The organism is Burkholderia sp. WP42 (assembly GCF_000745665.1).
GTDB lineage: Bacteria > Pseudomonadota > Gammaproteobacteria > Burkholderiales > Burkholderiaceae > Burkholderia > Burkholderia vietnamiensis.
The window spans coordinates 1-57,671 of the sequence record NZ_JQJT01000034.1 but is presented as its reverse complement, the minus strand read 5'-3'; the positions used below and the strand labels follow the sequence as shown (position 1 = coordinate 57,671).

The window sequence follows — 57,671 nt, the reverse complement described above, 5'->3', positions numbered from 1 at the left end:
AGGCATGGACGCAATCGTAGGAGAATTCGCCGCGAAAATCAATCGAGCGCGCGCTCGACTCGAGCGCAATGCGGCGCGACGGCGGCTTCGTCCGATCCGCACCGCTTGCCGTTGACGCGGCCCGCGGCGGCACCCACGTTGCCGCGCCGAGCACGCGTGCGCCGCCGCGCATTCGGTCATTGCCTCGCCGCACGCAGCCGCTATAATCGCGCCACATTCCGACTGCTTGAGCAGGCCGTCGGCGCGACGGGGATGCGACGCGCCGGATGCCCATCTCGACGACAACAATGACAAACCGAACCGTTCGACGCCTTCGTTCGTCCACGCGCGCCGTTGCGCGCCTGCTCGCGTGCATGCCGCTGCTGGCTGCGCCGCTCGTGCCTGGCGCGGCCCGCGCCGCCGGCCCCGACGCGCCGCCGCCGTCCGCCCGCTACATCGTCGTCGACACCGGCCATACGCCGGCCCATCCGGGCGCGACCGGCGCGAGCGGCCGCGTCGAATACCGCTACAACCTGGATCTGTCCACCGCCGTCGCCGACACGCTCATCGCCCACGGCGACCGCGTGCTGCGCACGTCGGCCGACGGCCGCGAGATCGCGCTCGACCAGCGCTCGACGCAGGCGCCCGATGCGAACCTGTTCGTGTCGATCCATCACGATTCGATGCAGCAGCAGTTCATCGACGCGGGGCGGCAGCGCGAATTCCACGGGTTCGCGGTGTTCGTGTCGGAGCGCAATCCGCACTACGCGGAAAGCCTGCGCTGCGCGAAGTCGATCGCCGAGCACTTGCTCGCGGCCGGCGAACGGCCATCGCTGTATCACGCGCAGCCGATCAAGGGCGAGAACCGGCCGCTGATCGATCCGCAGCTCGGCATCCACCGCTTCGACGATCTGGTCGTGCTGCGCACCGCGCCGATTCCGGCCGTGCTCGTCGAAGCCGGCGTGATCGTCAATCCCGACGAGGAAAAGCGCCTCGCGCAGCGCGACACGATCCAGCGTTTGGGCGCGGCGATCGCCGGCGGCATCGACGCATGTACGGCGGCCCGCTGAAGACGCGGCCGCCCGCTTTCAACGGTTTTACCCAGTGAGGAGCACTACGATGAAGAAGAAGAATCTGCTCGCATCCTGCGCGCTGTTCGCGCTCGCCGTGCCGTTCGCGGCGCACGCGGCCGGTTGCGGGAAACCGCGCAGCGCGTTCGACCAGGTGTATTGCAGCAGCAACGAGTTTTCGCAGCTCGACCGCGAACTCAACGACCAATACGGCCGCCTGCGCAAGCAGTTGAGCGGCGACCAGCAGGCCAAGCTGAAGTCCGGCCAGCTCGCGTGGATGAAGCAGCGCGACGACCGCTGCAGCGAAACGCGCGACGACGGCTACCTCGTGAACCTGCAATGCGCGATCGACGCGACGCAATCGCGACTGACGTTCCTGCGCGAACGCGAGCGCGAGTGCACGAGCACCGGCTGCGTGACGGCGAAGCTCGGCGACTGAGCGTTGCCCCGGTTCCGCGCCGTGCCACGCCTCGGTCGCGGCGCGGGACCTTCATCGCGCCGCGCTCACAGAAACCAGCGATACTCGCGCGCGCCGATCTCGTTGCGAAAATCCAGCTCTTCCTGCCGCTTGTTCTCGCAGTACACCATCACGAATTCGCTGCCGAGCCCATCGCGCACGGCCGCATGATCCTGCATCGCGGCGACTGCCGACAGCATCTCCTTCGGGAAGTCGATGCCGCTGCCGCGATCGTCGTTGAGCGGCGCGATCGGTTCGAGCCGCGCGTCGAGCCCATGCTCGATGCCGGTAAGAATCGCCGCGAGCACCAGATACGGATTCGCGTCCGCACTCGCGAGCCGATGCTCGATGCGCAGATTGCGCGCATCGGACTCCGGAATCCGCAGGCACGCGTCGCGATCCTCGAAGCCCCAGCTCGCGCGGCTCGCCGCGTTCACCATCGACCCGTAGCGGCGAAACGCGTTGTGATTCGGTGCGAACACCGGCATGCAATGCGGCAGTAGCGCGAGACAGCCGGCCACCGCGTGCCGCAGCGGCCGCTGGCCGTCGGCCGCGAGCACGTTGCGGCCAGCTTCGTCGTACAGGCTCACGTGCACGTGCATCCCGCTGCCGGGCGCATGCAGGTACGGCTTGCCCATGAAGCTCGCGCGATAGCCGTGCCGCAACGCGACGCCGCGCGTGCTGCGACAGAACAGCGCCGACCAGTCGGCCGCACGCAGCGCGTCGTCGCTGTGGCCGAAATTGATCTCGAACTGGCCGGGCCCGAGCTCCGCGGTGATCACGGTCGCGTCGACGCCCTGCTCGCGCGCCGCTTCCACCATCTCGTGCAGCACGTCGGAGAAACGCGACAGACGCTCGATGTGCATGTTCGGCTGATCGTCGGCGTCGTCGCTCAGGCGGTCGCGCGGATACTGCGGCATGCCGTCGGCGAGCTGCGCCGCGAACAGATAGAACTCCAGCTCGAACGCGACGACCGGCCGGATGCCGCGCGCCGCGAACCGTCGCAGCACGCGCGCGAGCACCTCGCGCGGCTCGAATTCGATCGGCGCGTCGGTGCCGTCCGAGCTGATCAGCATCTGCGCGAGCGGCTGCCGCTCCCAGCGCACCGGCTTCAGCGTGCCGGGAATCAGCCGGCGCGGCGCGTCCGGGTCGCCGTCGTTGAAGCAGTAGTCGCCGATCTTGTAGAGGCCGCCCTGCGTGCCGAGCAGCACGCAGTTCTGCGGCAGCTTCAGCAGCGAGCCGGTCGCGACCTTCTCGAGCGCATCGATCGGATAGCGCTTGCCGTAGAAATGGCCCGGCAGGTCGAGGCAGATCAGGTCGACATAACGGATCTCGGGATACGCGTGCCGAAATGCGCGGACTTCATCGACCAGCGCGGGAACGACGTCAGCCATGTCTCAATCCTTTCCATGTATGCGGCGCCGCGGCGCGGCGAACCGCTTCATCGGCATGCGGCACGTCGCATGCAGCCGTCAATCGGTACTGCGTAACGGGCAACCGCCATGCGGCAGGACCTGCCGGCCGCATGCAATCGCTCAGGTGAACACCCAGATCACGCGCGCCGGCACGTCGCCCAGGTTCGCGTAGCGGAACCGCTTGTGCGCGGGCAGTTGGAACGCGTCGTTCGGGCCGAGCGTGACGGGCGTGTCGTCGCCGTCCAGCCAGATCGTCAGCTCGCCTTCGAGCACGAAGCCGCCCTGCTCGTCGCTGTCGTCGACCGGGCGCTCGCCGCTGTTCGCGCCGGGCGCCAGATGGCTTTCGAGAATCGAGAAGCGCGAACGCATGTTCGGCGAGACGAGGATGTCGGTGATGCCGGCCGCGTAATACACGGTGCGGCGTTCGTCGGGCCGCGTGACCCACGGCACGCTGCGCGGCTTGCTGAGGCTGTAGAAGTACGTGGTCGGCACGCCGAGCGCCTCGCCGATCGCGGTGAGATCGGCGACGGTCGGACGCGACAGCCCGCGTTCGACCTGCGACAGAAAACCGACCGAGCGGCCGATCCGCTCCGCGAGATCGTTGAGCGTGACCTTGCGATGCTTGCGCAGATCGCGGATCAGGATCGCCAGACTTTCTATTTCTTCCTGTTCGTTCATCGTGAGTTCCGGTGCGTCAGACGGTATCGCGCAAACGGTACCAGGCCTTGCCGAGCGCTTCGAGCGGCGCGGCGAAGCGCTCGCCGCCGGGGAAGCGCGGGTTGCGGATGCGCTGATACTGCGCGAGCAGACGATCGTCGCCGAGCACGGCGTCCGCGACCGCGCGGGCGCCCGCGAGCGTCGGCAGCACGCCGTGCCCGGAGAAGCCCTGCAGCCAGAAACGCTGACCGTGGCGGCCGATGTCGGGCGTGCGCCGCATGCTGATGTCGATATGGCCGCCCCACGCGTAGTCGAGCCGCACGCCCGCCAACTGCGGGAACACGCGCTCGAGACGCGGGCGCGTGGCGGCCGCGATGTCCGCGGGAATGCCGCCGAGATAGGTGCAGCCGCCGCCGAACAGCAGACGGTTATCCGGGCTCAGGCGGAAGTAGTCGGGCACGAACTGGTTGTCGATCACGCAGCTGTCGTGCGGCAGCAGCGCGCGTGCGAGCGCCGGCGCGAGCGGCGCGGTCGCCACCTGATACGTGCCGACCGGCAACAGCCGACGCGACAGCGCCGGATCGAGCCGGTCGACATAGGCATTGCACGCGAGGACCAGCACGTCGGCGCGCACTTCGCCGCGCGCGGTGCGGGCGATATGGCCATCGGGCGTCTCGCGACAGTCGAGCACGCGGCTCTGCTCGTAGATGCGCGCGCCTGCGCGTTCGATCGTCTGCGCGAGGCCGAGCGCGAGCTTGAGCGGATTCAGATGGCCTGCTTCCGGATCGTGCAGCGCCGCGAGATAGCGTGCGCTGCCGATCCATGCGGGCATCTCGTCCTTGCCGATCACGCGCAAGCGGTCGTAGCCCCAGCGCTCGGCGGCCTCGTCGCGCGCCTGCGCGAGCAGCGCGACGCGCCGCGGCCGCACCGCGGCCCACAGGCTGCCGGGCCGGTAATCGATGTCGAAACCGTGCCGCACCGGCAGCTCGCGCACTTCGGCGGCGGCCCAGCGCATGCTGTCCCACAGCAGGCGCGCGCCATCGCGGCCGAGCGCATCCTCGAGTGGCTGCATGTCGCACGACCAGCCGAGCAGCGCCTGCCCGCCGTTGCGCCCCGACGCGGCCCATCCGACCCGGCTCGCTTCGAGCACGACGACGCGCTTGCCGGCGAGCGCGAGGCGCAACGCCGTATGCAGGCCGCTGAAGCCGGCGCCGACGACCAGTACATCGGCGTCGATACGCTCGTCCAGTTCAGGACGCTGCGGGATCGACGCCGGGTAGGCAGCGGCGTAGTAGGTGGCGACGTGACGGTCGGATTGCACGAACATGCGGGTTTTCGTGAAATTTTTGCAGGTGAATTTCATGAAAAATTAGCACGCCGATTTCATGCGGGCAAGGGGGCGAGCGTGGGGAGGTAAGTCGGTCCGTGTACCGTCCGACGAACCAAATGTCGCCGATTTAGGGCTCTGGTGGCCGAATCGGACATTCGGCAACATTGAGGGACATTCGGCTGGCAGCGCGCGGTGGGCACCAGGCGACCCGTGATATACATCGAACGCCCGTCGCGAGGGCTTCCCAGCGCGCAACCACCGCCTCGACTGGAGCGCGTCTGATTTAATCAGCACAACGCGGCACGCCGCGTTCGCTGGCTGCAATTAAAGTCCACCCACTCTTGCGCACACGGCGCGAAAGTTCGCCCAATGACGCCGCCGTGGATGCACCACTTTGCGGGGCCTCAGGCTCGCACACTTCGCAACCGACATGCGATGCAACCAGCGTTATCGACACCGGCAGTAACCCCCGCCATCGAATCGCGTCTGTACGCACACCAAGGAACTCCCGCCGATGTCGAGAGAATTACAACTGTGAGCCACCCCACTGAACCGGATGACTTTCCTCGAGACTGTCGAAGGCGCCATTGGCTGGTACCGCCCGAACAACGTCCAGGTGTCGACATCGCTTCCGCGCGGTTAGGCCGCCACGTAACGATCGGCGCGGGTTCCGTACTACCGGGATGCGAGATTGGCGAAGGTGCCTCCGTCGAGGCCATGTCCCGCGTGACTCAATCTCTTGCGCCTTGGGGTACACATGACGGCGTGCCTGCCCTGCTCATCAAGAAAAGCCGTCGCAGCACCTTCCGACAATGGAGACCGAATTGATCGACTGGCAAGAACGAAGCCGATCGTAAATCCACGACGGCGTCCCCTTTTGCCCGGTTTCGACAATGCAATTCAACCCTTGGATGCCGGAACTCCTTCTGCCGACCGGTTCACGCCCGTCGGCGCTTTTTTCTTAAACGGGCGGCGGCAAGTGCCAACGCCCGCACGGAAAAGTAAAAACATGGCGCAATCGAAAACCAAAGCGAAATGCTCGCGCTCGAGTATCTGAAGCTGACCGCCACGACCGTGATTCATCCTCTGGTATCGTTGATGACCTCCAAGGCAAAATACCGTCGATATTCTCGAGGCTGGGGCGTACCGCGGCCTTCCGTGCCGCAATCCGCCCGTATGCGCCGCAACGGAATGCCGGCAGCGGCGCGATTGAAGCTGGCAAACCATGCGATCGCTGAACGAGTCAGCCATCGGAATCGACGACGAAACTTCAACCCTGCACTAAGCAGTCCGCTGTAGGCAACCCTGTGAAACGGAACCGAGTTGCATGTATTCGATCTTGCCGGCGTTTGTGTCCGCCCTCTTTCTCGGATTTGGTGTCTATGTATGGCTGACCGAGGGCGTGACCCGACGATCGACGCCCTTCGTGCTGATGTGCATGACCACCTTCGTCTGGCAGGGGACGTGGGCCTTCCTGTTTCAGACCAGCCAGCCGGACGTTGCCCGCGTGCTGGCCAAGGTCGGCTATCTGTTCATCATGTTCCTGCCGACGACGTTCTATCACTTTGTAACGGCAACCGTTGCCCGGCGAAACGAACGCCCGCTGCTGCTGGCGTCATATGCCATCAGCGCGGTGCTGGCGGTACTGCTGCTCACCGGCAACGAGGTCGTCGACGGCGTTCGTCAATTTGCTTTCGGAGATTATCCCCGCGCCGGGCGTCTGCATCCCGTGCACGTCGTGCAAACGATCGTCCTCGCCGGTCGCAGCGGCTGGCTCCTGGTCACCGCGCGCCGTCGGGCGGCTCGCGGCCGGGACGAGCGCAAGCTCCTCGATCTCTGCCTGCTGAGCCTCGGGCTGTATTCGCTCGCGGCCATCGACTACGCCGTGAATTACGGCTACCCGTTTTATCCGCCGGGCGTCGTCTTCATCGCGCTCAGCCTCGGCATCCTCGCTGTGACGATCGTTCGCTATCGGCTGATGCGGCCGTTCCTGGTCGCGGCGACGGTAGCGCATGAAGTGACCACCCCGCTTGCGACGATCGGCATGTATGTGGCAGAAATCGACCGAGCGCTGCCGGCCCTGCTACGTGGATATCAGCTCGCCGTGACGCATCGGCTCGTGGATGGCGATTTGGACACCGAGCAGCTCGAGCGACTTCCGGCGCTCCCCGCTGCGATACGCCACCAGGTCGACAGCACGCATGCGATGGTCAAAATGTCGCTGGCGATGTTTACGCTGGACAGCGTGGATCGCCAAAGCTTCTCGACTCATTCGATCGGGCGCTGCATCGACGTTGCGCTCGATTGCTATCCTTTTTCCGCCGGGGAACGCGAGCGTGTCGACGTCGCGCCGATCGACCCGCGACTGCAGTACTTCGGCTCCGATTCGCTGATGCTTTTCGTCGTGTTCAACCTGCTGAAAAACGCGCTGCACGCAACGACGGGCGGCACAACGGGCAGGATCGAGATCCTCGCCGAGCGAGACGACAGATCTTGCGTGCTCCAGATTCGAGATACCGGTACCGGCATCGACGCCAATGTTCTCCCTCACATCTTCGATCCGTTCTATTCCACGAAGTCGCACGGCCGCGGCGCGGGCCTTGGGCTGGCGTATTGCCGTCGAGTCTGCGAGATGTTCGGCGGTCAGATTTCGTGCGAGTCGGTGCCGGGCGTCATGACGACCTTCACGATTCGCTTGCCTGAGGCCGGGTCACCTGCGTCGCGCAGGTGACCCGGCGTGCCGATACGGCGCCCGCCCGGCACTGACGCACCGGGCGGGACGACACAGCTTAGCTTTCGAGCGACGGCAGGTTCAGTTCATATTCCTTGACCCGCTCGATGATGCCGGCCGGGAAGCGGCGGATCCGCTTGTCGGTTCCCGCGAAGAGGATCTGCTGGTATCCCAGCGAAACCGTGCGTTCGTCGACGCAGAAGCGGAACACCAGATAGGCCGAGCACTGCCGCACCTGCAGCGTATTGAGGTAGCAATCGACGCGCTGAAACGGGAACGTCTCCTGGACGTACTCCTGGTGCGCACGTTTCGTGACGAACGTGCCGCCGGAAGCCAGCAGATTGTTGTGAATGCACTCGTGGAACCAGCGCTCACGACATACGCCCTGCCACTCGAAATAGCGTGCGAAATACGTGTTCATGAATGCATTGGAATCTTTCAGATAAATGTCGATCACGTGATGGAACGTCTTGTGAGGCGCAGCCGTGTTTAATTCCGACGACAGCAGCTCCGGGTTATTGAGCAGGATTTGAGGGATTGCGTTTCGCGTCAACATGGATTTTTTTCCAGAAGAACGACTGCAAGCGGCAGCAACGCACGCCTTCGGCATGAGGGCGTGTCCCATTTTGGATTTGCCCTATTTTTGTTGGTCGTACCCGGACAAAATGGGCTGCAGTTGCCGGTCGCCTTTGAGATGTCCGATAATCTGACGCTGGTGCGCGGCGCCATATCCCGATGCGGGATGGCTCGCTCGTTTAATTCACGTTTCTCGGATCAGCTATGCGTCGCTTTGTCAGGCAGCCGGTGTTCTATCCCGTGTCCACGGTATTTGTCGACGATCATCCGGGCTTCCTCGACGCGCTACGTGGGACCTATCGGAACGGGCCTCTGAACCGCTTTTTCAGCTCACCGCGCGAAGCATTGAACTTCCTGACATCGCAACACCGTCGCGGCACGCCCGAGCGGCTATCGGGATCGCAATTTTCCGATTTTGAAAAGCGCAGCTTCAATGCCTTGGGGCTCGATGCGCTGACCGACGTGACGCGATTCGACGAAGTGGCCGCCGTCGTTGCCGACTACGAGATGGACGAAATGAACGGCGTCGAGGTTTTCGCGGCCTTGGCCGACATGCCGTGTACGAAGATCTTGCTGACGGGCGTGGCGACGGAGCGGGAAGCCGTTGAGGCGTTCAACGCCGGCGTCATCGACCTGTACGTGAAGAAGTCCGCGCCGGACATGACGGAGAAGCTGACCCGCGCGCTGACGGAGGCGAAGGCACGCCACTGTGCCGAGCGAGGAATGATCAGCGCCAACGACGTCGGATCCACGTACTGCGACGCGAGAGCGCTCGCGGCGATGCAAACCATCGTCGAGCGGGAACGGATCGTGGAATATTACTGGCGTCTCGATCAGAACGCCGTGCTGATGTTCGACGCCGGTGGTCAGCCGAGTGTTTTTCTCGTGTGGGACGCCGACGAATGGGCATTCCAGTGCGGCATCGTGGCCGATGAAGGCGACACTTCCTCACTGCGCCGGGAAATGGAAGCCCGTCGCATCATGCCGTTGTATTGGCCGTTTCAGGCCTACCGCGCGGGCATGATGGGGGTTCCGTCAATCCAGCCGCTGCCCGTTCCCGGATGGGATGGCGCGTTCTACGGCTGGAGTCGACTCGAGTCTGCGGTACTCGAGCCGAACATGTCGACGTACGCACGCTGGCGCAAGGCGCAGATGAACAGCGATCGCCGCCCTGACTCTTTTGCGATTTAGTTTCAACGCGCCAGCCTGGCGTAAGCACGGCTGGTACTTTTAGACACCGGTTTTGAAGAAGCAATCGATCGAATCGCGCCGAATGCGCATCTTCACACGAACGACTACTCACGACACCGGCAATTTATTGGTGGCCCTCGGAATAGGGACGCCGATTAAAACAAAATATTAATGGAATTGAAACTGACACTTTTGACAGGGTCGTTGCGATTCCTTGGCGGACAAAGGGGTTGTTCAGCTTCGCCGGCGGCGGATCATAAAGGCCGCCGTTGATTTCGAGGATGCGGCCATTTTCTTGGACTGATTTACGTCGTTAGGCCGGGCAAACGGCCGCCACCGATGCCACCCTTCGTTATCGGCGCAGGAACTCGAGCACCATCCGGTTGAAGCGCTCCGCGTGCTCCCATTGCGCCCAGTGCCCGCAGCGCCCGAACACGTGGAGATCGGCGTTCGGCATATTCCAGACGAGCCGCAGCCCGACATCCATCGGCACGAACCGGTCGTCGCGGCCCCAAATCACGAGCGCGGGCGCCTTGATCTCGCTCAGCCGGTGACCGTAATCCGGAAACTGCTTCGGATTGGCCGCCAGACTTTTCACGAAATTCTCCAGATGATCGCGCCGTCCGAGCATGTTCTCGAGCCGCGTCTGCATCAGCTCTTCCGTCATCGTGCTCGCATCGTAGACGAACACGTTGAGCATCTTCTTCAGGTTCTCGAGCGTCGGGTCGCGATACAGCGCTTGAAGCAGCTTGATGCCTTCGGTCGGCATCGGCACGAACTGGCTCGGACCGCCCGTGCCGCCGCCCATCAGCACCAGCTTGCCGACCCGCTCGGGATACGACAGCGCGAAGGCCACCGCGCTATGCCCGCCCATCGAGTTGCCGACGAGATGCGCGCGCCCGATGCCGAGCGTATCCAGCACGCCCGCCAGCACGCGCGCGTTGAGGTCGGAGCGCGAGCCGGTACAGACGATCGAATCGCTCTTGCCCCAGCCGGGGCAGTCGACGAGGATCACGCGATAACCCGCGTTCGCGAATGCGTCCACGTTGCGATGGAAGTTCGCCCAGCCGGTCGCGCCCGGCCCCGAGCCGTGCAGCAGAACGAGCGCTTCGTTGCCGGTGCCCGTGTCGTTGTAGTGCACGCGCAGTTCCGTGCCGCCTTCCTCCACGTTCACGTACTTGCTGGTCGCGCTTTCGGTATGAGTCACAGTGTCAGTCATGTCGATGTCCTTCGTCAGATCGATTCGGTTCCAAGGGTGTGCGAGCCGTTGACCGACTCGCGCGGAGATTTCGCGACCGCAGTGAGCGCGCCGAGCGCCGCGATCACGATGAGCGGAATGCTCGAGATCACGAGCAGCGACGCGCTCTGGCCCAACGCCAGCAGCTGCCCGGCGATCAGCGGGCCGATCATCGAACCCATGCGGCCGACGGCCACCGCTGCGCCGACGCCCGTGCCCCGCACCCGCGTCGGATACGTCGCGCCGGCGAGCGCATACAGCACCGACTGCGTGCCGACGAGAAACAGGCCGGCCAGCAGGCCGCCCCATGCCATCGACACGCTCCCCGTCGCACCGGCGAGCGCCAGCAACGCAAGCGCGATGCCGGCATACATGCCGACCACGACCGGCCGCTTGCCGATGCGATCCGACAGCGCCGCGATCACGATCGCGCCGATGCCGCCGCCGATGTTGAACATCATCTGCACGATGCTCGCCTGGACCGGCGTGAGGCCGCGCGAGAGCACCATCGACGGCAGCCAGTTCATCAGGAAATACAGCACGATCAGCGTCCCCAGGTAGCTGATCCACAGGGCGATGGTCGTCCCCGCGCGTCCGTCGCTGAAGAGCGCGCGCACGATGCCGTCCTTCGACGCGCGGCTCGCACCCTGGCTCGCCGCGGCGAATTGCGTCGACTCCTTCAAGCACAGCGCCAGCAGCGGCAAGGTCAGCAGCGGCCCGATCCCGCCGACATAGAAGATCTGCCGCCAGCCCTCGGCGCCCGGGCTGACGATGCCGATCACGGCCGCGAGCGCCGCGCCGAAAGGCATGCCGCAGTACATTGCGCCGACCGCCGTGCTGCGCTGTCGGGGCGGCGCTGCCTCCGCGCACAACGCGATCAGGTTCGGCATCGCCGCGCCGAGGCCGAGGCCCGTGAGAAAGCGCGCGACGAGCAGGCTCTGCAGATCCCACACCTGGGTCGTTGCAATCGAAAATATCCCGAACAGCGCGACGGACATCATCAGCACGCGCTTGCGGCCGATGCGATCGGCGAGCCTGCCGCCAAGCGCCGCGCCCGGCAACAAGCCGAGCGCGCCGATACCGAATGCCCAGCCGAGTTGCGCCACCGCGAGATGAAACTCGCGTGCCATGCGCGGCGCAGCGATGCCCGTGGATTGCAGATCGAGCCCTTCGAGGAGCGCGACCGCGAGGCACAGGCCGATGGTGATGGCGCCGCCGACGCGCGGGGGGGAAGCCGTTGACGTGTTCATTGTTGTCTCCAGGTTGAACGATGCAGCGCTCTTCGTGGCGCCTGGCATATCGGATGGTTCAGGCGCGTGCTTCGCGCTTCTTCAGATCGAGCGCGACGTCGACGATCATGTCTTCCTGACCGCCCACCATGCGTCGCTTGCCCAGTTCGACGAGAATGTCGACGGCTTTCAGGCCGTATTTCTTCGCCGCGATTTCGGCATGCCGCAGAAAGCTCGAATACACCCCCGCATAGCCGAGCGCGAGCGTTTCGCGGTCGACCCGCACCGGCCGGTCCTGCAACGGGCGCACGATGTCGTCGGCCGCGTCGAGCAGCCGATAGAGATCGGTGCCGTGGTGCCAGCCAAGGCGCTCGGCCGCCGCGATGAACACTTCGAGCGGCGCGTTGCCCGCTCCCGCGCCCATGCCCGCCAGGCTCGCATCGATGCGATCGCAACCTTCCTCGACCGCGGCGATCGAGTTGGCGACGCCGAGGCTCAGGTTGTGATGGGCATGCATGCCCGTCTGGGTCTCCGGGCGAAGCGCTGCCTTGAGCGCCCGGAAGCGCGCGCGGATGTCGTGCATGTTCATCGCGCCGCCGGAATCCACCACGTACACGCAGGTTGCGCCATAGCTTTCCATTTTTTTCGCTTCGATCGCGAGATGGTCGGGCGTCGTCATGTGACTCATCATCAGGAAGCCGACGGTATCCATGCCGAGGCTGCGTGCGTATTCGATGTGCTGCTTCGAAATGTCCGCTTCCGTGCAGTGGGTTGCGACACGGACGACACGCGCACCCGCGTCGTACGCGGCCTTCAGGTCATGAATCGTGCCGATGCCGGGCAACAGCAGCGTCGCGATTTGCGCGTGCTTCACCACCTCGGCTACCGCCTCGATCCATTCCAGATCGCTGTGCGCGCCAAAGCCATAGTTGAAGCTCGAACCCTGCAGGCCATCGCCGTGTGCGACCTCGATGCTGTCGACCTTCGCCTCGTCGAGCGCGCGGGCGATGTCCTGCACGTTCTGAATCGAATACTGATGACGGATCGCGTGCATGCCGTCGCGCAGCGTCACATCGGAAATGTAGAGTTTCTTGTGCATGATCGAGTGCTCCTTGCGTCAGGCGTTCACGAGCGACGCGGCCATGCGCTCGGCCGTTGCCAGCGCGGCGGACGTCATGATGTCGAGATTGCCGGCGTAGGCCGGCAGATAATGCGCCGCGCCCTCCACTTCGACGAAGATCGAAGTCTTGAGTCCGCTGAAACGGCCGAGTCCGGGGATATGCAACGGCGCAGCGGCGGGGATGTCGTCGAACTGCACGGACTGTTTCAGCCGATAGCCGGGCACATAGGCCTGGACCGCAGCGGCCATCTCGCTGACCGACGCTTCGATCAGCGCGCGGTCCGCCGCTTCGGACAGCAGATACACCGTGTCGCGCATCATGAGCGGCGGCTCGGCCGGATTGAGCACGATGATCGCCTTGCCCTTGCCGGCACCGCCGACCGCTTCGAGCGCCTTCGACGTCGTCTCCGTGAACTCGTCGATGTTGGCGCGCGTGCCCGGCCCTGCCGACTTGCTGCTGATCGACGCGACGATCTCCGCGTAATGCACCTTTGCGACGCGCGACACCGCGGCGACCATCGGGATCGTCGCCTGCCCGCCGCACGTGACCATGTTCACGTTCGGCGCATCGAGATGCGCGTCGAGATTCACCACCGGCACGCAGTACGGGCCGATGGCAGCGGGCGTCAGGTCGATCATCCGAATGCCGGGCTTGAGCGCGCGCAGGAACGCGTCGTTCTTCACATGTGCGCCGGCCGACGTCGCATCGAACACGAAGTCGATCTCGTCGAACACGGGCAGGCGCGCGAGCCCTTCCACGCCTTCATGCGTCGTCGCCACGCCGAGCCTCGCGGCGCGCGCGAGGCCGTCCGAGGCCGGATCGATGCCGACCATCGCGGCGATTTCGAGGTGCTTGCCGCTGCGCATGATCTTGATCATGAGGTCGGTGCCGATGTTGCCGGAGCCGATGATCGCGGCCTTGCACCGGGTGTTGTCTGTTGCCATGGGAATGTCTCCGTCCGTCATTCGGTGAAAGTGGCGCGCACGCTGCCGAGCCCGTCGATGTGCGCCGCATAGGTGCCGGCCGCCTTCACTGCGACCATCGGGCCCAGCGCGCCCGTCAGCACGACGTCGCCCGCACGCAGCGGCGTGCCGAGTCGGACCATCCGGTCCGCGAGCCACGCGGCCGCATTCAGCGGATTGCCGAGGCACGCAGCGCCGTTGCCGCGCGACAGGACTTCGCCGTCCTGCGCGAGCGTCATCGCGCACGCGGTCAGATCGATGTCGCGCAGCAGGACCGGCCGGCTGCCGAGCACGAACAGCGCGCTCGATGCGTTGTCCGCGACGGTGTCGAAAAAGCGGATGTCCCAGTCGCGGATGCGACTGTCGACGACCTCGATCGCGGCCACGGCATACGCGGTCGCGGAGATGAGGTCCGCGAACGTGTGTTTTTCTGCGGTCAGGTCGCGTTCGAGCACGAGCGCGATCTCCGCTTCGACCTTCGGCTGGATCAACGACGCAAGCGGCATCGGCTCGCCGTCGCCGTACGCCATCGACGCGAACAACGCACCGAAGTCCGGCTGATCGACGCCGAGCTGCTTCTGCACCGCAGGCGAAGTCAGGCCGATCTTCCTGCCGACGACACGCTCGCCGTTGGTCTTGCGCAAGTCGTTGTTGATCTGCTGGATCGCATAGGCGAGCGTCGCGTCGCCTCCCGGACAGGTATCGCGCAGCGGTGCGATCGTCCGGCCCGACGCCTGTGCTTCACGCAGGCGCGCGGCCATCGAAGCAATGCTGTTGTCATCCGACATGGTTCTATCTCCTGGAAAGGGTCCGCTCTCGCGCGTGCATCGCGCCGAAACCCGCGATCCATTCGGGAATCGCGCGGTAGTAATCGATCGACGCCGCGTACGGGCCGCTCGCCGCAAGTGCGCCGAATGCGGCGACCCACGTGCGGATCTCGTGCGCGGACTTGCCCGCATCGCGCGTGATCGCTTCGTTCGTGAGGCCATCGGCGGCGGTGAGGTCACCGCGTTCGAGCAATTCGAGGAACCTGCGATCCCATGCGGGATTGAGCGGATGCAGGCGGCTGTCGCCCGCTGCGAATGCCCTGGCCGCCGCGACGGTGCTGGATTGCCGCGCATCGCGCGACGCGGGCGACGGGTTGCGGCCCGCGATCAACCGTTCCGCGACGACGTCGTCCGCGCCGGCGATTTCCGGCACGGGCGGCTCATGCGAGATGCCGCCCGAGCCGATCAGCAACACGCGCCGGTTCATGCGCGCGACGACACGGCCGATCGCGTCGCCGAGCAGGCGCGCGCGGCGGCACGACGCCATCGGCGGCGCAACCGAGTTGATGAAGACGGGTACCACCGGGAAGCGGTCGATGCGGCCCGTGAGTACCTCGAGCGCCTGGGCGCAGCCGTGATCGACCTGCATCCGATACGACACGGCGACGTCGATATCGCTCGCGAGCGCCGCATCGGCGAGCGCGAGCGCCGCATCGCGCGCGACGGGCAACGGGCCGGCCGCGCTGCCGAAATCGCCGACGGCCGTCGCACTTGCGCCGATGCAGAACTGCGGCATCACGTCGTAAAAGAAGCCGTTGTAGTGATCCGGCGCGAACACGATCACCAGCTCCGGATCGAACGCGTCGACCCGCTCGCGCGCCGCGCGCTGCACGCGCTCGACTTCGGCAACGACTGCCGGCGCGGGATCGAAATAGCCGTGCAGCGGCGTGTGCGACATGCATTCGAGATGGATCGGCATCTCAGGCTCCCACCAGGCCGGCGGCCGGCGCGAACGTCGCGTCGTCGGCCTGCGCGCCCGTTGCCACGGAAAGCGACAGCCGTTGGGCGAGCTGCGACACGCATTCCGATACGCATTGCGGCGAGCACATGCCTGCCACGAAGCGGTCCGGCCGCAACAGCACGACCGACTCCGGCACCCGCGCGAACCAGTCGCGCAGGCGCGAGTCGACATCGCCGATCGCGATCACGTCTTCGGGTACGTCGTCGCGGAAGCCGAGCTGCGGGTCGGGCTTCGCGAGCACGAAGCATCCGCCGAGCGCGCTCCAGATGCGGCGCGCCTCGGGCGTCAGGCCGAAGGTCGGGTCCGTGCCCCAGCTCAGGATCGCGAAGCGGTTGCCGATCGCATCGTCGAGCCGGACGATGCTGCCATCCGCGACACGCACGCGCGGCTGGATGTACATGCGGCCCACGGGCGTCCCCGCCTGCGCATCGCGGCCGTGCACGATCCGTCCGAGCAACGATTCGCGCTTCTCGCTCATCAGACCGACCAGCCGCCCGAACGCGCCGTGTCCCCGGCTGGCGATCAGCCGCGCGAGCATGCCTTCGGACCGCGCGCGTCGTGCCAGCAGCACGACGCCGTCTTCATAGCGCGGCATCGGCTTGAAACGCATCTCGACGAAGTAGCGCTTCAGGGACGGCAGCACGTCGAAGCAGCGCACGAACGCGTCGCGCACGCGCGTTCCGACGAAGCTCGTCGGCGCGAAGATGTCGCCGGCCACTTCCGACAGGTGGATCATCGAGCGCGCGTGGGCGCGCCGCTCCATCGTGTAGGTATCGAGCAGCGCGTCGCGCGCCGTGCCCTTCACGACCATCGCGAGCTTCCAGCCGAGATTGCTCGCATCGCGAATCCCGCTGTTGTAACCCTGCCCCTGCCACACCGGCATGATGTGGGCGGCGTCCCCCGCGAGCAGGATGCGCTTCACGCGGAACGCGCTCGCGAGCCGCGCGTTGTGCGTATAGACCCGCTGGCGGATGTAGTCGACCTTGTCAGGATCGTCGACCACCCCGCGCACCAGCGCCGCCATGTTCTCCGGCTTCGACAGCTCCTCCTCCGTCTCGCCCGGCATCACCATGAATTCGAAGCGCCGGATGCCGTGCGGCAGCGCCGCCGACACGTAGGGCCGCCGCGCGTCGCAATGCAGATAGACATGCGGGGAGCCGATCGGATCGTTGCGCACGTCGATCACGATCCATTGATTCGGCTTCGTGCGCCCTTCGAACGGCACGTCGAGCGTGCGGCGCACGAAGCTGTTGCCGCCGTCCGCGCCGACCATGTATGCGGCGCGGATCGTCGTGCGCACGCCGTGCGCATCGGTCGCGTCGATGGTCACGCCGCTCTCGTCCTGCGCGAAGCGGTCGACGTTGTGGCCGAGCAGCGTCGACACATGGTCGAAACGCTCGAGACCGCGGTACAGGATCTGATCGGCGAGCGGCTGGATGAAGGCGTTGCGGCGCGGCCAGCCGAACTCGTCGGTGCGCGGCTCGATCGACGCGAAGCACTTCCCATTCAGCGTGAAACGCATCCAGTGATTCGGCGTGGTGTGCGGCAGCAGCGCCTCTGCGAGGCCGACCGACTGGAATACGCGCAGTGCTTCGTCGTCGAGCCCGATGGCGCGCGGATAGTCGATGATCTGCGTGAGCTTCTCGACAACGACGACGCGCACGCCCTGCAGGCCGAGGATGTTCGCGATCATCAGGCCGACCGGGCCAGCACCGATGATCGCGACATCGGCGTCGATCGAGCGAGGTGTCGTTTCGTGAGGATGAGCGCGGCCGAGGCCGGCCGCCGGTTCAAAAGCGGGGCGCATGCTTGTCTCCTGACTGGACTTGTTCGTTGTGCTGAATCGACGCAGCGCGTGGCTGTCGCTCGTTCAGCTTATGGACGCAGTTTAGGGATGGCGGAAAACCCTCTCAACAAAATCTCAGGAATGTGCATAGAATGCACATGATTGATTTAAATGGGGTTTTTGCCGTGACAACCTACACAAACGTGCGCGGCCTGGCGCGCGGCCTGCAGGTGCTGCGGGCGCTGAACGCGATGGAAGACGGCCATGCAACGAGTCAGCAACTCGCCGATCTGACCGGCCTGCATCGCACCACGGTGCGCCGTCTGCTCGAGACGTTGATGGAAGAAGGTTTCGTGCGCCGCAGCACATCGGACGACAGCTTCCGCCTGACGCTCGCGGTGCGTTCGTTGAGCGAAGGATTCACCGATACCGAGCGCATCGCGACCGTGGCGCCGCCGATCATGGGTCAGTTGCTGCAGCGCGTGGCATGGCCATCCGATCTGACCACGCCCGATGGCGACGCGATGATCATCCGCGAGACGACGCATCGCTTCAGCCGGCTGTCGTTTCATCGCGCGATGGTCGGGCGGCGCCTGCCGATGTTGCTGACGGCTGCGGGCCGCGCCTACTTCGCAATGTGCCCCGACGAGGAGCGCGAGGATATTCTGGAACTGCTGCGCTCCGGTGCGGGCGGTGACGAGCAACAGGCGTTCGCGAGAAACGATGCGCTCGTGCGCAAGCTGATCCGACGTGTGCGCGACGACGGTTTCGGATCGAACCACGGTGACTGGACCGCGCAGGCGAAGATCGGTGCGGTGGCGGTCGCGATCAGCGCGGACGAACGCGTGATCGCGAGTCTCAACGTCATCTTCCTGTCACGCGCGGTACGGCTCGAAGACGCCGTGCGCCGCTATGTGCCGGAGCTGCAAAAAGCAGCACTGGATATTGCCGAAGCATTGAAGCAGGAGTCGGAAGCGCGTCCCCGCGCATCGACGTAGGATCCCGCAACGGCCGAATGTCTATCTCACCGTCGCGTCGGCACGCGACGGGGCGAATCCGCACGCAACAGCGGACGTTCATCGATGCGGGCCATCGCGACGATGCAACTGCGCGAGAAGATTACTCGTCTTCTCAAGCATTCATGATCGGCGCGCGTATTCCCAACCGACGGCCGTGATTCTCGTCGTCGACGCACTCGGGTTCGCGCTCGACGGTACCGCGCGGCTAATCGCCAACGCGACGATCGATCGGGCCGCGATCGGCGGCCCACGAGCGGCTCAGTTCCACGCATGGCGTGCCGGACGCACGCCGTTCAGGTAGTAGTTGCCGACGAGGTGATATTTCCAGCGCACCGGATCGTGCAGCGTATGCGTGCGCGCGTTGCGCCAATGCCGGTCGAGATTGTGCTCGGCGAGCGTCGACTGCGTGCCGGCCAGCTCGAACAGCTTCTCTCCCGCGAGCAGCGCCACCTCGGTCGTCAGCACCTTCGCCTCGCCGACCGCGACCGATGCGCGCGCAACGTCGTCTTCGGTCACGTCGCCGCGCGCCGTGATCTCGTCGAGCGTGCGTGCCGCGCGTTCGAGCAATGCCTCGGCCGCATGCAGCTGGATGTGCAGATGGCCGATCTCGCGAATCGTCAGCGGATCGTCGACTGCACGATCGACGCCGCTGTCGACCCACGGGCGCGTGCGGGTCCGCACGAACGCCAGCGTATCGTCGATGGCCGCCTTCGCGATGCCCGCGTCGATCGCGGCCTGGATGATCTGCGACAGCGGGCCGTTGAGCGTCGGCACGTCCGACACGCGCTGCGCGGGCAGCACGTGCGACGCCGGAACGCGCACCGCATCGAGCACGACCGTGCCGCTCGCGGTCGTGCGTTGCCCGAATCCCGACCAGTCGTCGATCACGGCCAGCCCCGGCGTCGGTTGCGGCACGTACGCGAGCCATGCCTGGCGTGCGTCGTCGAGGCCGAGCACCGGTACGTAATGCGCGAACAGCGCACCGGTCGAGTAGAACTTCGTGCCGTCGACGACATAGTCGTCTCCGTCGCGGCGCACCCGCGTCTTCAGGTCGAGCACGTGCTTCGTGCCCTTCTCCGAGAACCCGTTGCCGAAGCGCTTGCCGCTCAGTATCTCCGCGAAGAAATGGCGCTTCTGCGCGTCGGTGCCGGTGAGCGCGATCACGTCGACCAGCCCGAAATGATTCTGCGGCAGCTGCCCGAGCGACGGATCGGCCGCCGCGACGATCTTGACGACCTCGGTCAGCGTGACATGCGACACGCCTGCGCCGCCGTATGCCTTCGGCACCGTGATCGCCCACAGCCCCGACTGCGAGAACCATTCGATTTCGTCGCGCGGCAGGCGGCGCGTGCGATCGCGCTCGGCGGCATCTTCCGCGAGCCGCTTCGCCAGCGCGTGCGCGGCTGCGATCGCCTGCGCATCGTCGGCGATCACGCGGGCCGCGGGTGGTTGCACATCGGCTGGCTGCTCCTGAATCGTCGCGCTCGTGTCTGACATCGGGTTCTCCTGTCGAATGGCGAAAGCACTCAATCTAGCAGCGCAGCGCGGGCCGGAAAAACGAGCGATTCTCGGAACGATATTCCTCCGGATAACAAACGACCCGATCGACGCCGGCGACACGCGCTTCGGCACCGCAATCGACGCGCCGGCACCGCAATCGACGCGCCGGCGCCGCAATCGACGCGCCGGCGTCGCCGCATCGCGGTGCGCCTGCGGTAATACCCAGCGACGATAACGATCTGCGAATCCGTTATTGGAACGCGCATGTCGCGCTTCCTATACTGGCCTCCCGGCGCAATCGGCCCGCTCTTCGAGGAACACCGCATGACTTCGTTGCACGCTGCCCCCGACCTATCCACCGGTACCGACTACGACGCACTCGCGAGCCGGTTCAGGCCGATCTTCGAGCGCATCGCCACGGGCACCGCCGAACGCGAACGCCGCCGCGAGTTGCCGCACGAGGCGATCGGCTGGTTGAAGGCCGCAGGCTTCGGCGCGGTGCGGCTGCCGGCCAGCGCCGGCGGCGCCGGCGCCTCGCTGCCGCAGCTGTTCCGGCTGCTGACCGAACTGGCCGCCGCCGATTCCAATCTGCCGCAGGCATTGCGCGGGCATTTCGCGTTCGTCGAGGACTGGCTGAACGCCCCGTCCGGGCCGCAGCGCACGACCTGGTTCGACCGCTTTGCCAGCGGCCAGCTGGTCGGCAATGCGTGGTCGGAGGCCGGCGACGTGCCGCTCGGGCAGACCGTCACGAAGGTGTCGGAGCGCAACGGCCGGCTCGTGCTGAACGGCCGGAAGTTCTACAGCACCGGCAGCCTGTTCGCCGACTGGATCGACGTGTTCGCGCAGCGCGCGCACGACGGCAGCGACGTGATCGTCGCGGTCGCGACCGCGCAGCCGAGCGTGATCCGCGAGGACGACTGGGACGGCTTCGGCCAGACCACGACCGGCAGCGGCACCACGCGCTTCGAGGATGCGACCGTCGATGCCGACCACGTGATCGACTTCGCGCGCCGCTTCAAGTACCAGACCGCGTTCTACCAGTTGTTCCACGTCGCGACGCTGGCCGGCATCGGCCACGCGATCGTACGCGACGCCGGCGAGCTCGTGCGCAACCGGACGCGCGTGTACAGCCACGGCAACGCACCGCGCGCGGGCGACGACGTGCAGCTGCAGCAGGTGATCGGCGAGATCGCGTCGTGGGCGTATGCGGCCGACGCGCTCGCGCTGCGCGCCGCGCAGCCGCTGCAACAGGCCTATGAAGCGCGCTTCGGCGACGACGAAGCGATCGAGCACGCGGCGAACGTCGCGGCCGAGATCGAATCCGCGCAGAGCCAGCTCGTCGTGTCCGAACTCGTGCTGCGCGCGGCGACGCGCCTGTTCGACGCGCTCGGCGCGTCCGCGACGCGCACCACGACCGCACTCGACCGCCACTGGCGCAACGCGCGCACGGTGTCGTCGCACAATCCGCTCGTCTACAAGGCGCGGATCGTCGGCGACTGGGTCGTCAACGGCCGCACGCCGCCGTTCGTCTGGCGCGTCGGCAACGGTGCGGGCACCGGCGTGGAAGCGGGAGGCGCACGATGAGCAAGACGATCCGTTTCAACGCGTTCGAGATGAACTGCGTCGGCCACCAGTCGCCGGGCCTGTGGGCGCATCCGCGCGACCGCTCGTGGCAGTACAAGGACCTCGACTACTGGACCGACCTCGCCCGCGTGCTCGAGCGCGGAATCTTCGACGCGATCTTCATCGCGGACGTGATCGGCTATTACGACGTCTACCAGGGCAGCAACTATCACGCGCTGCATCAGGCCGCGCAGATCCCGGTCAACGATCCGCTGCAGCTCGCCGCGCCGATCGCGATGGCGACCGAGCATCTCGGGATCGGCATTACCGCGTCGACGACGTTCGAGCACCCGTACACGTTCGCGCGCCGCCTGTCGACGGCCGACCATCACACGAAGGGCCGGCTCGCGTGGAACATCGTCACGTCGTACCTGGAGAGCGGCGCGAAGAACGTCGGCGACCAGGGCCTGCGCACGCACGACGACCGCTACGCGGTCGCGGCCGAATACGTCGAGGTGCTGTACAAGCTGTTCGAGGGCAGCTGGGAGGATGGCGCGGTGGTGCGCGATCGCGACGGCCGCGTGTTCACGCATCCCGAGAAAGTGCACGAGATCGGCCACAAGGGCCGCTTCTTCGACGTGCCCGGCTACCACCTGTGCGAACCGTCGCCGCAGCGCACGCCGGTGCTGTTCCAGGCCGGCGCGTCCGGCCCCGGCAAGGCGTTCGCCGCGCAGCACGCGGAATGCGTGTTCGTCGCCGCGCCCACCCGCGAGCAGCTCGCACGCTACGTGGCCGACGTGCGTGCGCAGGCCGCCGCGGCAGGCCGCGATCCCGCCAAGGTGCTGATTTACAACCTCGTCACGGTGATCGTCGACGAAACCGACGAAAAGGCGCAGGCCAAGTTCGACGAGTACCGCCGCTACGTGTCGTACGATGGCTCGCTGGTGTTCATGTCGGGCTGGACCGGCATCGACTTCGGCCAGTACGCGCCGACCGATCCCGTGCGGCGCGTCGAAACGAATGCCATCGTGTCGGCCGTCGAGCACCTGGCGGGCGGCGACACCGCGTGGACGATCGAGGCGCTGGCCACGTGGGGCGGTATCGGCGGAATGGGGCCGGTGTTCGTCGGCTCCGCCGCGACCGTCGCGGACATCCTGCAGGAATGGGTCGCGGCGACCGACGTCGACGGCTTCAATCTCGCGTATGCGGTTGCGCACGAAACCTTCGAGGACGTCGTGCACCATCTCGTGCCCGAGTTGCAGCGCCGCGGCGTGTATCCGAGCGCGTATGCGCCGGGCACGCTGCGCGAAAAGCTGTTCGGCGGCTCGGCGCGGCTGCCCGACGAGCATCCCGCCGCGCAGTTTCGCGATATCGAGCAGGTCAAGCGCGAAGCCGAGCGCGAGGCGGTCGGCGCGTAGCGGGATGTCGAGGCCGGTCTGCCCGCGTGCGGGCCGACCGGCTGCAATACCAACGGCTTCGTGCGGTTCGACGAAGCCGTTGGCGCTTTTCGGGGCGGTCGATGCCCCGCGCGTTCACGCGACGCTTTCGTCGTCGATGTCGTGCGCCGTCGGTTCGTACCGCACGATCAGCAGGAACGCGATCGGCGTGACCGCGCTGACCGCGACGACCCAGAACATGTCGGTGCCGAGACGCGCCTGCAGGATCGGCAGCACGAACAGCGCGAGCGCCTGGCCGATGCCGCACAGCGAGCGTCCGAAGCCGACGCCGGTGCCGCGGATCGCGGCCGGATACGACAGCGTCGGATAGATCATCATCTGCGCACCGGGGCCGAATCCTTCGGCGAACAGCCAGGTCCCGAGCATCAGCAGCACGACGCCCACCGCGATCGCGCCGTGCGGATGCCCGGCGAGCGCCAGCGCGACCAGCGCGATCGTCTGCAGCGCGAAGCCGGCGATCGCGACATGGCGCGACGGATAGCGATACGCGAGGCGCATGCCCAGCAAGCCGCCCGTGAACGCGAACAGCACGTTCAGCGCAAGCGACGCCGCGATCGTTTCGAACACGCCCGCGCCGAGAAACTGCGACAGGATCGACGGCAGGAAGAACGCGATCGCCGTGTACTCGAACGGAATGCACAGGTTCATCGCGCTGGCGACGATCGTGCGCCCGAGATACGGGCGCTGGAACAGCACGCGGATCCGCACGGGCGGCGGACTCGGCTCGCGCCGCGCATCGTCGGCCTCATGCGCGTGAATGCCGTACGACTCGCGCAGGATGCGCGCGGCATCGGCCAGGTCGCCCTGGTTCGCGGCCCACAGCGGCGATTCGTTCATGAACCGGTTGCGGAACAGGATGATGACGAGCGCCGGCACCGCCCCGAAGATCAGCGATGCGCGCCACAGCCATCCCGCGTGCTCGGCCGGCAACAGGAAATACAGGCCGAAGATCAGCAGGAAGCAGACCGACGACGCGACGTACCACATCGGGCACCACGCCGCGAGCCGCGACGCCTTGTTGCCGCGCCCGTTGAACTTCGAGAATTCCGCGAGAAACGCCATCGCGACGGGCAGGTCGATGCCGACGCCGAGCCCCATCACGAAGCGGGCCGCGATCAGCACCCAGACGTTCGGCGCGAGGCCGGCCGCGATCGCCGCGACCACGAAGAACAGCATGTCGGCCATGAACACCTGATAGCGGCCGATCCGGTCGGTCAGCCAGCCGCCGATCAGGCTGCCGAAGATCGTGCCGATCATGATCGCCGAACCGACGAGCCCGGTCAGCGCGGGCGTCAGCCCGAATTCGCGCGCGACGTCGTCGATGCCGTAGGACAGCGTCGTGAGGTCGTACGCGTCGAGAAACACGCCGCCGAGCGCCAGCAGCACGATCATCCGCGCATGGCTGACCGAACTGTCCACGGTATTGATCAGGCGCGCGACGTCGCTGGCCGAGCGGATGGGAGCGGAAACCGGTGTTGCAGGGCTTAGATCGATCGAACTCATCGCATTCCTTGGGGTTTGGCGGAATGCACGCCGAGGCCGGCGTGGAGCCGGAGCCCGGGCTGGTGCATTCGCGATCGGCGGGATTTAGACGGAACGCGGGCGCGTCGACAGGCTGACGTGATTGCATTCCGGCAGCGGGCATTCTGTTCCGCCGATCCCGGTATCCCAAGCGATATAAAGCGATAAATTAATCGGGCTGCGTCATAACGTTGGCCGGCTGGCGCGCTCGGCAGGAGCGCTTGTCGACGATCTTCGTCAGCGCGGCGTCGATGTCCTCACGGTCTAGCCGACCGACGCCCCACTCCGTCGGGAAACCTCGATCCCCTCTTCTATCGTTCAACGTGGAATTCCGGGGGAATGCGCAGGCATTTCAGGAAGAAGATCGTATGCGCTGGCCGAACTGCTTACGATGTCGTTCGCTTTCGCAATGACAGGAGCGTCCACCATTTTTCCATCGACGCTAATGGCCGAGCCGTCGCTTTCCTGAACGGCAGCAAGGACTCGTCGCGCCCACGCGAGCTCTTCCGGGCAAGGGCGCAGAGCCGCGTGTACATGCTCGATCTGTTTTGGGTGGATGCACAGCTTGCCCCTGAAACCGAGATTGCGGGCTCGAACCGTGTCGCTGCGGATCCGCTGAGCGTCATCGATTGCAGCAGTGACTCCGTCCACCGGGGCCGCGATGCCGGCAATCCGTGACGCGATGGTCAGTTGTGAGCGGAAATACACGAGTTCATCGCCGTCACCTTGAATACCGGTGTCGACCTGAAAGTCCAAGGTGCCAAACAAGAGGCGCGCGACTTTCGGCGCCTTCGCCAGCGAGCGGAGGTCGTCAAATGCAACCGCGGTCTCGATGAGCGGCAACAACACCGCTTCATCGGAGATCTCGTTCGCGAGGTTCGAGAGCAGGTCGGCTCGCTCGGCCTTGGGGACCACGATGCCCTGCAGGCTCGGGCAGGTCCGAAGGGCCGCTATATCGTCCTGGTACCACGCGGTACCGACCGCGTTCGCTCGGACGTACGCTCGCCCGCCTTTTCCAAGCCACGACACGACGGCGTCACGAGCCTGCGCTTTCGCGGTGGATGGCACGGCGTCTTCAAGGTCGAGGATGACTGCGTCTGCGCCCGCAGCACACGCTTTGTCGAATCGTTCCGGTCGATTGCCGGGAACGAACAAATAGGATCTCGGATACATAAGATTTGTCCTGGAGGTGAGCGGGCGTCCTGATGAGACGCGACCGCAGTAGCATCGCGACAAGCGATCGAGAGCGCCCGCTGCTTTCCTTAGCGAGCAGCCTCTACGAGACGCTCCGATACCGCCTTCGGTTCGACAGTCCGTTGCCGGCCGAGGAAGAACGCCGCGCAGGCGCTGATGAGAGACATGGCCGCGAGAAAAGCGGCAACGGCGTATGCGGAATGGAACGTCCGAAACAGCCAGAGCGAAATCATCGGCGCGGGGCCGCCGGCAATGATCGAGGCGCCCTGGTATCCGAGCGACGCACCGCTGTAGCGAATGCCGGGAGGAAACGACTCGGCGATGAAGGCGGCCTGCGACCCGTAGAGCGCCGCGTGAATGACCATGATGATGACCGTGCCCGCAATGACGGCGAGCGGAATCTTCGTATTGAGCAACGCGAAGTACGGGAAAGCGAACAGCATCATGCAGACGGCTGCCGACATGTAGGTCTTGCGACGGCCGATACGGTCCGCCAGATGCCCAAAGTACGGCAACGCGAAACACGCGACAACGGCGGCAATCAACACCGCGTTCAGGATGAACCCCTTGCCGAGGCCGAGGTTCTTCGAGCCGTACAGCATGGCGAACGACGTGAGCATGTAGAACGCGGCCTGTTCGCCGGGACGGACGAGTGCCGACAGCAATATCGCCTTCCACTCGGTTCTGATGGCTTCCCGAACAGGACTCCTGGTGCGGTCGACCGACTGGTTGGCCTCGACGAAATCCCTGGTCTCCGGCACGCCCATGCGAATCAGCAGGCCGAACACCAGAAGCACACCGCTTGCATAGAAGGGAACTCGCCAGCCGAAGTCCATCAGCGAGTCGCCGCTCAAGCGGCTGCAGACGCTCCAGACCAGCACCGAGATGACGAGGCCGAGCGGCACGCCGACATTCGGCAGCGACGCCATGAAGCCGCGACGCTTGCCTTGATGACTTTCCATCGAGAGGAGCACGGCGCCGCCCCACTCGCCGCCCACGCCGATGCCCTGGAGGAACCGAAGTCCGATGAGCAGCCAGCCGGCAGCGGGTCCGATCTGTTGCGTGGTGGGCAGCAAGCCCACGAGCAACGTCGCGACGCCCATCAAGGTCAGCGTGGCGACGAGCGTCGATTTACGGCCCACACGGTCGCCCATGTACCCGAAGATGGCGCCGCCCAAGGGGCGCGACAGAAAGCCCACGAAGATCGTGGCGAACGACTCCATGAGGCCTTCCGAGCTGCCGTGTGCAAAGAACAGCTTCGGGAAAATCAGGGCGGCTGCGGTGCCGTAGATGAAGAAGTCGTACCACTCGATCGTGGTGCCTATGACGCTTGCGATTGCGGCGCGGCGCTCAATGCGCTTCGAGTCCTTCGACTGGGTCGAGGCAACGGCCTGACCATGACGGGCGTTCGGGTGCATCTATGTCTCCAATCTTGAGAAATTTTGTCGAGGCAGGCGTGTGTGCGTTCAGAACGAGGCTTCGGCTCGCATGGACACTGCACCGCCGGGCAAGCTCACCCAGACGACGAGCTGGTCGCCGTCTGGCGCGGCGTTGAGCTCCAATTCGTTGCCCAGTAGCGACGGCTGAACGCCGCGATAACGGAACTGCTTCAGGCGACGTCCGCTCACTTCCTCGGCGAAGCTCGCAAGGAGCGTTGCGTTGAGGGGGCCGTGAATCACGAGATTCGGATAGCCTTCGACCGCTCGGCAGTAGTCCGCGTCGTAATGAATGCGATGGCCGTTGAACGTCAGCGCGGAGTAGCGGAACAGCATCGTCGAATCGGGTTTCACGCGACGCGTCCGCTGCGGTGGCGGCATGTTCGTTTGCGCAGGTGTAGCACCGACCTTCGACGCTTCCTTGTAGACAATGTCGTGGTGCTCGGTGACAAGCACCTCCCCTTCGCGCACGACTTCATGCAGGACGGTCACGAAGACGAGTTCGCCACTGCGTCCTTGTTTGTGTTCGACCGATGCGATGCTTGAACGCCTTTCCACTTCTGCGCCAAGCGGCAGGTCGCCATGAAATTCGAGCTTGCCGCCGGCCCACATGCGGTTCGGCAACGGCACGGGAGGCAGGAAGCCGCCTCGTGCGGGGTGTCCATCTCGGCCGAGCGCCGAAGGCGCCTCACCGCTCAGGAAATAGAGCCAATGCCAAAGCGGGGGCAAGCGTGCGCCGTCGACGAAGCCGGACTGCGGAATGCCGAGGGTCGCGGCCATCAGCCGCGCGTGACGCGACGACAGGACGTCACGGCTGCACTCGCTCTTGCCGATCCATTCGCGCAGGTGCGAAATATCGACGCCGCTCATGCGAATTCTCCCACTTGCTTCGTGGCGAACTCGGCCCGAATGCGCTCCGTGTGTTCACCCAATCGAGGCGCTGCATCAAAGTGCTGGCTGTCCCACGGCGCGCGAACCGCCGGCGCAATCATGCGCAATTCTTCTCCGTCGACCGTCATCGGCCACGTCCGCAGCGCAGGGTGTTCAGCCATCTGGGCAACCGAGCGAACCTGACCGTAGGCGGTGTTCGAGGTTGACAGGCGTTGCAGTGCTTCACTGGAGTCGAGCCTGGCGAATGCTTCGGCAATCACCCGATCGAGGGCTTCGCGGTTTTGCACGCGCTTCGTGTTGGACGAGAAGCGCGAGTCTTCTGCCGCGTCCGGTTGCTGCAGGAACGCCGAGCAGAACTGACGCCACTCGCGCTCGTTCTGAATGCTGATGACGATGTCGTCGCCGTCGTTGGTCTTGAAGGCGCCATACGGCGCAATGGAAGGATGCTTCAGCCCCTGACGCGTAGGCGCTCCGTTTCCGTAAACCTGGTGAACATAGGGAATCGTCATCCAGTCCGCCGCGCCGTCGAACAACGAAACCGAGACACCCGAGCCCTTGCCCGTGCTCGAGCGAAGCGCGAGCGCCGACAGCACTGCAATGGTCGCGTTCATCCCCGCGCCGATGTCGCAAATCGAAACGCCCACGCGCCCGCACGCATCCGGTGCGCCCGTGATACCCGCGAGACCGCTTTCGCACTGCACGAGAAGGTCGTACGCCTTGAGATTGCTAGCGGCGTTGTTCGTGCCGTAGCCGCTGATATCGCACGTGATCAGACGCGTGTGCATTTCGCGCAGTTTTTCACTGCCGAATCCAGCTCGATCCAATGCGCCGGGAGCCAGGTTCTGAACGAAGACGTCTGCGTGCGCAATCAACCGATGCAGGAGTGCGGCGTCATCGGCGTCCTTGAAGTCCAGCACGACCGATTCCTTGCCGCGATTCGTCCACACGAAATACGACGATTGGCCGTTCGCGGCCGCGTCGTAGCCGCGCGCGAAATCGCCTTCCGCGCGTTCGATCTTGATGACTCGCGCCCCCATTTCCGCCAAGCGACCGGTGCACAGAGGCGCCGCCAGGGCCTGTTCGATGGAGACGACGACTACGCCGGCGAGCGGCTTCGCCGACGGTGTTTCAGCAACAGATGCGGCCATCACTGCCTTCCTGAGTTGGGATGATGGCTATCAGTATCGGAAAACGCCGCGGTCGATTACAGCGAGATTTCACGAAGGAATCGTTCGTGATTCACGAAATCGTGCAATGCAGCAATCGCTCCCGTGCATGCCGGCCGGTACTGCTATGCTATAAAGCCGGCATCATCTTCGCGAAATTCGAACACGATGAGCTATGACTTGACTGACCTGAAGGTGTTCGTCGCCGTCGCCGAAGAGGGCAACGTCTCGCGCGGCGCTGAACGCTGCCACCTTGCGCCATCGTCCGCGAGCCTTCGCGTGAAGAATCTTGAAGGCTCGGTAGGCGTGACGTTGCTGAGCCGGCATCCGAGAGGCGTCGCGCTGACGGCGGCGGGCCAGGTGCTCGTGGAGCACGCACGGCGTTGTCTCGCTCAACTCGACCAGATGCGCTCGGATCTTTTGCCTTTCGCCGAAGGACTGACCGGGCACGTCACCGTATTCGCCAACAACAACGCGATCAGCTCCCATCTGCCGGACGATCTCGCTCGTTTCTTCGCGGCGTTCCCGAGCGTGCGCATCACACTGGAAGAGAGACTCAGCCACGACATCGTGGGCGCCGTGGTGGCCGGTCGAGCGGACGTGGGTGTGGTGGCATTGGAATCCGAGCATTCGGCGCTGCGATTCGTACCGTACAAGAAGGACCAGCTGGTCTTGCTCGCGCCCGTGACGCACGCGCTCGCGAGGCAAAGCGAAGTCAGCTTCGCGGCGTGCCTGGGTCAGCCGTTCATCAGTCTGCAATCAGGGGCTGCACTGCACACGTTTCTGGTGAATCATGCCGCCGCGCTCGACGGACGACTCGACATTCGCGTGCAGGTATCCGGTTATCGGGCTATCGCTCGGCTCGTATCGTCGGGAGCCGGAATCGGCATCGTTCCGCGGACGGCGATTGAATCATCCGACGAAGGCAAGGTCGCGGTCATCCCGCTAATCGAGCCCTGGTCTCAGCGCAATCTCCACGTCTGCGTACAGCGCAATCCGGCGGAGAAGAACCTGTACCGCGACAAGCTGATCAGCATGCTGTGCCATCCTTCGGAGTGATACGCCAAGGTGTGGCTTGGTCTAGCTATCGTCCTTCAGCATGATGAATCAGCTGACTGCCGCCTTGCGACTTCGCCCGATATAGCGCCTGATCTGCCGCTGCGAGCAAATCGGTGAGTGAAGGCACCTCGGAATTCGACGTCGCCAGGCCAATGCTGACGGTTGCGGAAATCCGATGATCGTCGGCGCTGTGGACCATCCTGGCAAACTGGCTCGCAATGCTTTCGCCGATCTCGTTCGCGCGATGGCTGTCGTGATCGGGCAGCAGAGCAGCGAATTCTTCACCACCGATGCGCGCCAGAATCGTGTTCGCGTCGGTACTGGCGCGAACCACGCCCGCGAACGATCTCAGCACCTCGTCGCCGGTTTTGTGCCCATAGCGATCGTTGATCTTCTTGAAGTGGTCGAGATCAAATGCAAGGAGCGTGACCGGGCGTCGACGTATCGCGCAATCGTTGATGATTCGCTCCCCCTCTTCGAAGAACAGCCTGCGATTTCCCAGGCGCGTCAGGTAATCCGTACGGGACTCTTGCAGGAGTTCGCCGTGAACCTCCTCGCGGGTGAGCCGAAGTAGCGTCATCGGCAAAACGACCGAATAGAGCACGCCTTCGTACATCGTGATCTTGCTCGAAATCGACAGTGCGCTCGTTCCAAAGACCGGGACCACCCAAGGCAGGACGAAGGCTCTGGCAGCGTAGAACAGTGCATGGATGCCCGTCACCGCCACAGCGACGCGTCGAGCTTGAACGGCCGGCATCCCGTCGCGTCGTGTCAGTTCGAGGGCCGTCATCGCGGAGACGAGCGCGATGGGCAGCGCGCTGGCATAGAGCCATACGGCGGCCTGCCCGCGCGCGCCGGCCGCCGCCCAGGTCAACCCCATCAAGATCAGCAGGCCGATCGAGCCTGCGAGATACCGCCGGCCGTTGAACATTGCCACAGCGCGCAGAACCAGTAGATAGCCGCTCAGAATCACGAGATTGCTTACAGCCGCGCCCGCGGCGCCCAGCAGTTCAAGCCGGAACGCGGCCACGGCGCAACCGATCCCGAGCGTCGCATATCCGGCCGCCAGCATTCGCAGTTCGTTGCTGCGCTTGGGATGCGATACGTGCTCCCAATATGTCATGGCGGAACTGGCCCACAAGGTGCCGATCACTAGAAGATAGAGGGTAGCCAGATCGACTTTCATCGCCGTCGTCAACGCGGTATCCCCGCCACGACGAGGAAAAGGTTAAGGGTCTATCGAGATTACGGCAAATGCGTCGGATTCTTGAAAAATCTCGTGGACGTGGCGGTCTGCAGCGGGATGCCACGGGACGCGGTGTCATGTAGCCCCGATTCCGAGGCGGGCGACGTCATGCATCGCTCGTAGACCAAAATAAAGCCGCCACCGTCGGGGATGCGGAGATGTCGCCTCGCCCGTCGCCGTTGACCAGACATCCGAAACCCTGCGGAAGTCGTGAGGCTGCACGCCGCGCAATAAGGTTGTCACTGAGCGCGGCATTGCAAAGACCCAGCTATTTGTATGAAGCCGCGGCAGACCACCATCGACTTCTATGACTGCCCGGCCAGTGGCATGGCAAAGAGGCGTTCATCCCACACCACGGGTCGAGGATCTGTCACGACGATTCGCGCCGCGTCGGGATGTGCCGGATTCACCAGCACGTCGAACGCTGCCCGGACGACGACGGAAGGGACGGCGCAGACTTCGGCAGGCCGTCGCGCACGAGCGCCTCCAATTCCGCCAGCGTGTGCGGGACCGGCTGCAACTCCATGACCGCAGCCACGGCTTCAGGGGTGACGAGCAACATGGCGGCTCCCTGGCAGGTATCAAATGATGCGCGATTATAGTCAATCTGATACCGGAGCCACGCGGATTCGCCGACGGCGGAATCGGGCGCAGCGGACGATCGGCCGGCACGAAGCCATCCAGTCTCGCCATCGTGAACATCGTCTCGGTGCAGCTGTCCGCTCCGCACATCGCTTCGGTCCCGGCGTGGTCGGCCTCCCTGTTTCGACGTTTACCGCTCCAGCCGGATGACCACGCCGGGCGCTAATCGGCCGACGCATCCGGCGCGCGCGGCGTCTCGCCGGCGTGCTGGATCCAGCCGCCGCCCAGCGCACGATACAGATCGACGAGGTTGGTCCAGCGCGCGAGGCGCGCGCTGATCAGCGACTGCTGCGCGGAATACAGATCCGTCTGCGCGGTCAGCACCGACAGATAGCTGTCGACACCGTTCTTGTAACGCAGGTCCGACAGATCGAAGCGACGCTGCTGCGCGTGCTCGTTGCGCTCGAGCGCGGCGATCTGCAAGTCGTACGTGCCGCGCGCGGCAAGACCGTCCGACACCTCGCGGAACGCCGACTGGATCGCCTTCTCGTAGTTCGCGATCTCGATGCGCTTCTGCACGTTCGCGAGGTTCAGGTTCGCGATGTTCTGCCCGCCTTCGAAGATCGGCATCGTCAGTTGCGGCGCGAATGACCACGCCGCCGTGCCGGCCTTGAACAGCCCGCCGAGCGTCGGGCTCGCGGTGCCGAACGCGGCCGTCAGCGAGATGCGCGGGAAGAACGCCGCGCGCGCCGCGCCGATGTTCGCGTTCGCGGCCAGCAGCGTCTGCTCGGCCTGCATCACGTCGGGACGACGCGTGAGCAGGTCCGACGGCAGGCCCGCCGGCACGTCGGTGAGCAGGTTCTGCGCGTCGAGCGACATGCCGGCCGGCAGATCGTCAGGCAGCGGCTCGCCGATCAGCAGCACCAGCGCATTCACCGCCTGCGCCCGCGCACGCGCCTGCGCCTGCTGGTTCGCGAGCGCCTGCTCGACGACCGTCTGCGCCTGACGCAGATCGAGCTCGGAGCCCGTACCGTTGTCGAACTGCAGCTTGGTCAGGTCGTACGACGCCTGCGCGGTCTTCAGCGTGTTCTCCGTGACCTTCAGCAGGTCCTCGGTCGACAGCAGCGTCAGATACTGGTCCGCGACCTGCGACACGAGCGAGATCTCGGTGGCCTGCCGTGCATACGAGGTCGACAGGTATTGCGCGAGCGCCTGATCCTTCAGGCTCTGCACGCGGCCGAACAGGTCGAGCTCCCACGACGCGGAAAGCCCGACGCTGTAGGTGCGCGTGATGAGCGGCTGGCGCGTCGTCGACACGCCGGCGGGATAGCGCTGGATGCTGCCGGAGCCGGTGCCGTCGAGGGTCGGGAACAGCCCTGCGCGCGTGATCTGGTACTGCGCGCGCGACGCCTCGATGTTCAGCACCGCGACGCGCAGGTCGCGGTTGTTGTTCAGCGCGATCTCGATCAGCCGCTGCAGGCGCGGATCGGCGAAGAATTCGCGCCAGCCGATGGCGCTCGCCGCCTGGCCGTTGGCGCTGCGCGTGCCGGCCGCAGCGGGCTGTGTCGCGTAGACGCCGCCGGCCGGGTACGCCTGCGCGACGGGCGCGTCGGGCCGCGTGTAATGCGGCGCCATCGTGCAGCCGGTGGCGAACAGCGCGAGCGCCGCGGCGGCCGCCATGCGAAATCCATTCATGTTGCCCTCGTTGCGTCCCATCGCGGCACGCGTTGCAGATTGCATCGTCATACGGTCTCCAGCACGCGGGCGCGCTCGCTGTTCGCGGCCTCGCGATGGCGCTTCGCGATCAGCGTGTACACGGTCGGCAGCACGAACAGCGTGAACAGCGTACCGACCAGCATGCCGGTCGAGACCGTGATCCCGATCGCGAAGCGGCTGGCCGCGCCCGCGCCGCGCGCGAAAATCAGCGGCACGAGCCCGGCGACCATCGCGGCCGTCGTCATGAGGATCGGCCGCAGCCGTACCGCGGCCGCGTGCTCGATCGCCGCGCGGCGGTCGAGGTGCTGCGTGCGTTGCAGTTCGTTCGCGAAGCTCACCATCAGGATCCCGTGCTTGGAAATCAGGCCGATCAGCGTCACGAGCCCGATCTGCGTATAGATGTTCAGCGTCGCGAAGCCGAGGTACAGAGGCACCAACGCGCCGCACACCGACAGCGGCACCGACACGAGGATCACCAGTGGATCGCGCAGGCTCTCGAACTGCGCGGCGAGCACCAGAAAGATCACGACGAGCGCGAACACGAACGTGACCGTCAGCCGGTTGCCTTCCTGCACGTACTGCCGCGATTCGCCGAGCCAGTCGATCTCGTAGCCGGCCGGCAGCGGCTGTTTCTGCAGAAACTCGACCGCTTGCCCCATCGTCACGCCCGGCGCGCCCACCGCCGACAGGGTCGCCGAGTTCATCTGATTGAACTGCGTGAGCGCGTTGGCCTGGCTGCCGTTCGACACGCGCACGACGGTCGACAGCGCCACCATCTTGCCGCCGCGCGTCTTCACGTAGTAGCGGTTCAGCATGTCCGACGACAGGCGCTCGGCGCGCGCGACCTGCGGAATCACGTCGTACGAGCGGCCGTCGTGATCGAAGCGGTTCACGTAGTTCTCGCCCACGAGCACCGCGAGCGTATCGGCGATGTCCTTCATCGTCACGCCGAGCGCATTCGCCTGGTTGCGGTCGATCGTTACGCCGACCGCACGGCTGTCGAACGTCAGATCGCTGTCGACCACCGCGAACAGCCCGCTCTTCGACGCGGCAGCCTTCAATTTGTCCATCGTCGCGAAGATGCCGTTGAAATCGGCCGGCGCGCGCAGCACCATCTGGATCGGCAGGCCGCCGCTCGACGCGGGCAGCGACGGCAGCAGGAACGTGAACACCTGGTCGCCGGCGATCGCGTTCGCGCCCGCCTGCACCCGCGCCTGCAGGTCGGCCGCACTGCGCGTGCGCTTCGACCAGTCGACGAGGTTCACGCCGGCGAAGCCGAGATTCGCGCCGCCGACACCGTTCAACACGAAGCTGGTATCCGCTTCCGGCAGCGAGCGGAACACCGTCTCGATCTGCGGCGCGTAGCGTTCGAGGTAGTCCAGATTCGCATACTGCGGCGCCTTCACCTGCAGCATGATCGAGCCCTGATCCTCCTGCGGCGCCAGTTCGCGCTTCACGCCGCTGAACAGCAGGCCGATGCCCAACAGGACGCCCGCGCCGAACACCAGCACCGCCGGCCGCGCGCCGAGGCTCGCATGCAGCAGGCGCCGGTACGCGTGCGTGACGCGCGACAGCGTGTGTTCGATCGCCCGCGCAACACGGCCCTCCGACATCCGGCTGTCGAGCAGCAGCGAGCTGAGCATCGGCGAGAGCGTCAACGCGATCACCGCGGACACGCACACCGCCCCCGCGAGCGTGAAAGCGAACTCGCGGAACAACGAGCCGGTCAGCCCGCCCATCAGCCCGATCGGCGCATACACCGCAACGAGCGTGATGGTCATCACGATCACCGGCGACGCGATCTCGCGCGCGCCGAGCAGCGCCGCGCGCGCGGGCGGCTCGCCGGATTCGATGTGCCGGTGAATGTTCTCGACGACGACGATCGCGTCGTCCACGACGAGCCCGATCGCCAGCACCATCGCGAGCAACGTGAGCAGGTTCAGCGAGAAGCCCGCGGCCAGCATCAGCGCGGCCGAGCCGACGAGCGCGAGCGGAATCGTCACGACCGGGATCACGACCGCACGGAACGAGCCGAGGAACAGGAAGATCACGACCACGACGATCGCGATCGCCTCGATGATGGTCTCGCGCACCTCGTCGATCGACGCGTTGACGAAGCGCGCGACGTCGAACACGTCGCCGATCCTGATGCTGGCCGGCTTGCTGCGCTCCATCGTCGGCAGCAACGCCTGCACGCCGCGCACGATGTCGAGCGGGTTGCCCGACGGCGTCGCGTTGATCGCGATGTTGACCGCGCGGCGCCCGTTCATCAGCGCGCTCGCGTTGTATTGCTGGCCGCCCAGCTCGATCGTCGCGACGTCGCGCAAGCGCACGAAACTGCCGTTCGCCTCCGATTTCACGACGAGGTTGCCGAACGCGCCGACGTCGGTCAGGTCGGTGTTCGCGGAAATGTCGGCGACGGTCAGCGCGCCCTTCAACTGGCCCGGCGCAGCCTGCACGTTGTTCGCCTTCAGCGCGGCCGCGACATCGCCGGCCGACAGCCCGTGCGCGGCGAGCCGCGACGCGTCGAGCCAGACGCGCATCGCGAGATTCTGGCCGCCGACGATTTCGGCGGAGGCGACGCCCGGCACCGTGGTGACCAGCGGCTGCGCCACGCGCACCACGTAGTCGGTGATCTCGGGGATCGACAACGTATCGCTCGAGAAGCCCAGATACATCACGGCCGTGGGCGCGTCGGTCAGCTTGGTGATCACCGAGTCGTACGCACCCTCGGGCATCTTGTACTTGACCTCCTGCACCTTCGCCATGATTTCGGTCATCGCGCGATCGGCGTTCGCATTCAGGCGCAGCCGCGCCTTCACGACGCTCTTGCCCTGCGTGGACGTGGAGGTCAAATACTCGATGCCGTCCGCGGTTGCGATCGACTGGGCGATCGGCGTCGTCACGAAGCCCTGCATCAACGCCTGCGACGCACCGGGATAGGCCGTCTCGACGCTGATCGTCGCGCTCTCCAGCATCGGATACTGGCGCACCGGCAGCGCACCGAGCGAGCGCAGGCCCACCAGCAAAATCAGCAGGCTGCAGACGATCGACAGCACCGGCCGCCGCACGAAGATGTCGGTGAAACGCGCGCCTTGCGTGGTCTGGCTCATCGCACCGTCTCCCGTCGTGTGCCCGCATCGGCGAGCGCCTGCACCTTCGCGCCCGGTGCGACGCGCAACTGCCCGGTCGTCACGACCACGTCGCCGGCGCGCAGCCCGTCCTCGATGACGATGCGGCCACGCTCGCGCGCGCCGGCACGCACCTGGCGCACGCGCGCAACGCCGACGCCGCGCCCGTCGCGCTGCTCGACCACCACCACGGTGTCGCCCGCCTGGGAGGTCTGCACGGCGGTATCCGGCACGCTGATCACCGCGTCGCGGCCGGGCAGCGCCAGATGCGCGTCGATATACATGCCGGGGCGCAGCAACTGGCCGGTATTGGTCACCGTGGCCTGCACGGTGATGTTGCGAGTCTCGTCGCCGACCTGCGGCTCGATCGCCGTCACGTGGCCTTCGAAGGTCCGGCCCGGATACGCATCCGTCGTCACACGCACCGTCTGGCCGAGCGACACGCGGCTCAACTCCTTCTGCGGCACCGTGAAGTTCGCGTACAACACGCCGAGATCCGTCAGCGTCGCGATCGGATCGCCCGGGTTCAGGTACTGCCCCAGGTTCACGCGGCGCAAGCCGATCACGCCGGGAAACGGCGCGCGAATCAGCTTTTGCGTGATGACCGCTCGAGTCTCGCGGATATCGGCGCGCGCGGCGTCGAGCTCGTAGCGGCGTGCGTCGAATGTCGCCTTCGGCTCGGCGCCGTTCGGCACGAGCTGCACGGCGCGGTCGAACTGCCGGCGCGTATAGTCGGCCTTCGCCTGCAAGCCGGCGAGCTTCGCCTGCTCGGGTGCATCGTACAGTTGCACGAGCGTTTGCCCGGCGCTCACGCGCGAGCCCGCGACGAACCGGATGTCGACGACGCGGCCGGCGACTTCCGGCGCGATGGTCACCTGCCGCACCGCTTCGAGCGAGCCGACCGCCTCGAGCGTCGGCGCATCGGCCTGCGGCTTCACGACGATGGTTTCGACCGGCAACGGCGCCGGTGGCGACGCAGGCCGATCGGCCGCCGATACACGTTCCGTGCGCCAAAGGAACAATGCGCCGGACAGGACGACCAACGCGCCTGCGGCAAGGAACACAGAGCGTCTCACCGATATCTCCCCAATGAATCAGTCATGACGTCAGTTTGGGTGGAGCCGCCGCGCCCGGACGTCAACTTTTCGAATCCCTGTTTAAATTTTTCGCATGCCTGACACGAAAAAAAGCCGCTTGCCGCGACGAACGTGGCAAGCGGCAAAGCAACGCCCGCTACGAGCTCAGATGGTCGTGGCAGGCGCTCGCGGCGCATGAAGGGTCCATGCGCGCGCATACGGGTGTGACATCGCCAACAGGACGGCGCCGAACAGCAGCAAGGGATTGGTGCCGACCGCCCCGCACATCAGGAACAGCACCGACATCGCCGCCGCGCCGGCGACACCCCACGCGATCGCGATGCCGAGCAGCATCGATAATCCTGCCGCCAGTTCCAGCCAAGGCACGATCAGGTTCACCGCGACGACGTGCGGAAGCGCGACGTGCACGATCGCGCCGGTCAGCGCGAGCCGCACGGCTTCGGGCGCCGCCGCGGATCGCGAGACGGCAGCCGTCAGAAAGGGGCCTGCATCGAAGTGTCCGACGATCTTCGTCAAGCCCGCCCAGCTCCAGAACGCGCCGAGTACGAGCCGCAGCGCGAGCGCGACGGCGGCCTTCATCGCGCCACCTGCGGATGGCGGCGATGCAGTTGCCGGAAGCCGATCATGGTCACGCCCAGCAGACACGCGAACATGATGGCAATCGTCGCGTTCGTCTCCATGGGCAATGCGCTGACGACCCCCGACACGATCGAACCGAGCGCCAGCATCAGGCACCCTTGCAGACTCGCCGCGGCGCCCGCGCGGCCCGGAAACAGGGCCATCGAGCGCGCCATCGCGTTGGAGAAGATGAAGCCCTGTGCAAACGCGATCAGCATGATCCCGCCGAGGGCGGTCACGAGGCTCAGCTCGACGCCGCTCGACGCCACGCAGGCCACCCCGAGCGCAAAGGTCGCGATGCCGACGCGCATCAGCTGCTCGCCGCTGTAGCGCCGGATCAGGCTCCGGTTCAGCGTCGTGCCGCCGAGGTAGCACAGGCCGACGCCGAGCGCAGTCGAACCGAAATAAGCCGCGGAATGCCCGAGGCGGATTTGCACGATGTACGGGCCGATCACGTTCCACATCAGGAACGCCGAGAAGCTCATCCCGAGCATCGCGACAGCCGACTGGAAGTGCGGATCAGACAGGATCTCGCGATAGCCCGCAATGGTTTGCCGCGGCGTGCGCCGCAACTCCGGCCGCAGCGTCTCGCGCAGGCCCGCGAACGCGAACGACAGCACGACGAGCCCGTAGCCGCAGTACACGACGAAGTTCCAGCGCCAGCCGGCCCACTCCTGCACGTGTCCGCCCACGTACGGCGCGATCACGGGGCCCAGCCCGAACGCCAGGCTGAGGTAGACGATCGCGACGCGGAAGCGGTCGCCCTTCAGCCGGTCGACCAGCACGGCGCGCGCGACGACCTGGCACGAGCCGATCGCGAAGCCCTGAATCGCGCGTCCCGCCATCAGCACCTCGAACGAAGGCGCGACGACCGCCAGCGCGCTGCCGGCGATGAACAGCACGAGGCCGAACAGTATCGACGGGCGTCTGCCCCACCAGTCGGCCAGGATGCCGAACCCGAGCTGGCCGATCGCATAGAACACGAGCGTGATCGTGATCGTGTTCTGCATCATGCTCGGCATGACGTCGAGTTCTCGACCGATGGCCGGGATGCTCGGCGCATAGAGGTCGATCGCGATCCCGCCGACGCTATTGATCAGCGGCGCCAGGAACACGAGGAAGTTTTCATATCTATTTGAGTTGGACATGGGGACGTTCCAGAAATGACGGGACAGGCCGACGCGAGTGCGTGCGGCCTGTCGGGATCAGTGACCGTTGGCGGTGCATTCGACCTGCCTCGGCGGCATTCGGGCCGAGGGCGGATCGCCGAGCGGGCTCCACATCGGCAAATCGTTGCGTCGGGCCATGTCGTCGATCCTTACCATGATGACGCGCGGCGCGTTGTCGTAGTACGTGCCCCAGTCGACATGCCGGTCACGCACCCGGCTCACGCACGCGCGGCCGAGATCGTCGTAGGCGATCTGCAACGACTGCACGATGTAACGCACGCGCTCGGTCGCCGTCATCAGCACGTACCGGTAGTGGTGCTGGGCCAGGGTGCGGAACACGCTCGCCATCAGGTAGCGCCCGGCGCCCTTCGGGCCGAACGACGAGAACTGCCCGAGCTCGATCAGCTCCGCACGCGACAGCCCATACAGGCTCGTCAGCGATTCGTCGAGGTAGTGCTCCGAGAACAGCCGCGCGCTATCGCCCCAGCTGAGCCCCAGGCATGCGTATCCGGGCAAGGTTCTCTCGCGGTCGGTCAGACACCAGAACTGGTCCGGGCGAGGCTCAGGACGCGCGCCGTGCGCCTGATAGTAGTGCTGCGAGACCGCGAGCTGAATCTCGCGATAGGCGTCCTGGCCCGGGTGAAAGGTCCGTACGATCTGCACGTTCGGCTCCCCGGTCAGTAAAGCGACGCCGCATGGTCACGCTCGATCAGCTGACGGCGCGGCCGCCCGGTGACCGTGTAGTAATCCGTGCGGAAGCGCTCGATGTCGGTCACGACCCGCACGCGCCGCACCCGCGCGAAATCCGCGAGCCGCGGTTCGAGCCGCGCCATCTCGTCGCGCACCGCCGCTTCGTCGTGCGTGGACAGCACGATCGCCGCCGGCTCTTCGCGCCCTTCGCCGAACACCACGATGTCGTCGATCAGCGCGCTTTCCTTGTAGACCGTCTCGACCCACTCCGGCGAGATGTTGCGCGCCGTCGACAGGATGATCACGTGCTTCTTGCGGCCGGTGATGTACAGGAAGCCATCGACGATCTCGGCGAGGTCGCCGGTATGCAGGTAGCCGTCGGTGAGCTCGCACGACGTATCGTCCGAGTTGTAGTAGCCCGCGCAGAGCGTCGGTGTGCGCACGCGCAGCTCGCCGTCGACGATCACCGGCTCGATGCCGTCGAGGAACGTCCCGGCGGAACCGATGCGGCGCTGCCCCGGATAGTTCAGCGAGATGATCGAGCTGTTCTCGCTGAGACCGTACGCTTCGTATATTTGCACGCCGCGCTTGTCCAACGATTCGAGCACGGTGGCCGGAATCTTCGCGCCGCCCGTGATGATGTGCGGATTGCGGCGGCCGAACAGTTGCGTCGTACCGGTCGACTCCAGCAAGGCATCGGCCTCCTCGAGCAGCTTCGGCGGCAGGTACAGGAAGTTCGGATCGACGCGGGCGATCAGGTCCAGGTATTCGCGCGCATTGCCGCTGCGTGCGCCGTACTCCGCGTAGTGCGCGGGCATCAGCGTCAGCGAGCCGCCGGACAGCACCGGCAGGAACACGCCGAGCACCTGTTCGATCAGCAGGCTCATCGGCACGATCGACAGGTAATCGAGCGGGCCGGCCGGCACGCGCTTCAGCACGTTCGTCACCAGCAGGCCGACCGCCTCGTCGCGGATCTTCACGCCCTTCGGCTTCGACGTCGTGCCGGACGTATGGATGATCCCGCAGATGCCCGGCTCGATCCGCTCCCCGGTGGGTGCGCCCGCTGCGGGCCATTCGTCGCGCTCGCTCGCGGCGTCGATGCACGAGATGCCGGGCAGGATCGAACCGATGCGCGCGGCCGTTTGCGCATCCTGCGCGAAGATCGCGGTGGCCTTGTGCAACAGGCTGCCGATCTGCTCGTCGGAAAACTCGATCGGCACCGGCAGAAGCACCGCCTTCACGCGCAGGATCGCGAGCATCGTCGCCACCCAAGTGTAGCTCGAGCGCGCGGCAATACCGAACACGAGACCGCTGCAATCGCCGTACACCTCCTCCAGCTTGCCGCCGATCCGCGCGACGTCGGCGCGCAGTTGATCGAGCGAGTATTCGCGGCCGTCCATCTCCCGCACGACGATGCGGTTCGGCGCTTCGGCGAAATGACGTTCGATGAGTGCGCTGATCATGCGATGGCTCCCTTGCGATAGCTTTGCGCACCGAAGATGCGGCGGCCCGTGTCCGCGAGACGGCGGCGGCCGTGCATCACGCGGCTGTTGTCGATCACGACGACGTCGCCCTTGTTCCAGAACAGGTCGTACGTATAGCGGGCGGTCACGTCCTTGATTTCGTCCCACACCTCGAAATCGATGTCGGTACCGTCGGCCCACGTGATCAGCGGCGGCTCGTAGTTCACGCTCGGCCCGAGCAGCGAGTTGCAGAACGCGCGACGGCCGGAGAAGCAGCTGACGGTGATCGCATCGGTCACACGCTCGGACGACACGAGAAACTGGTCGAGACGGCGATAGTGCTGGCCACGAACGCGCTGGTTGACGACCTCGAGGTGCGAGTCGTTCACCTCGTGCGCCGGCAGCTGGAGTTCGACGCTCAGGAAGCGCTGCACGTTCGGCCAGGGAATGCGGCGCGAATACTTGATCTGGCGTTGCTCGAACAGACGACGCACGGCCGGCGTCAGTTCCTGCAGCACGCGCTGCCCGTCGCAGATCGTCGTTTCGGAGCCGACGCGAGCCGGCTCGAGGCAGTAGAACCATTGCAGGTCGGGCGTGAACGGCAGGTTGCCGTTCTCACGGTGCAGGCCCATTTCCAGCTCGCCGGCATCGATTTCGGCGGTGTTCTCCGTCGAGGTCTTGCGCGCGGGATCGAACGTGACGCGCGCCGAATGCAGGCTGACGAAGCGGTTGAAATCGTCGAGCGTATCGGCGAAATTGCGAAAGATCACGACACCCGAATGGGCGAGTTGCTCGTACAACTGATCGGTATCGACCAGGTCGATCGCCTTCTGACCGGCCTCGAGGCTTTCGATCAACTCGAAGCCGAAACGCGGTAACGGTTTGTGCTGAACCCTCGCAGCGACTACATCAACAACATCCATCATGGTTGCCTCTCAGTGTGGTTAGTTTTGTGTTCGAAGCACGGCCTCGTCGAACACTGACTAATCTACCGACACGGCGGGGCGCACCGTTTTAAAAATTAAATGGTGGATGTGAATTTTGTTCAGGTTCCTGAAAGGAAGCCCGGCTTTGCTTCCCCACCGGCAATAAACCGCGCCGCTCGCCGGCCGGCGCGAACCGATTGCGGCTAGGCGCGAGGCAATTCCCCCGGCTCGAACGCGTTGGCGCTCGCGAGATCCTTGAAGAGACTGCGCATGGTGCGGATGTCGGGGTTCTTCTCCATCGGCGTCGACCAGATCACGTCCAGCGTGAAGGTCGGGAAGCCGAGCGGCACTTCGCAGATCTGTACGTTCGCCGGAATCGACAGGTGCTGGATCAGGCGCCGCGGCAGCGTCAGCGCGACCGGCAGCCGCGCGACGATGTTCAGGCAGGCCTGATACGTGTTGGCGCGCGCGACGATACTGCGCGAGCGGCCGAGCTTTTCGAGCCAGCCGTCGATCATGTTGCGCTCGGATACCCACGGCGTGGGGAACACGTGCTCCATGTCGCAGAATTCGTCGAGCGAGACGCGCGTCGACGGTGCGAGCTTGCGCGAAGCGGTCAGACACACGAAGGTGTCGGAGAGCACCGACTCCCATTGCAGGTCGGGATGCAGCCGATGATAGCCGGGGCCGAAGCCGATCGCGAAATCGAGTTCGCCGGCCAGCAGCCGTTCTACCGGCAGCTCGCGGCCGAGGCGATCGACGATCAGCGAGGTCTCGCGGCCGCGCTTCATGAACGACTCGAGCACCCCCGGCAAGAGCAGCAGCTCGAAATACTCCGGCGCGCATACGCGCATCACGCGGCGTGACGTGGCGGCCACCTGGTCGTCGTCCATGTCGGCGCAGTGGTTCACCGCATCGATCACGTTTCGCAGATACGGCTCGATCGCCTCGGCCTTGGCCGTCGCGACGAGGCTGCCGCGATCGACGTCGAACAGTACGTCGTGAAAGCAATTGCGCAAGCGTTTCAGGCAATAGCTGACCGTCGGCTGGCTGATGCTCAGGACCTCGGCAGTGCGGCGCGCGCTTTTATGTTCGTACAGACACAGAAATACCATCACGTCCTGAAGATCGAGTTGGCGCAATACGTTACTGTTAAGCACGATATTTCCTTATCGTTATTGTTGTCGCCGGCCTCATTTGTTGCGGTCTTTATCTTAAACCCATCGAGGTTCGGTATGTCACGCCTGCTCCCCTCGCGCCCACCCTGCGCCATCGGACGGGAGCGCTTCGCCCGGTAGCGCGAGAAGCGCACGCTTCAGGAGCGATGCAAGTGTCGTGCGGTCGTCCCGATCCAGCCCGCCGAGCAACAGATTCAGTGTGTCCACGTGTACATTCACCGCCCTGTCGATCAGTGCGAGCCCTTCGCGAGTCAATCGCACGGCCATTCCCCTGCCGTCCTGCGGATTCGGGATGCGCTCGACGAGGCCGGCCTGCTCGAGTCGCATCAGGCGGTTCGTGATCGCGCCCGACGAAATCATCAGCGAGCGGTACAGCTGCGTGGGCGACAGTTCGTACGGTGCGCCCGCCCGGCGAAGCGTGGCCAGAACGTCGAATTCGCCTTCCTTGAAGCCGAACGGCGACAACGCCTCGGTCCGCGCCTTCTCGCAATGCTTTGCCAGTCGCGCCAAACGCCCGAACACCTCCATCGACGCCACATCGAGTTCAGGCCGCTCGTCGCGCCATTGCGCGACGACGAGGTCAACGTGATCTTCGGTACCCGGAACCGTCATGAATATCCTCGCATTCGATGGGGGCTTGGTCGCTCAACTTGCAGCCAATATATCTCAATATTAAGATAGTTCAGAAGTACACGGGGGACAGCAGTGGAGCAGGCAGATGGCAAAACTATCATTCAGTGACCACGATCTTTATTATGCGGACGTCGGCAGCGGCCAACCGATCATATTGATTCACGATCTGGGTAGCTGCGGTCTCGCATGGACACGGCAAATTCCGTTTCTGCGTCAAGCGGGTTATCGCGTCATCGTGCCGGATCTGCCGGGGCACGGTGCGTCGTCGTACCCGGATCGCACGCTTGACGTGAGGGAACTTGCCGGCAGCCTGCAGTTTCTGCTGGATTACCTTGGCCTCGAAAGTGCCGCCCTCGTCGGCATCTCGCTTGGTAGCGCGATCGCCTTGACGATCGCGCTCGATGCGCCCGCACGCGTCGGCAAGCTGGTCGTCTGCAACGGCTTCTCGAACCTGGTCGACGACGATTTCGTCCGGCGCTTCGAGTTCTGGAAATGCGGTTTCGCGCGCGACGATAGCGCAAGCCGCTGGTTCGAGGAAATGTGGCCGCTGATGGTGAGCGCCGAATTCGCTCAATCGGAAGCTGGCGAGATCGCGTATCAGATCGGCCATGCGCGCGCGGCAACCACCGATTCCGCGCAGCTTGCCCGCCTTTGCATCGGGATCGCGAACTACGACGTCAGAAGGCGACTGAATCTCGTACGCAGCGAAACGCTCGTGTTGCAAAGCGAAGACGGCAGCATTTTTCCGGCGACCGAAGGGCAGCGGCTCGCTGCCATGATTCCGGGTGCCCGCTACGGAACGCTTCCCGGAGGCGGACATCATGCAAATCTCGACCGCGCCGGGGCGTTCAACTGGGCGGTATTGCGCTTTCTTGGCGGGTCAAATGCTGTGTAGGGTTTCGCACGAATCTCGTCTGGAGGCGTGAGGTGCGTGGGCCGTCATCAACGGCACCGCAGGCGACGAAGCCGGCTTCGCGCTCGGCTTCCTCGGCTACTGGCTGACCGCGTTTGTCTACGTCAAGCAATGGTGAGAACGTCGTTGTTGGCGGAAAGTGCGCAGCAACGCCCTCGCCCGGCCGGCTTCGGCTCCGAACGCAAACGGTCGTAATCGTTCGTGTTCGCCCGTAGCGCCATTCATCGTCGTAACACTCCGACCTAGAAGTCCGCCATCTCACGTCTGCACCAGGTCATCGCTCTACATCGGAAGACCCGCAGTTTGTATAACGCCGGGGCAGCCCACCATCGACTTTCATCGCCTCGGTGTAGCTCTCGTCCTTTGCTGACGACGCCACCACGAACGCACCCATCAGCAGTATCGGCGGACACTGTCAGCAGAAACTTCGAACGGCAACAATCGGCCTGGCCTTGTGGTCGCTGGGAAACGGCCGCGCCGTGTCACGCATGCTGCTGCGGCAGCCGATGATAAGCGCGCCCGTGATAGACGAGGCCCGAACACGCGGAGCCGAGATGTAGCGCCTGCACGGCGCAAAAAAAGACCGTATGTGTGCCGATGTCGACGCTCCGGTCCACCGTGCAGTCGAGACTCGCGGCCGCTGTGGCCAGCACCGGCGCACCCGTGACGAGACGGATCCACTCGCCGTACGTGAAGCGCTCGGTCATCTGGACATCGCCCTTGCCCGCGAAGATCGGTGCAAGCATCTCGTGCTCATGGGAAAGAACGTTGACGCAGATGATGCCCGCCTTGCTGAAGTGTCCATATTGACGGCTGGACCGGCCTATGCAAACGAGCACCGTAGCAGGATCGTCGGTGACGGAGCACACTGCGGACACCGTCATGCCGACATCGCCGGAAGGCGTCGTGGTGGTGATGATATTCACCGCTGCGCCGATACGGGACATGGCTTCGCGGAAGGTCGTGCGGTCGGGGGAAAGTGCTATCACGGCGGTACCTCTCTCGGTGGACGGAACGGCGGTGCGGCTTCGTGGCGGCGCGCCACGGGTCCTTGCATGAAGCATGCGTGGCGAAGTACCCGTGGCGTTGCACCGTTCATCGCCCGCGCCGCACCGTCGACGGGTTCTCGTGGCCAATTGCGCTGCCGGCGATTCCTATTGCCGGTGAACGGACGCTGCTGTCCCTGAACCGACGAGCTGCTCCTTGATCAACCGCTCTTCGGCGTCGTCGTAAAGGCCGGCAATAATGTGCGCGTAGCGTGCCATCAATGCCTTGCGGCGTTTCTTGCGCGTGGCGGTCATCACGCCGTTTTCCGGTGTAAGTTCCTCGGGGAATATCCTGAACGCCTTGATCTGCTCCGCGCGCGCCAACCTCGCATTCGCCTTTTCCACTTCCGCACGGATCAGGTCGATAACGGGCGGCGAACTGGCCAGATCGGCGTACTGCGTGACCGACGGGTCGTGCGTCCTGGCCCAGTCCATGGCGAGCGTGCCGTCGACTTCGATCAACGCCGTCAGATACTTGCGCCCTTCGCCGATCACGAGTGCCTCGGTAATGTACGGACTCTGGCGCAGTTCGTTTTCGATCTGCACCGGGCTGATCGATTTGCCGGCGGCCGTATTGATGAGCTCCTTCTTTCGATCGATCAGCTTGTACGAACCGTCCGCGCCGACGTCGACGATATCGCCGGTGTACAGCCAGCCGTCCCGCAGCGCGGCCTTCGTTTCGGCTTCCTTGTTCCAGTAGCCGATGAACAGCCCCGGCCCCCGAACGATCATTTCGCCGTCCGGCAACACGCGGGTTTCCCAGGCGGGGTCGTCGAGCGGGACCCCGGAGTTGCCGGGCCTCGACCAGTCGGTCACCTGCGCGAGGTTGCCGCCGACCATCTCCGTTTGCCCGTAATTCTCTTTCAGGTTGACGCCCCACAACTGAAACAGCGTGACGACCTCGGGCGGCACCGGAGCGGAGGCCGTGTACGGATAGCGCAAATCGTCGAAGCCGATTCTGGCCAGCAACGGCTTGAACACGCGCTCACGGCAGATGGCGTAGAGCTGTTCCTTGAACGGGTCGCCCGTGCCTGCGTCCTGGCGATCGGCCAGCACTTCCCGCGCGATGCCGAGCGCGAGCGTGTAGTTTCTCCGCTCGGCTTCGCTGCTGCCGTTCACGTGGTTGATGATCTGGGTCGCGAACTTCTGATAGAAGCGCGGCGGCGCCATATAGGACGTCGGTCTGACTTCCTGAATGCACTTCGCGAAATCGGCCGACACGTCGACGAAGTAAGATACCGTCTTCGCGATCAACGGCAGCGTCGTCGCCTGAATGCGCGCGACCGTGTGCGAAAGCGGCAGATGGATCACCATGCGCTGCGGTTCGGACAATATCGCCGGACAGAAGGTCGGCCACGTGAACGCTCCCGCGAGCATCGACACGTGCGTCAGCATCGCGCCTTTCGGCGCCCCCGTGGTTCCCGAGGTGTAACCCAGGCTCACCAGGTCCGTCGGCCGCGCAAGCTCGGACTGCTCACGCAGATAGGCGACTTCGTCGCCGTCAAAATGCGACGCGAACTCGGCGAGTGAAACGACATTCATGCCGGTTTCGTCAGGCGAGCGCTTCCAGTCCGGATCGAGCACCACGATCTTGAGGAGCCTGCTGGACGTATCGGCCGCTTTCATGACCCGAAGCTGCTCGGCACTTCCGGCAAAAGCGAGTGTCGCCCCTGAATCCTCCAGGTAGTAGCGGACCTCTTCGACCGACGCGGTGAAATAGACGCCTACCGTCACCGCGCCCGAGCAGATCGTCGCCATGTCGGCAATCAGCCACTCCCGCGATACGTCGCCCATGATGGTAATCCGATCGCCTCGTGCGACCCCGGCCGCGCCGAGCGCTGCGGATACGGAACAGACTGCGTTCGCATAGCCCTTCCAGGTTGTGGGCACCCACGCTCCGGCACGCCGTTGAAAGAACGCGTCTGCGTCAGCGCCGTTCTTCACGCGCTCGATCAGCAAGGCCGGAATGGTGGTGGTCGCGAATTGATTGCCGGAAGTCCACGGTGCCGCGCTCATTTCCAGTTGTCTCCAAAGCGCTTGCGCCTTTCGGTAAACGAAGCCACCGCTTCGCGCCGCTCGGGCGAATTGAACGTGATCGTCTCCAGAGCGATCGACGTGTCGAGAAGCAGATGGGCATTCTGCTTGACGAGCTTGTTGACGCAGTACTTCGTCCAGACGATCGCGTCGCGCGGGCCGCTCGCGAGCAACTCCGCGTAATCGAGCGCCGCCTCCAGCAGCTTGTCGCTTTCGACGATCTTGTTGATCATCCCCATCGTCAGCGCTTCCTCCGCGCTGACGAAGTCGCCCGTCATCAGATAGTGCCGCGCGCGGACCGGCCCGAGCAGAAGCGGCCAGATCACCGCACCGCCGTCGCCCGCGACGACACCGGCATTGACGTGCGTATCGGCGAACCGTGCGGTCGGGCTCGCATAAATCATGTCGCAGAACAGCGCGAGCGTCGCGCCCAGGCCCACGGCCACGCCATTGACCGCCGCCACGATCGGCACCTCGACCTCCAGCATGTTTCTTATGAGGTGACGGCCACCACGCGTCGCCGACGGGATATTGCCGTTGTCGATCGACTTCTGGTCGCCGCCCGAGCAGAACCCGCGGCCGGCGCCGGTCAACACGATCGCCTTGACCGATTTGTCGTGATCCAGCTCGACGAATACCCGTTCGAGTTCGTCGTGCATGTCCCAATTGATGGCGTTCAGGATTTCCGGGCGATTCATCGTGACGATCGCGACACCGGAGGACCGTTGTTCGACATTCAGATACTGATAGCGCGAAGACGTATTCATCGGTTCATCCTTGACTTTGCTTCGGGTTGGCGGCCTGCGGGCGCATGGCGCGAATCTTCTCGAGCAACTCGTCGGTCGGGCGGACGATGTTGTTGCGATCGTTGAAATGCGGAATCACGTAACGGCCCACCATGTCGATCGTCGACATGATCTGCTCGTGCGGTACCGAGTCGATATGCAGCAGCACCTCGTCGATTCCGAGCTTCTCGTATTGCTCCAACTGACGGATGACGGTGTCGGGGCTTCCGCACACCGTGGTGGCGGATTCGTTCAGCAGGTAGTCCCAATCTTCGGCGGCGCGCTGCATTGCGGGCACGCTTTCGGCCATGTACGCGTAGTTGTCCGCGAGTTTGGCGAGCCGCGGATACGCATCGGTCGAGATGCGCGCATAGTTCATGATCGCGCCGGCGTAAATGTCCTTCGCTTCCTGGTCGGTCTTGCCGATACCGATGAAGAGCGGCATGCCGGCGCGCGGCTTGTGCAACGGCCCGGTCTCATCGCGCTTCCAGCTGTTCCAGTAGGTGTCCAGCAGCCCCTTCTGTTTCTCCCATCCCTGATAAATCGCATGGCTCATCACCGCGAGGCCTTCCGAGCCGGCCCAAGCATGGCTGTTCGCGCTGGTGGCGGCAACGCCGAGGACGGGATACGGTTTTTGCAACGGCTTCGGCACGAGCGACCGGGGCGGCACCTGGTAGTACTTTCCCTCGAAGGTGAACACGTCCTCACGCATCGCTTTGCGCAACAGCGCCATGCCCTCTTCCATTTGCGGCAGGGTTTCCTCCGGCGATACGTTGAACGCTCGCATTGCGATCGTCGTGTTCGCGCGCCCGCAATACATCTCCATCCGGCCTTCGGAGAGGATGTCGGTGGCCGCCAGCCGTTCCGCGGTACGCAGCGCGTGATTGATGGCCTTCGGCATCAGCGCCACGGCAGGACGCAGCTTGATTCGCGAAGTGACGGCCGCGAGATAACCGAACACCACTTCAGGCGCCGAACTCGACACGCCGCCAAGCGCAAAGTGCTGCTCCGACAACGCAACAAAGTCGAAACCCATTTGCTCGGCGAAGCGCGCTTCGCGAACCAGCTCGCGAAGCCTGTTCGAGTAGCTATGCCCGACCTGCGTCTCCTGCTCGGACCAAAAACCGAATTTCAATGGCATTTCCTTTTCCTTGACAGTCGTAATTCGAAAATTCACGGCGCGCGCGAACTGCTGCCGAGGTTCGGGCAGTGTCACGCCGCCAACCAATTAACATCGTCGTTTAACCTGATTTAGAAACAGCGCATCCAGATTGGATGGCGACACTTATCCATCCGGATGCCTTCTCTGTCTTGATGTCTCTTTTGTTTTCGTGAACAAATATTGCCGCACATCCCGCAGCATTTTTTATTCTTTTCATGCCGCAACCTTGCCGATACCGGCAGATCATGCTGCCGGCTTTCCGTCTTTTTCTAGGTCGACGATTCGGCCGCAAATGCCGACGCGAGAAGCCTCGCCGTCGCACGCAAACAGGCCTCGCCAATCTCGCGTGACGATCCTCGCGCATCGCCCAGCACGCCGTTTCGGGAGATCGACGCCACGCCCTCCTTCCACATCCGGTTCAATTGCTCGGTCGTCATGGCGCCCACGTGGCCGGTCGTGAGTCGAGCGAGTCGCACACTGTCCGGATCAAGGTGGATCATGAGGGAGGTTTCTGCGATGTCTGCGTGTCCACCCACGGATTCCGGATCGCCGCCGGCTTCCTCGACGGCCAGTCGCCATTCGCGCAGCCACGCCTGATGATCCGTATAGGCAAGCACCTGGACGTCCGGCCCGACGACCTGTCGCAATTCCGGCAACATCGCATGAAGGGCATTGAAGTTACCGACATGCGCCGAGAACAGATAGATGCACTTGAATCCATGTGCCGCGAGGCTCACGCAGTAATCGTGGCAGAGCGCGGCATACGTGTGCTCCTGCAACGAGATCGTGCCCGGGAAGGCCATGTGGTGCTTCGAGCATCCCACTCGTATCGTCGGCGCAATCAGGGTTCGCCCCAGCAACGTGGCGATTTCCACGGCCAGCGCGTCCGCATGATCGGCATCCATGCTCAGCGGCAGATGGGGGCCGTGCTGCTCGATTGCGCCGCAAGGAATGATGACGCGATCGAACTGCGTGGCCAATGCGGCCGCCACGTCCTCATACGTCATGCGCGCAAGATGCAGCGTTTCCGGCAGTTTGAGATTGCTCACGATCAGGCCTTCTTGTTGCGGTTCAGAAATCTGGATCTTGCGTCCGCGGTCCGCGCGTTGCCGAGATATCCACGCAGGTCATCGAGCGTCATCTGCAGCAGAGCTTCATCGTTCATCCGTGGACTCTCGCGCAGCGTTCGCTTGATGGCGGCGAACAGCTGGCGATCTTTGGCGCAAAGCGCGCGGCATTTGGCCAGCGCGTCTCTCAGCGTTTCATCGTGCGCGGATATCGCGTCCACCGCGCCTATCGCCAACGCCTCTCCGGCCGTGATCAGTTCACCGGAAAAAAGCAGCGAACGCGCGGCCCGTCGACCCAGCAGGGCCGCTGCGTGGCGCATGCCTTTTGCCGCGGGCAACAGGCCGTGATTGATCTCGGGAAATCCCAGCCGGGATTCAGCGGACGCGACGACGTAGTCCGCATGCAGCGCCATTTCGAATCCGGCACCCACTGCATAGCCGTTGACCGCGCACACGAGCGGGCTCGGATACTGCTCGAGTTGCGCCAGGAACGCGTGGAACGCTTCCATGCGCGACAGGGCGAGCTCATGGTCCGCCACTTCATTGATATCGCCGCCGGCACAAAAGAACTTCTCTCCCGCCCCGGTGAGCACGATGCCGGGTGGCACGTCGTGTCGAGCGAAGTCGCGGAAGACGGACATCAATGCGGTGATGAGCGGTTCGTTCAGTGCGTTCGCCGGCGGCCGGTCGATCGTCAGTTGCACGACGTCCGCGTCGATCCGTGTGCAAATCAATTCGTCGGTTTTCATACCTGATGTCTCGTGAATTTTCATCGAGTCAGTGTAGGTCCGACGGGGCCAAATTTAATTTTGATTTGCCAGCGCCATCGTTGATTCGGCGGATTAAAATCGCGTCAGTCGGATGGCCCACCGTATGTTGCACCGAGGGCGGCGATACATGAATTCACCGAGGCCAGGCAGGCGCAGAAAGCGAGTGAACCGTGGAACCCAACAACCCTGAAATCGGCATGTCCGCTTCGCGAGCCATGACAGACCCGGTGAAGATCAACTATCAGCCGTTCGATCCGGACTCCGTCGATTTGCCGGTCATTTCCGTTCTCCTGGAGACGAGCGGAAAAGAGGATGAGCTGCCGATGCACGTTCATCGCAAGGGGCAACTGGTCGTCGCATTGAGCGGGTCGGTCATGTGCCGATCGCCGAGCGGATGGTGGATCGTTCCGCCCAACGGCGCGGTGTGGATTCCGGGCGGCATTCCGCACAGCAATCATGCTTCCGATTTCGCCAAGCTGTACGTCATCTTCATTCCGCCCGACGAGGCCGGCCTGCCCACCGACTGCCGCAGCTTTACGATCACGCCGCTCATCCGCGAGCTGATCCGTTCACTGGCCAGGTTCCCGCCCGACTATCCGAAGGACGGCCCGGTGGGGCGGCTCGCCAGAGTGTTGCTGGATCAGCTCGCGCTGCTGGCGCCCGACGACGTCTTTCTCCCGATCTCCGACAATCCCCGGCTGCAACAGATCGCTTCGGCGTTGCTCGACAACCCCGCCGACCGCAGCACGATCGCGGAATGGGGGCGCCGATATGCGATGAGCGAACGTACGCTCGCGCGGCTGGTACGCAGCGAAACCGGCATGACTTTCGGGCGCTGGCGCGAGCGTCTGCATATCATCATTGCGCTTCAGCGATTGTCGGCAGGCGCGTCGGTTCACGCAGTGGCGCTCGAGCTCGGCTATGAAGGTCCGAACTCGTTCATCACCATGTTCAAGAAGACCATGGGACAAAGTCCCGGCAAGTTTCGCGTGGACCAGAAGGAGGCGTCCTCGCGCTGATCGAAACGCGGCGCCTGACGCTACGCCGCCGCCTCTTTCACAGCTGGCGCGCCCGCTCCCTCAAGTGGAACTTCTGGATCTTGCCGGTCGCTGTCTTCGGCAGCGGCGAGAATACGATGGTCTTGGGCACCTTGAAATGTGCCAGCCGCTCGCGGCAAAACGCGATGATGTCCGCTTCGGTCACCGCCGAATCGGCTTTGAGCGCGATGAAAGCACAAGGTGTCTCGCCCCACTTGTCGTCGGGACGCGCGACGATTGCCGCCTCCAGAACGGCGGGATGGGAATACAGTATGTCCTCGATCTCGATCGACGAAATGTTTTCGCCTCCCGAGATGATGATGTCCTTCGAGCGGTCCTTGATTTCCAGGTAGCCATCGGGGTGCCATACCGCGAGATCGCCCGTGTGAAACCACCCGCCAGAAAATGCCTCCACGGTGGCGTCCGGATTCTTCAGGTAGCCCTTCATCACGTTGTTGCCACGCAGAAATACCTCGCCGAGCGTTTGCCCGTCTTTTGGAACGGGCTCCAGCGTATCGGGGCTGGCTACCATCACTGCCTCGAGAGCGGGGCCGCGCACTCCCTGGCGGGCCTTGAGCCGCGCTTTCGCATCGAGATCGAGTGCATTCCACGAGTCGCGCCACACGCATTGCACGACCGGCCCATAGGACTCGGTCAACCCGTAGGCGTGCGTCACGTCCCAGCCCATGCGCTCCATGCCGGCGATCACCGAAGCGGGCGGCGGTGCACCGCCGGTCATGACCTTGACTCCATGACTGATGCCGGCTTTCAGCTCCGGCGCGGCGTTATTGATCATGTTCAACACTACGGACGCCGCACAAAAATGCGTGACCGCCTCGGTGCGGATGGCGGCGAGAATTCGCTCGGCCCGCGTATGGCGCAGAAAGACACTGGTGCCGGCCACCAACGCCATGGTCCACGGAAAGCACCAGCCATTGCAGTGAAACATCGGCAAGGTCCACAAATAGGTCGTGTCCTCGTCCAGATGCCACGATAGTGCGTTCGATACGGCGTTCAGATATGCGCCGCGATGGTGATACACGACGCCCTTGGGATTGCCCGTCGTGCCCGATGTGTAGTTCAGCGATATGGCCTGCCATTCGTCTTCCGGCATCGCGACAGAAAATTCCGTGTGCGCGGCCTCCTGCAGCAACGCCTCGTAGTCTTTTTCGCCGAGCAGATCGCCTTCTCCGAACTGTGGATCGTCGATGTCGATGACCTGAATGGCACGGCCGAGCCGTGCCAGAGCCTTCTTCACCGTCGAGGAGAATTCGCGGTCGGTGATCAGCAGCTTCGCGTCGCCGTGGCCGAGAATGAACGCGATCGTGTCGGCATCGAGCCGTGTGTTGATGGTGTTCAGGACGGCGCCGCAAAGCGGTACACCGAAATGCGCCTCGAACAGTTCCGGTGTATTGGCCGCGATCATCGCCACCGTATCGTCGTTGCCGATGCCGCGCCCGCGCAACGCGCCGGCGAGCAGCCGGCAACGCCGGTAGGTTTCGGCCCAGTCGCGGCGTATCGTGCCGTGCACGATGGCCGTGCGCTCCGGCCAGACGGATGCGGCGCGTTCGAGAAACGTCAGCGGCGACAAGGCAATGAAGTTCGCCGGGTCGCGCTCGAGTCCGGTCGTATAGGGATGGTCTGCCGTCGTTTTCATGCGGGCCGCCCCGCGGCCACGGCGCTCGCGCGCGCCGACGATGTCGGGGTTTTCTGCGTGTCTCATCTCTCCTCCAGTTGCTTTTATGGTCACGGAACGCCCTGCGATGAGCGTCACGACTTCATCCGGAACAACGCCGCCGCGATCAGAACGGGACGACCCGATTTCTGCATCGGCACGGCAGCGCGACCGGATGGCGTCAAACTTCCTGATAGTCGTGAATCCGCTCTATTTTTCTCTGCTCGACCATGTTCAAACCGTAGCCCTCCAGGCCCACGATCGTTCTTTCATGATTGGAGAGCAGGATCATGTTCTTCACGCCGAGTTCGGTGAGAATTTGCGCGCCTATTCCGTAATCGCGCAGCTCCGGCTCGGCAGGCTTGGGATGCATCATGGCACGCACACGCTCGGACACGGCCGTGAGGCGGGATTCGCGGATCACCACGATGACGCCGCGATTCTCGTTCTCCAGCAAACGCGCGGCGCCGCGCAGGGACGCGAGGTGGTGACCGCCGATGACGTCGTTCATGGTATCCATTGCATGCATGCGCACGAGAACGGGGTCGGCGCCCCGTAGATCGCCCATGACGAAGGCGATATGCTCGACCTGATCGATCCGGTTCCGGTAGACCACGATCCGCCAATGCCGTCCATTCGGCTCGGTGAAGCTCCCGTGTTCAACGGCCTCCACGAGCCGTTCCGTTCGTCGGCGATATGCGATGAGATCGGCGATCGTGCCCAGCTTCAGCTGATGCCGCCGTGAAAAGGCGATGAGGTCCGGCAGCCTCGCCATGGTGCCGTCGTCGTTCATGATTTCGCAGATCGCACCGGCCGGTGCGAGCCCGGCCAGCCGGGCGATATCTACCGCCGCCTCGGTGTGGCCCGCGCGCACGAGCGTGCCGCCGTCGCGCGCCATGAGTGGAAAGACGTGTCCGGGAGAAACGAGCTCGTCTCGCCCCGTTTCCGGATTGATCGCCAGCGAAATCGTGCGGGAGCGGTCGGCCGCCGAGATGCCGGTGCTCACACCGTCACGCGCCTCGATCGACACCGTGAAGGCCGTCTCGTGCCGCGAACCGTTGATTCGGCTCATCAAATGCAAACCCAGCGATTCGCAGCGCGAGCGCGTCATCGCGAGACAGATCAAGCCGCGCGCATGCGTCGCCATGAAGTTGACGGCGTCGGGCGTGGCGAATTGCGCGGGAATGACGAGGTCGCCTTCGTTCTCACGGTCCTCGTCGTCGACCAGAATGAACATCCGCCCGGCGCGCGCTTCTTCGATAATCTCCAACGCCGTTGCGATGTCGGCGCGCGAATCTGCCGGCCGGCCGGCGGACATTGCGTTACTCATGAGAGCACCTTGCGCGATGTGATCACGACGCCTGCGCCAGTCCATGAATCTGGATGGGCCGCGTCTTGTCGATGGGAAGCGTCGTCTTGTTGGCAAGCCGTTTCAGGACGACGTTCGAGCGAACGCTGGCCACACCGGGAAGCGACGTCAGCTTGTGCGTGATGATGTGTTCGAGTTCGACGAGATCTCTCGCCACCACCCGCAGCAGATAGTCGGTTTGCCCGGTCATCATGAAGCAGTCCATGACTTCGGTGATGCCTCTGACCGTGTCGGCGAAACTCTCCCGCGCCTGCATGCCCTGCCGCTCCAGACTGATCTCGACGATGGCCATGATGCCCAGGCCGAGCAGGGACGCATTGAGCACGGCGACGCGTCGGCTGATTACACCGAGACGCTCCAGATTTCTGACCCTGACGAGACAGGGAGAGGGCGACAGGTTGACTCGAGCCGCCAGTTCGAGATTCGTCAAACTTGAGTCCTCCTGAAGTTCACTCAGGATGCTAAGGTCTATCCTGTCCAGCGCAACGTTCATAGCCCGCGTCTCCTCTTTGCACAAGGCTCCGGTGCCCTGAAGCTCGAACGCTCGCTAGCGCGGCAGAACATCGATTTCCGCTCCAGCAGGCATTCGAACAACATCACCTGATGAACAAGTTTATGCCTGGCAGCTCCGCGGAAAATTCTGATAAAAAGTCGAGTTATCACCAAAAACGGTCATTGTCGCCGCACGCTCGGGAAAACCCGCAACTCGTCATACTTGCGACACGCAAGCCGAGATGGCGATCAGGCCTTTCTGGGCGGCGGCAAGTCCGTGCAGACGCCTTCGTACAATTCGGCGGCCATGCCGACCGATTCGCCGAGCGTCGGGTGCGGGTGAATCGTCTTGCCGATGTCTTCCGCGTCCGCGCCCATTTCGACTGCGAGACACACTTCGCTAATCAGGTCGCCCGCGTTCAGGCCGACGATGCCGCCGCCGATCACGCGATGGGTTGCCTCGTCGAAGATCAGCTTCGTGAAGCCTTCGTCGCGGCCGTTCGCGATCGCGCGGCCCGATGCGGCCCACGGGAACAC

The 57,671-nt window shown here is 64.6% G+C and carries 49 protein-coding genes and 2 pseudogenes; 10 read left to right on the top strand and 41 right to left on the bottom strand.

Annotated features, from left to right (window positions below):
* The first annotated feature begins 287 nt into the window (after positions 1 to 287).
* Both EX20_RS20500 and EX20_RS20495 read left to right on the top strand, forming a co-directional pair.
* Positions 288 to 1,049 (top strand): N-acetylmuramoyl-L-alanine amidase family protein, encoded by a 762-nt coding sequence (locus EX20_RS20500; protein WP_034194542.1) that lies wholly within the window; start codon positions 288 to 290, stop codon positions 1,047 to 1,049.
* Positions 1,050 to 1,098: 49 nt separating this feature from the next.
* Positions 1,099 to 1,488 carry a lysozyme inhibitor LprI family protein gene (locus EX20_RS20495; protein WP_014725429.1) on the top strand — a complete coding sequence of 130 codons (390 nt, stop codon included), beginning with the start codon at positions 1,099 to 1,101 and terminating at the stop codon, positions 1,486 to 1,488.
* A 65-nt stretch (positions 1,489 to 1,553) separates the two neighbouring features.
* On the opposite strand, the gene EX20_RS20490 is transcribed toward EX20_RS20495, so the two are convergent.
* The 4 genes from EX20_RS20490 to EX20_RS32055 all read right to left on the bottom strand — a co-directional run bounded on the left by EX20_RS20490 (position 1,554) and on the right by EX20_RS32055 (position 5,991).
* On the bottom strand, positions 1,554 to 2,900 hold the full coding sequence (locus tag EX20_RS20490; RefSeq protein WP_034194541.1) for a glutamine synthetase family protein: 1,347 nt from the start codon (positions 2,898 to 2,900) through the stop codon (positions 1,554 to 1,556).
* Positions 2,901 to 3,041: 141 nt separating this feature from the next.
* Positions 3,042 to 3,599: a helix-turn-helix domain-containing protein gene (locus EX20_RS20485; protein ID WP_034194540.1), complete on the bottom strand. Its 558-nt coding sequence runs from the start codon at positions 3,597 to 3,599 to the stop codon at positions 3,042 to 3,044.
* Between the two features lie 16 nt (positions 3,600 to 3,615).
* The gene (locus EX20_RS20480) at positions 3,616 to 4,905 is read right to left on the bottom strand and encodes an NAD(P)/FAD-dependent oxidoreductase (RefSeq protein ID WP_034194539.1); all 1,290 of its coding nucleotides are present in this window, start codon (positions 4,903 to 4,905) and stop codon (positions 3,616 to 3,618) included.
* Positions 4,906 to 5,808: 903 nt separating this feature from the next.
* Positions 5,809 to 5,991 carry a hypothetical protein gene (locus tag EX20_RS32055; protein ID WP_131929110.1) on the bottom strand — a complete coding sequence of 61 codons (183 nt, stop codon included), beginning with the start codon at positions 5,989 to 5,991 and terminating at the stop codon, positions 5,809 to 5,811.
* A 244-nt stretch (positions 5,992 to 6,235) separates the two neighbouring features.
* On the opposite strand from EX20_RS32055, the gene EX20_RS20475 reads away from it, so the two are divergent.
* Positions 6,236 to 7,639 carry a sensor histidine kinase gene (locus EX20_RS20475; protein WP_034194538.1) on the top strand — a complete coding sequence of 468 codons (1,404 nt, stop codon included), beginning with the start codon at positions 6,236 to 6,238 and terminating at the stop codon, positions 7,637 to 7,639.
* Positions 7,640 to 7,697: 58 nt separating this feature from the next.
* On the opposite strand, the gene EX20_RS20470 is transcribed toward EX20_RS20475, so the two are convergent.
* On the bottom strand, positions 7,698 to 8,195 hold the full coding sequence (locus EX20_RS20470; protein WP_011882645.1) for an acyl-CoA thioesterase: 498 nt from the start codon (positions 8,193 to 8,195) through the stop codon (positions 7,698 to 7,700).
* 224 nt (positions 8,196 to 8,419) lie between these two features.
* Here EX20_RS20470 and EX20_RS20465 point away from each other — a divergent pair, with 224 nt between their 5' ends.
* Entirely contained in the window at positions 8,420 to 9,406 is a 987-nt protein-coding gene (locus EX20_RS20465; RefSeq protein WP_034194537.1) for a response regulator, read from the top strand.
* Between the two features lie 352 nt (positions 9,407 to 9,758).
* On the opposite strand, the gene EX20_RS20460 is transcribed toward EX20_RS20465, so the two are convergent.
* From EX20_RS20460 to EX20_RS20430, 7 genes are read right to left on the bottom strand one after another with little or no spacing between them, the layout of a single operon-like run.
* Entirely contained in the window at positions 9,759 to 10,625 is an 867-nt protein-coding gene (locus tag EX20_RS20460; RefSeq protein WP_034194536.1) for an alpha/beta fold hydrolase, read from the bottom strand.
* 14 nt (positions 10,626 to 10,639) lie between these two features.
* The gene (gene mhpT / locus EX20_RS20455; RefSeq protein WP_034194535.1) at positions 10,640 to 11,893 is read right to left on the bottom strand and encodes a 3-(3-hydroxy-phenyl)propionate transporter MhpT; all 1,254 of its coding nucleotides are present in this window, start codon (positions 11,891 to 11,893) and stop codon (positions 10,640 to 10,642) included.
* Positions 11,894 to 11,951: 58 nt separating this feature from the next.
* Positions 11,952 to 12,974, bottom strand: coding sequence for a 4-hydroxy-2-oxovalerate aldolase (gene dmpG / locus EX20_RS20450; RefSeq protein WP_319000006.1), 1,023 nt, complete (start codon positions 12,972 to 12,974; stop codon positions 11,952 to 11,954).
* A gap of 15 nt (positions 12,975 to 12,989) precedes the next feature.
* On the bottom strand, positions 12,990 to 13,937 hold the full coding sequence (locus EX20_RS20445) for an acetaldehyde dehydrogenase (acetylating) (RefSeq protein ID WP_011882650.1): 948 nt from the start codon (positions 13,935 to 13,937) through the stop codon (positions 12,990 to 12,992).
* 17 nt (positions 13,938 to 13,954) lie between these two features.
* Entirely contained in the window at positions 13,955 to 14,743 is a 789-nt protein-coding gene (mhpD, locus tag EX20_RS20440; protein WP_011882651.1) for a 2-keto-4-pentenoate hydratase, read from the bottom strand.
* 4 nt (positions 14,744 to 14,747) lie between these two features.
* Entirely contained in the window at positions 14,748 to 15,701 is a 954-nt protein-coding gene (locus EX20_RS20435; protein ID WP_011882652.1) for a 3-carboxyethylcatechol 2,3-dioxygenase, read from the bottom strand.
* A 1-nt stretch (position 15,702) separates the two neighbouring features.
* A complete protein-coding gene (locus EX20_RS20430) occupies positions 15,703 to 17,550 on the bottom strand; it encodes a bifunctional 3-(3-hydroxy-phenyl)propionate/3-hydroxycinnamic acid hydroxylase (protein ID WP_034194533.1) in 1,848 nt (615 codons plus the stop codon).
* Between the two features lie 164 nt (positions 17,551 to 17,714).
* Here EX20_RS20430 and EX20_RS20425 point away from each other — a divergent pair, with 164 nt between their 5' ends.
* Positions 17,715 to 18,527, top strand: a complete 813-nt coding sequence (locus tag EX20_RS20425; protein ID WP_034194532.1) for a DNA-binding transcriptional regulator — start codon at positions 17,715 to 17,717, stop codon at positions 18,525 to 18,527.
* 279 nt (positions 18,528 to 18,806) lie between these two features.
* On the opposite strand, the gene EX20_RS20420 is transcribed toward EX20_RS20425, so the two are convergent.
* Positions 18,807 to 20,045 (bottom strand): SfnB family sulfur acquisition oxidoreductase, encoded by a 1,239-nt coding sequence (locus EX20_RS20420; protein ID WP_011882655.1) that lies wholly within the window; start codon positions 20,043 to 20,045, stop codon positions 18,807 to 18,809.
* Between the two features lie 327 nt (positions 20,046 to 20,372).
* Between EX20_RS20420 and EX20_RS20415 the strand changes: the two genes are divergently transcribed.
* Positions 20,373 to 21,632: an acyl-CoA dehydrogenase family protein gene (locus EX20_RS20415; protein WP_034194558.1), complete on the top strand. Its 1,260-nt coding sequence runs from the start codon at positions 20,373 to 20,375 to the stop codon at positions 21,630 to 21,632.
* Positions 21,629 to 23,029: an LLM class flavin-dependent oxidoreductase gene (locus tag EX20_RS20410; protein ID WP_034194531.1), complete on the top strand. Its 1,401-nt coding sequence runs from the start codon at positions 21,629 to 21,631 to the stop codon at positions 23,027 to 23,029. Before EX20_RS20415 ends, EX20_RS20410 begins: the two co-directional genes overlap by 4 nt.
* Before the next feature lie 114 nt (positions 23,030 to 23,143).
* Here the strand turns inward: EX20_RS20410 and EX20_RS20405 are convergent, their stop codons facing one another.
* The 5 genes from EX20_RS20405 to EX20_RS20385 all read right to left on the bottom strand — a co-directional run bounded on the left by EX20_RS20405 (position 23,144) and on the right by EX20_RS20385 (position 29,258).
* A complete protein-coding gene (locus tag EX20_RS20405; protein WP_034194530.1) occupies positions 23,144 to 24,571 on the bottom strand; it encodes an MFS transporter in 1,428 nt (475 codons plus the stop codon).
* 336 nt (positions 24,572 to 24,907) lie between these two features.
* A complete protein-coding gene (locus EX20_RS20400) occupies positions 24,908 to 25,762 on the bottom strand; it encodes an HpcH/HpaI aldolase/citrate lyase family protein (protein ID WP_051974452.1) in 855 nt (284 codons plus the stop codon).
* Between the two features lie 89 nt (positions 25,763 to 25,851).
* A complete protein-coding gene (locus EX20_RS20395) occupies positions 25,852 to 27,201 on the bottom strand; it encodes an MFS transporter (RefSeq protein ID WP_034194529.1) in 1,350 nt (449 codons plus the stop codon).
* A gap of 48 nt (positions 27,202 to 27,249) precedes the next feature.
* Positions 27,250 to 28,089 (bottom strand): HTD2 family dehydratase, encoded by an 840-nt coding sequence (locus EX20_RS20390; protein ID WP_034194528.1) that lies wholly within the window; start codon positions 28,087 to 28,089, stop codon positions 27,250 to 27,252.
* A complete protein-coding gene (locus tag EX20_RS20385; RefSeq protein ID WP_034194527.1) occupies positions 28,086 to 29,258 on the bottom strand; it encodes a CaiB/BaiF CoA transferase family protein in 1,173 nt (390 codons plus the stop codon). Before EX20_RS20385 ends, EX20_RS20390 begins: the two co-directional genes overlap by 4 nt.
* A 198-nt stretch (positions 29,259 to 29,456) precedes the next feature.
* Between EX20_RS20385 and EX20_RS20380 the strand changes: the two genes are divergently transcribed.
* Complete coding sequence (locus EX20_RS20380) at positions 29,457 to 30,335, top strand: LysR family transcriptional regulator (protein WP_224383328.1); 879 nt, start codon at positions 29,457 to 29,459, stop codon at positions 30,333 to 30,335.
* A 25-nt stretch (positions 30,336 to 30,360) separates the two neighbouring features.
* Here the strand turns inward: EX20_RS20380 and EX20_RS20375 are convergent, their stop codons facing one another.
* The 13 genes and pseudogenes from EX20_RS20375 to EX20_RS20325 all read right to left on the bottom strand — a co-directional run bounded on the left by EX20_RS20375 (position 30,361) and on the right by EX20_RS20325 (position 44,763).
* On the bottom strand, positions 30,361 to 31,521 hold the full coding sequence (locus EX20_RS20375) for a GGDEF domain-containing protein (RefSeq protein WP_011882664.1): 1,161 nt from the start codon (positions 31,519 to 31,521) through the stop codon (positions 30,361 to 30,363).
* Between the two features lie 365 nt (positions 31,522 to 31,886).
* Positions 31,887 to 32,030: pseudogene (locus tag EX20_RS32935) on the bottom strand (RES domain-containing protein); the annotation flags it as partial.
* On the bottom strand, positions 31,988 to 32,143 hold the full coding sequence (locus EX20_RS32050; RefSeq protein WP_155121979.1) for a hypothetical protein: 156 nt from the start codon (positions 32,141 to 32,143) through the stop codon (positions 31,988 to 31,990). The pseudogene EX20_RS32935 and the gene EX20_RS32050, both read right to left, overlap by 43 nt.
* Before the next feature lie 242 nt (positions 32,144 to 32,385).
* Positions 32,386 to 33,858: an efflux transporter outer membrane subunit gene (locus EX20_RS20370; protein WP_034194556.1), complete on the bottom strand. Its 1,473-nt coding sequence runs from the start codon at positions 33,856 to 33,858 to the stop codon at positions 32,386 to 32,388.
* A gap of 47 nt (positions 33,859 to 33,905) precedes the next feature.
* Entirely contained in the window at positions 33,906 to 36,992 is a 3,087-nt protein-coding gene (locus EX20_RS20365) for an efflux RND transporter permease subunit (RefSeq protein ID WP_034194526.1), read from the bottom strand.
* Positions 36,989 to 38,092, bottom strand: coding sequence for an efflux RND transporter periplasmic adaptor subunit (locus tag EX20_RS20360; protein WP_081350671.1), 1,104 nt, complete (start codon positions 38,090 to 38,092; stop codon positions 36,989 to 36,991). Before EX20_RS20360 ends, EX20_RS20365 begins: the two co-directional genes overlap by 4 nt.
* A gap of 159 nt (positions 38,093 to 38,251) precedes the next feature.
* Positions 38,252 to 38,686, bottom strand: coding sequence for a hypothetical protein (locus tag EX20_RS20355; RefSeq protein WP_011882668.1), 435 nt, complete (start codon positions 38,684 to 38,686; stop codon positions 38,252 to 38,254).
* Positions 38,683 to 39,873 (bottom strand): multidrug effflux MFS transporter, encoded by a 1,191-nt coding sequence (locus tag EX20_RS20350; protein WP_034194524.1) that lies wholly within the window; start codon positions 39,871 to 39,873, stop codon positions 38,683 to 38,685. Before EX20_RS20350 ends, EX20_RS20355 begins: the two co-directional genes overlap by 4 nt.
* A 57-nt stretch (positions 39,874 to 39,930) precedes the next feature.
* Entirely contained in the window at positions 39,931 to 40,557 is a 627-nt protein-coding gene (locus EX20_RS20345; protein WP_034194523.1) for a thermostable hemolysin, read from the bottom strand.
* Between the two features lie 14 nt (positions 40,558 to 40,571).
* Entirely contained in the window at positions 40,572 to 42,047 is a 1,476-nt protein-coding gene (locus tag EX20_RS20340) for an AMP-binding protein (RefSeq protein WP_034194522.1), read from the bottom strand.
* Complete coding sequence (locus EX20_RS20335) at positions 42,044 to 42,970, bottom strand: TauD/TfdA family dioxygenase (RefSeq protein WP_330764622.1); 927 nt, start codon at positions 42,968 to 42,970, stop codon at positions 42,044 to 42,046. The genes EX20_RS20340 and EX20_RS20335 overlap by 4 nt, the downstream gene beginning before the upstream one ends.
* A gap of 206 nt (positions 42,971 to 43,176) precedes the next feature.
* A complete protein-coding gene (locus tag EX20_RS20330) occupies positions 43,177 to 44,133 on the bottom strand; it encodes a LysR family transcriptional regulator (protein ID WP_014725453.1) in 957 nt (318 codons plus the stop codon).
* Between the two features lie 78 nt (positions 44,134 to 44,211).
* Positions 44,212 to 44,763 carry a MarR family winged helix-turn-helix transcriptional regulator gene (locus EX20_RS20325; RefSeq protein ID WP_034194521.1) on the bottom strand — a complete coding sequence of 184 codons (552 nt, stop codon included), beginning with the start codon at positions 44,761 to 44,763 and terminating at the stop codon, positions 44,212 to 44,214.
* 106 nt (positions 44,764 to 44,869) lie between these two features.
* Here EX20_RS20325 and EX20_RS20320 point away from each other — a divergent pair, with 106 nt between their 5' ends.
* Positions 44,870 to 45,679, top strand: a complete 810-nt coding sequence (locus tag EX20_RS20320) for an alpha/beta fold hydrolase (protein WP_034194520.1) — start codon at positions 44,870 to 44,872, stop codon at positions 45,677 to 45,679.
* 500 nt (positions 45,680 to 46,179) lie between these two features.
* On the opposite strand, the gene EX20_RS20315 is transcribed toward EX20_RS20320, so the two are convergent.
* The 6 genes from EX20_RS20315 to EX20_RS20290 form a co-directional block, all read right to left on the bottom strand.
* Positions 46,180 to 46,686 carry a flavin reductase gene (locus EX20_RS20315; RefSeq protein ID WP_231572266.1) on the bottom strand — a complete coding sequence of 169 codons (507 nt, stop codon included), beginning with the start codon at positions 46,684 to 46,686 and terminating at the stop codon, positions 46,180 to 46,182.
* A gap of 165 nt (positions 46,687 to 46,851) precedes the next feature.
* The gene (locus tag EX20_RS20310; protein WP_034194518.1) at positions 46,852 to 48,759 is read right to left on the bottom strand and encodes an AMP-dependent synthetase/ligase; all 1,908 of its coding nucleotides are present in this window, start codon (positions 48,757 to 48,759) and stop codon (positions 46,852 to 46,854) included.
* A complete protein-coding gene (locus tag EX20_RS20305; protein WP_011882678.1) occupies positions 48,756 to 49,544 on the bottom strand; it encodes an enoyl-CoA hydratase/isomerase family protein in 789 nt (262 codons plus the stop codon). The genes EX20_RS20310 and EX20_RS20305 overlap by 4 nt, the downstream gene beginning before the upstream one ends.
* Before the next feature lie 4 nt (positions 49,545 to 49,548).
* The gene (locus EX20_RS20300) at positions 49,549 to 50,778 is read right to left on the bottom strand and encodes an LLM class flavin-dependent oxidoreductase (protein ID WP_226145954.1); all 1,230 of its coding nucleotides are present in this window, start codon (positions 50,776 to 50,778) and stop codon (positions 49,549 to 49,551) included.
* 215 nt (positions 50,779 to 50,993) lie between these two features.
* Complete coding sequence (locus EX20_RS20295; RefSeq protein ID WP_034194517.1) at positions 50,994 to 51,773, bottom strand: creatininase family protein; 780 nt, start codon at positions 51,771 to 51,773, stop codon at positions 50,994 to 50,996.
* A 2-nt stretch (positions 51,774 to 51,775) separates the two neighbouring features.
* Complete coding sequence (locus tag EX20_RS20290; protein WP_014725460.1) at positions 51,776 to 52,540, bottom strand: enoyl-CoA hydratase/isomerase family protein; 765 nt, start codon at positions 52,538 to 52,540, stop codon at positions 51,776 to 51,778.
* A gap of 218 nt (positions 52,541 to 52,758) precedes the next feature.
* On the opposite strand from EX20_RS20290, the gene EX20_RS20285 reads away from it, so the two are divergent.
* Complete coding sequence (locus EX20_RS20285; RefSeq protein WP_011694458.1) at positions 52,759 to 53,580, top strand: AraC family transcriptional regulator; 822 nt, start codon at positions 52,759 to 52,761, stop codon at positions 53,578 to 53,580.
* 37 nt (positions 53,581 to 53,617) lie between these two features.
* On the opposite strand, the gene EX20_RS20280 is transcribed toward EX20_RS20285, so the two are convergent.
* The 4 genes and pseudogenes from EX20_RS20280 to EX20_RS20265 all read right to left on the bottom strand — a co-directional run.
* Entirely contained in the window at positions 53,618 to 55,255 is a 1,638-nt protein-coding gene (locus EX20_RS20280; protein WP_034194555.1) for an acyl-CoA synthetase, read from the bottom strand.
* Positions 55,256 to 55,454: 199 nt separating this feature from the next.
* Positions 55,455 to 56,603, bottom strand: coding sequence for a 3,4-dihydroxy-2-butanone-4-phosphate synthase (gene ribB / locus EX20_RS20275; RefSeq protein WP_011882683.1), 1,149 nt, complete (start codon positions 56,601 to 56,603; stop codon positions 55,455 to 55,457).
* A 22-nt stretch (positions 56,604 to 56,625) separates the two neighbouring features.
* Positions 56,626 to 57,135: an Lrp/AsnC family transcriptional regulator gene (locus EX20_RS20270; RefSeq protein ID WP_011661374.1), complete on the bottom strand. Its 510-nt coding sequence runs from the start codon at positions 57,133 to 57,135 to the stop codon at positions 56,626 to 56,628.
* Positions 57,136 to 57,383: 248 nt separating this feature from the next.
* Positions 57,384 to 57,671 (bottom strand): annotated as a pseudogene (locus EX20_RS20265) (dihydrolipoyl dehydrogenase); the annotation flags it as partial.

Excerpts from the sequence above, each read along its gene's own strand:
- EX20_RS20500 (WP_034194542.1), top strand. The coding sequence starts at position 288 with ATGACAAACCGAACCGTTCGACGCCTTCGTTCGTCCACGCGCGCCGTT.
- EX20_RS20495 (WP_014725429.1), top strand. The coding sequence starts at position 1,099 with ATGAAGAAGAAGAATCTGCTCGCATCCTGCGCGCTGTTCGCGCTCGCC.
- EX20_RS20490 (WP_034194541.1), bottom strand. The coding sequence starts at position 2,900 with ATGGCTGACGTCGTTCCCGCGCTGGTCGATGAAGTCCGCGCATTTCGG.
- EX20_RS20485 (WP_034194540.1), bottom strand. The coding sequence starts at position 3,599 with ATGAACGAACAGGAAGAAATAGAAAGTCTGGCGATCCTGATCCGCGAT.
- EX20_RS20480 (WP_034194539.1), bottom strand. The coding sequence starts at position 4,905 with ATGTTCGTGCAATCCGACCGTCACGTCGCCACCTACTACGCCGCTGCC.
- EX20_RS32055 (WP_131929110.1), bottom strand. The coding sequence starts at position 5,991 with ATGAATCACGGTCGTGGCGGTCAGCTTCAGATACTCGAGCGCGAGCAT.
- EX20_RS20475 (WP_034194538.1), top strand. The coding sequence starts at position 6,236 with ATGTATTCGATCTTGCCGGCGTTTGTGTCCGCCCTCTTTCTCGGATTT.
- EX20_RS20470 (WP_011882645.1), bottom strand. The coding sequence starts at position 8,195 with ATGTTGACGCGAAACGCAATCCCTCAAATCCTGCTCAATAACCCGGAG.
- EX20_RS20465 (WP_034194537.1), top strand. The coding sequence starts at position 8,420 with ATGCGTCGCTTTGTCAGGCAGCCGGTGTTCTATCCCGTGTCCACGGTA.
- EX20_RS20460 (WP_034194536.1), bottom strand. The coding sequence starts at position 10,625 with ATGACTGACACTGTGACTCATACCGAAAGCGCGACCAGCAAGTACGTG.
- mhpT (WP_034194535.1), bottom strand. The coding sequence starts at position 11,893 with ATGAACACGTCAACGGCTTCCCCCCCGCGCGTCGGCGGCGCCATCACC.
- EX20_RS20445 (WP_011882650.1), bottom strand. The coding sequence starts at position 13,937 with ATGGCAACAGACAACACCCGGTGCAAGGCCGCGATCATCGGCTCCGGC.
- mhpD (WP_011882651.1), bottom strand. The coding sequence starts at position 14,743 with ATGTCGGATGACAACAGCATTGCTTCGATGGCCGCGCGCCTGCGTGAA.
- EX20_RS20435 (WP_011882652.1), bottom strand. The coding sequence starts at position 15,701 with ATGCCGATCCATCTCGAATGCATGTCGCACACGCCGCTGCACGGCTAT.
- EX20_RS20430 (WP_034194533.1), bottom strand. The coding sequence starts at position 17,550 with ATGCGCCCCGCTTTTGAACCGGCGGCCGGCCTCGGCCGCGCTCATCCT.
- EX20_RS20420 (WP_011882655.1), bottom strand. The coding sequence starts at position 20,045 with ATGTCAGACACGAGCGCGACGATTCAGGAGCAGCCAGCCGATGTGCAA.
- EX20_RS20415 (WP_034194558.1), top strand. The coding sequence starts at position 20,373 with ATGACTTCGTTGCACGCTGCCCCCGACCTATCCACCGGTACCGACTAC.
- EX20_RS20410 (WP_034194531.1), top strand. The coding sequence starts at position 21,629 with ATGAGCAAGACGATCCGTTTCAACGCGTTCGAGATGAACTGCGTCGGC.
- EX20_RS20405 (WP_034194530.1), bottom strand. The coding sequence starts at position 24,571 with ATGAGTTCGATCGATCTAAGCCCTGCAACACCGGTTTCCGCTCCCATC.
- EX20_RS20400 (WP_051974452.1), bottom strand. The coding sequence starts at position 25,762 with ATGTATCCGAGATCCTATTTGTTCGTTCCCGGCAATCGACCGGAACGA.
- EX20_RS20395 (WP_034194529.1), bottom strand. The coding sequence starts at position 27,201 with ATGCACCCGAACGCCCGTCATGGTCAGGCCGTTGCCTCGACCCAGTCG.
- EX20_RS20390 (WP_034194528.1), bottom strand. The coding sequence starts at position 28,089 with ATGAGCGGCGTCGATATTTCGCACCTGCGCGAATGGATCGGCAAGAGC.
- EX20_RS20385 (WP_034194527.1), bottom strand. The coding sequence starts at position 29,258 with ATGGCCGCATCTGTTGCTGAAACACCGTCGGCGAAGCCGCTCGCCGGC.
- EX20_RS20375 (WP_011882664.1), bottom strand. The coding sequence starts at position 31,521 with ATGAAAGTCGATCTGGCTACCCTCTATCTTCTAGTGATCGGCACCTTG.
- EX20_RS32050 (WP_155121979.1), bottom strand. The coding sequence starts at position 32,143 with ATGTTGCTCGTCACCCCTGAAGCCGTGGCTGCGGTCATGGAGTTGCAG.
- EX20_RS20370 (WP_034194556.1), bottom strand. The coding sequence starts at position 33,858 with ATGAATGGATTTCGCATGGCGGCCGCCGCGGCGCTCGCGCTGTTCGCC.
- EX20_RS20365 (WP_034194526.1), bottom strand. The coding sequence starts at position 36,992 with ATGAGCCAGACCACGCAAGGCGCGCGTTTCACCGACATCTTCGTGCGG.
- EX20_RS20355 (WP_011882668.1), bottom strand. The coding sequence starts at position 38,686 with ATGAAGGCCGCCGTCGCGCTCGCGCTGCGGCTCGTACTCGGCGCGTTC.
- EX20_RS20350 (WP_034194524.1), bottom strand. The coding sequence starts at position 39,873 with ATGTCCAACTCAAATAGATATGAAAACTTCCTCGTGTTCCTGGCGCCG.
- EX20_RS20340 (WP_034194522.1), bottom strand. The coding sequence starts at position 42,047 with ATGATCAGCGCACTCATCGAACGTCATTTCGCCGAAGCGCCGAACCGC.
- EX20_RS20335 (WP_330764622.1), bottom strand. The coding sequence starts at position 42,970 with ATGGATGTTGTTGATGTAGTCGCTGCGAGGGTTCAGCACAAACCGTTA.
- EX20_RS20325 (WP_034194521.1), bottom strand. The coding sequence starts at position 44,763 with ATGACGGTTCCGGGTACCGAAGATCACGTTGACCTCGTCGTCGCGCAA.
- EX20_RS20320 (WP_034194520.1), top strand. The coding sequence starts at position 44,870 with ATGGCAAAACTATCATTCAGTGACCACGATCTTTATTATGCGGACGTC.
- EX20_RS20310 (WP_034194518.1), bottom strand. The coding sequence starts at position 48,759 with ATGAGCGCGGCACCGTGGACTTCCGGCAATCAATTCGCGACCACCACC.
- EX20_RS20305 (WP_011882678.1), bottom strand. The coding sequence starts at position 49,544 with ATGAATACGTCTTCGCGCTATCAGTATCTGAATGTCGAACAACGGTCC.
- EX20_RS20290 (WP_014725460.1), bottom strand. The coding sequence starts at position 52,540 with ATGAAAACCGACGAATTGATTTGCACACGGATCGACGCGGACGTCGTG.
- EX20_RS20285 (WP_011694458.1), top strand. The coding sequence starts at position 52,759 with ATGTCCGCTTCGCGAGCCATGACAGACCCGGTGAAGATCAACTATCAG.
- EX20_RS20280 (WP_034194555.1), bottom strand. The coding sequence starts at position 55,255 with ATGAAAACGACGGCAGACCATCCCTATACGACCGGACTCGAGCGCGAC.
- ribB (WP_011882683.1), bottom strand. The coding sequence starts at position 56,603 with ATGAGTAACGCAATGTCCGCCGGCCGGCCGGCAGATTCGCGCGCCGAC.
- EX20_RS20270 (WP_011661374.1), bottom strand. The coding sequence starts at position 57,135 with ATGAACGTTGCGCTGGACAGGATAGACCTTAGCATCCTGAGTGAACTT.